The sequence below is a fragment of the Planococcus sp. ISL-109 genome, from assembly GCF_018613655.1.
Classification (GTDB): domain Bacteria; phylum Bacillota; class Bacilli; order Bacillales_A; family Planococcaceae; genus Planococcus.
The window spans coordinates 1-44938 of record NZ_JAGGPW010000034.1 but is presented as its reverse complement, the minus strand read 5'-3'; the positions used below and the strand labels follow the sequence as shown (position 1 = coordinate 44938).

The following is a 44938-nucleotide window of genomic DNA, read 5'->3' as shown; positions in this document are numbered from 1 at the left end:
TTAAATTTAAAAAACAGAAAAAATGGTCGGTAAAGTCGTCTACACTTTTTTAAAAGTGCGATTTATGAAATTGATTCACTTAGAAAGATTGACTGTCTACTGTTTCATCTTCTTCACTGGATTTAGGCGATGTGTATTTCGCCTCTACATCTGAAAAATTTTGTGTATTGTATTTCATACAGTATAAATTAAAGTAAAACGAAAATACTAATTCTCTTTAAATATTTTCAAAAAAGCGCTTCCGAGACTTATTCGGAAGCGTTTTGCCGTAATTTTTATATTAGGCCGGTACTGAATCATCTTCATCAACTTCAAATTCTCTTGTTTTGAAGAAGTCTTTCGCTTTCTTTCCTACATATAGAGTTAAGACCCTATTAGAACTAGTTCCTACCACTACACCTAAATCAAAGGGGATAGATTTTTCAAGCGATTTTCTAGTAAATGTTACCTCAACCTTTTTAAATGCTACCTTAACCGCTACTAATATCGGCCCTTTTAAATGGTACTGAACCATGCTTTTTCTTCGATTGTGTCGCCTTCAGTTAGGATTACAGCATTTGTTTTAGTTTTTCCATCCAAACGCTGAAGGGTGCGAGGGAGGTCAAGGATTTCTTTCTTGATTAGCTTTTCCATGGCCAAGTCTATTTCACGATTAATCCTTTCTGTATTCATACAAAAACAACTCCTTATAATACCAATTTAGTTGAAAGAGTTGCATTAAAGAAGAAAGAAAAGCGTCCAATATGATTATTGTCCGATACTGACGTCTTTTGATGGCTGCATTCACAACCTAGAGTTTACTTTCTATCTAAACTCTTTTTGTACTTTTCATACGCTGAATGTCGAATTTTATTGTGGATTGGAATTGTAATATTTAAAAATGTTATTAGTAGAGCTACTATCGCGATTGTATTTGCTAGAGTGAACCAGCCGTAGTCAATAGGAATAAAAAAATTATTTATTGCCAAATCGGGACGGTCTATAAAAGTAAAGAAAATACTAGGGCCAAAGATTGGAATTAACGCAATTATAGACGCACTACAGAAAACTGCTATTGCGAAAATAATTTGCTCATTAATCGTAGTATGCTTTGAAAACTCTTTGAGAGTTAAATACTCTTTTCGAACAGAGATAGCCTCTTGATAGTCTGTCTCTGAAGGAAAAAAAAGTTTAAGACTAACATAGAATAAAAGATTCAATGCAGCTAATATGAACAGTATGGCCAAAAAAAGATATAGAACGACTCCTATCGTAAGCAAAATACGAGTAACGATTAATTCATCGAAGCCTTCATTTGCATATAAGAACGACAAAAATTTAAGCAAAAACCCTATTAGTTGAACTATAACTGAGGTCAAAAGTAGTAGCTTAAAAGGAAAATAGTTGCTTTTTTTCTTTGTAGAGGCATCATTCCACGTCATTACTATAGAAAAAAGAATTGCGAAATTAGCGATATATAATAATTCCGAATCTATTATTAGTACAAAAACATGAAGTATTGAAGATGAAATTAAAAGTATTTCAAGAATACTTTTATCAGCTAAGATTGAAAGTTGATATGCCTTTTTGCAAACACCCATTGGTTTTTGATCGGAAATAGATATTTCAGTCATCTTATTTCACTCTTTTCTGAACAAGGATTTTACTTAAAAAAATGAAAGAGCTTAGAATTCAGGCTCCATTCACAAGGCTTATTGTACATTTTCAACCGGGGCAAATTTTTCATAACCAATGAACTTTTCGTACAGCATAAGCCAAATCGCTCCGTAGATTTCAATCGGCATCTCGTCCTTTAAATCCGCTGTCAGATTGATCATCACGATGGTAATGGCCACTTCTTAAGATATTACTTTAATACATCTAACATTGCTTTTCTAGCTAATTCTCTAGCTTCGATTCTTTCAAAAATTTTTTTTTTTACTATACTAGATATTTCTTTTACTTTTTCTGTATCTTTTTGGATTGGCAAAAGCAAATCTTTATATCGATCTCTAAGAGAATTAATTATATCTTACGTAAAGGTTTTGGCTTTTATTTGGTTTTTTACAAATTCACTGCTAAGTATAGCTAATATCCAATAAATCGATAAAAAATTAGCTGAAGAAATCTTTTTGTTAAGAAGAATTTTGCTAGATAGTACAATTAATGAAGAAAGCTTACTATTTTCTCAAGCACTTGATAAGATAAAGACAAAAACTTATCTTACTGATCGTTCCCTAAGTGGTTCCTACAAGACTAATCGGGAGAAACGTTGGGAATGTCATCCTCAGTCTGTTCAGTTCGCTTTAAGAAGTGAGTGTTGGAAGATTGAAAAAGCTTTGTTACTTCAAATCTGTCGTTTCAATAATGCCCCTAAAGCTCTAGTGGAAAAACTTATAGAAAACAAGCTTTTAAATATGGATTTCACAAAATTTACTTGTCCTATTCTTGGCGATACAATTGATTTTAACGATTTTAAAGATGCCATTATTAATCCAGATCATGGAAAATCTAGATATCAAGTTGGACATATGAATCCTTTAAAATCAGTTAGTGAAGGTACTTTTGGACATACAGCCGAAAATATTAGTTGGATTACGGAAGATGGTAATAGAATTCAGGGAAGCTTATCTTTGGCTGAAGTAGATGAGCTTCTTCAAAGAATTTTTCGGAACCGCCCTTACTCTTAATACAAATTTAAAAAACCTCATTTACTTATGGTACGGTTCATTCTTCATAATCCGGAAAGCCCGATACACCTGCTCCAGCAAGATCAACTTCATCAATTGATGCGGAAAAGTCATCTTGGAAAACGACAATTTCTCATCCGCACGCTTCATCACTTCGTCATGAAGGCCGAGTGAGCCGCCGATGACGAAGACGATTTTGCTGCGGCCATATGTCATGAGCGATTCGACGTCTTTTGCGAGCTGTTCAGACGTTTTCATCTTTCCGTCAATCGCGAGGGCGATGACATACGCATCCTGAGGGATTTTGGCGAGTATGCGCTCGCCTTCTTTCTTTTTGACGATCTCCATATCCGCTTCGCTCAATTGCTCAGGCGCTTTTTCGTCCGCGACTTCCACTTCGGTTATTTTTGCATAAGCCCCTAAGCGTTTTGCATATTCTGCGATGCCCGCTTTTAAGTATTTCTCTTTCAGTTTTCCGACGGTGACGATTGAAATGTTCACAGCTTATCCCCCTTTACATGAAATTTACAAACAAGTTGCCCACAGACTTTATGCACATATCCACAGGCATTTCTACATCTTGTAAAATTTTATTTGTCCGCCACAAGATACAATCCTGGTTCTTCGCAGTAATCACACTTTGTGGATAACTTTTCACTTTCTGATAATTCCGTCAGTATAGGATAACTTTCCGTTTTGGCAACAAACTCGTCAAGCCCTTGTCCCACATGATTTTGGCAGCAATAAATTCGCATTTTTCCGCCTCCTTCCAATTTCCGAATATTCAAGACAGTTATACACATTTCGTTCCCTTTATCCACAATTCATTTTAACAGATTCGAAACACTCCCGATAGCGAAGCTTTTAACACCTGTGGGTTGTGCACAATCGGTTTTTTACAAATAAGTTATCCACATGCCTTTTTTCCGAACATTAGCCTCTCTTTTGCCAAAATTTCGCTTTTCGAAGTGTATAATATTCATCCTTTTTCCACGTTCGTGCATATCGCTTTACCATCCAAAAAAGACAGGCCCAAACGGTGCATATTAAACCGTCTGGGCCTGTCTTTTTTTAAAGTGTGGAATTGTCGACAAGTTCGAGTTCAAATTCGAGCAATTCACCGTCTCGGTATGCTTTAACTTGCAGCATGTCGCCGATTTGTTTTTCATTGTACAGATGTTTACGCAAATCGATGATGTCACGGATTTCTTGGCCGTCCATCTCCACCACGACGTCGTACTGCCTCATTCCGGCTTCAGCCGCCGCAGAGCTCTCGACAACGGAACTCACAACGACGCCCCCTGTGACTTCTTCAGGCAAGTTCAGCGTCTCTTCACGATAGGTGCTCGGCACTTGTGCGAGGTCGATCAGCGTGATGCCCATCGCCGGGCGCACCATTTCACCGGTCGCCTCTAACTGGCGGATGACCGGCAGCGCCGAGTTGATCGGAATTGAGAAGCCGATGCCTTCGACTTGCGAGGTGGCGATTTTCATCGAGTTGATGCCGATTAATTGCCCCGCCAAATTGACGAGTGCCCCTCCGCTGTTTCCGGGGTTGATTGCCGCGTCGGTCTGCAGCACTTCCGCTTGCCAGTCTTCTGTGCCGTCACCATCGAGATCGATCGGAACGGCACGGTCAGTGCCTGATACGACACCGCTCGTGACCGAACCGGAAAACTCAAGTCCGAGCGGGTTGCCGATTGCGATGACGGCTTCCCCGCGCTTGAGTGCATCCGAATCGCCAAGTTCCACGACGCCCTGCACTTTTTCAGCACTCATTTCCAATACGGCAAGGTCAGTCCAGATGTCACTGCCGACGACTTCAGCTTCGACTTTGGCACCGTCCGCAAGCGTCACTTCAATGCCGCTTGCGCCGTCGATGACGTGATGGTTCGTCACCACATACGCACGTCCCTCTTCACTTTTATAGATGACGCCGGAGCCTGTGCCAACGGCCGTATCCTGGCTTTGGGAAAAGAAATCACTGCCCGCCTGCAAGTTCGATACGCCGACGACCGCGTCCGAGGCGGCTTCGACCGCTTTCGTCACATCGGTCGTAATGTCGAGCGAGACGCCTTGCTGCTCACGGTTTTGCTGCTGGATTTGCGTGCCAGACTGGTTGTCCGATCCCGGCATGATGCCCGGCGCTTGGGTGAACAGCAGCCAGACGATAAGTGCACCAGCCAACGCACCGAATAGCCCTGAGAAAAAACTGCCGGACCGGCTCGGCTTCTGTGGCCTGCCGTTCGGCGTTTGATTGTAATAACCCATAGCCTCCATCCTCTCTTATGTCTCTCTTTTTATCATAAATTCTCTCCCCAAAAATGCAAGCAATCATCCCTGCCACCACTTTACAGAAAAAACTGGAAACCTCTGAGGGCCTCTAGTTTTTTGCCTTCACCCACTAGCTGATGGAAATGGAAGCGGCGAATAAATAAGCGAGGGGAAGCTGAGCTCATTTATTTGCGACGCATCTGCATCGCAGATGTGGGAGCAACGGTTATAGTGAATACTTCAACAAAATGAAGTACATCCTATGCTTTCGGATGCGTCCGCTGGAATGGACATCAGCCCTCTCACTCTCAAAAAAAAAATAAACTGTCCCCAAAAGTCATCTCCATGACTTTCAGGAACAGCTTATTTAATCACTACACAACGACCAATGGCGTGGCTTCGGTCGGAGACGTATCAAACAAGTCGACGTATTCGCCGACGATGATGCCTTTTGTCTGCAATGTCTGCTCGACGCTCATGTGTGCGAGGTCTTTCATGTTATTGTCTTTGCTTAAATGCGACAAGTAGATGCTTGTCGGCTTTTCCGCCATCACTTCGGCCATGGCGACCGCCGCGTCTTCGTTCGAGACGTGCCCGACATCGCTCAGGATGCGCCGTTTGACCGACCACGGGTAACGTCCCATCTGCAGCATGCCGACGTCGTGGTTGCTTTCGAAGACGTACGCATCGGACGCGCCGATGATGCCTTTCATGCGGTCGCTAACGTATCCTGTATCGGTGATGAGCGCAAGCTTGCGGCCGTGTTCATGGAACACATAGAACATCGGCTCCGCCGCGTCATGCGACACGCCGAACGATTGGATGTCGAGTCCACCGAAAGATTTGGTCGTCTCCATATCGAAATGGAAGCGCTGCTCAGCAGGAATCGCTCCGACCAGCCCGTCCATCGCCGTCCACGTTTTAGCGTTGGCGTAGATCGGTACATTGTGTCTGCGCGCCACGATGCCGAGGCCTTTAATATGGTCGCTATGCTCATGGGTGACGAGAATGCCGTCGATTTTGCTGATGTCGCGGCCGATGGAGGCGAATAAGCCTTCCAACTTCTTGCCGCTCAGACCCGCGTCGACTAAAAACGCATGCTCGTCGTTTTCTACATAAATGGCATTCCCAGTCGAACCGCTGGCCAATACACTGAAGCGCATAGTCAAAATCCCCTTACTCTGCTGTTTCCTCGTTCTGTCTGTTCAGTTCAATGACCCCATCTTTGATGGCATTGACGTAATAATCTTCTTCCACACCGTCCGACTGCTTCACGCGGATGCGCCAAGTCGGGACGAACATTTGCCGGTTTTCCGAGACTTGCACGTGCATCGAATAGCCTAGCTGTGCTTCGGTGATGCGGCTATTAGTCTCCAGCAAATTCTTCTGATACAAAGTATGGATGGCCTGAAGCGGCTTGATCAGCACTTTTCCCTCTTCATTTTCAATAATATTATCGAACAGCGTCTGCTCAAAACCGATGACGTCCCCGTCTTCATTCCAGTAGATGGTCAATTGCCCGTCCCGGCTATGAAACAGCGGCTTTTCGGCAATTTGCTGGGAAAAAACAGCACGGTTCTGTTCTTCATCGATTTGCCGCAGCAAATACTCCGAGCCTGATGGAACTTCCTGTGCCGCGAAAGCTGCGAGCGCTTCGCCGCCTTCATCTTCCAATTCAATCGGCTCGTCATATGTCACTTGCAGTATCCGGTCTTCTGAGACATTGACCACACCGTCTATGTCCACTTCCGAACCGGTGAAGATTTTCGATTCGCCGCGGACGTACGGTTTTGCTTCTGTCGTATCGGGCAAAGCCGCATAGGTAATATTATCGCCGCGCAATTTCTCATCGATGGTTGATTCCGGAAGCAGCTCGATCCGTTCCGCTTCGGTATAGCGGTCGAGATAAAGCGAATACAAAAATACATTGAGAATCGAAAAGACGATGATGAAAATCGTTTTCGTTTTACTCCAGTCCAAGCTTCACGCCCCCCACTGATTCATCAGATAGCCGTGTCCATTTGCCATTTGCTTTATAATACCAGGCCGGTTGAAACGTGATCAACGGCTCGTCTTCGCTGCGGGTCAGCTCATAGCCGATGGTTACCGCTTCGACCGTCGCCAAGTCCAGATCGAGGCGTGTCAAAGCTTCCAACACAGCCGTTCCCGGCGCCATTTCCAGGGTACGGGTCTCTGCGACAGAATCGAGCAAATATGTCGGACGGCTGTAGCGGAATACTTGCTCGATGCCGTTGTCGATGCCCCATTCCACGTCCAGGCTGATGGCTGTTGTATTGCTAAAGACCGGTGCATCCTCAAAGAACAGCTGATAGCTGATTTGCTGATTGACCGATGTCATGCCGAAATACATATAGTGATCGGTCCAGCCGCCGTGTTCGTTAATGTAGCTGACGGAGTGGAAAATCAGGTCGGACGGAATCGCCGGATCGGATGTTTCGGCTTTCGGCTGCACATAATTGACGCTCTTCTGGCCGCTCAATTCGCGCATGATTGCGCCGGAATCATCTGTATATTCCTCACTCAAAAGATCTCCGGCAAACTCCGCTGACGGGCTGTCCATAATGGCATCCGCCAGCACAGAAGTCGGTGTCTCCTCGAGCAAATAATCATAGCTCATCTTCTCCACCGGGTTTTCCGGCACGTACACCGGCAAGGTGCCGATGCGTGGATCCGTGACATAACTGGCGTAGTTCATTGCCTGTTCGACAAAATCACCGCGGAACTGCTCTAGTGCCGTATCCGTTACTTGCGCTTCGTAAATCCGGCCGGAGCCGGTGTTGATAAAGTAAATGACGGGGTTTGTGTTGTCTTCTGTCCCCCACTCTATGATGACGCGGTTAAATGTCGATTCCGGCAAATTATTGTCGGTGATGTCCATAATGACATCGAATACTGGAAACGGAACCGCTGCCGGGTAGTAAAGCACCGCGCGCCCCGGTCCGTGTAAATACTGCTTCAGCAATTCTGGGCCCGCTTCTTCTTCAAACAGCAGGACATCGGAAATTTGCCATTGCTGGACCGTGTCGAGCATCGTTTCAATTTCCAGTTGGGAGAAGGTGCCGGTCACTTCGTCCTCGTGATGGTACAACACTTTGATCGGCCGTACCACTTCGTCGGCATTGCGCTTATCACCGATCGACACTTCCTCTTGCGTCGGCGTTTCGATCATTTCATAGGACGGGGTGAACGTCCAGATGGTGAATGTCAGCGCCAGGCTGAGAAAAATAAGAAGCAATAGCGCCACGGACTTTACATGCTCCAAATACTTCAATCCCACTCACCTCCATCATCGATTTCATATGGCAAGGTGAAGAAGATCGAAGTCCCTTTGCCGTACTTGCTCTCTGCCCAAATTTTGCCGCCGTGGGCATTGATCATTTCCTTGGAAATTGCCAGGCCAAGACCGGTGCCGCCCATGGCTCGCGAACGTGCACGGTCGACGCGATAGAAGCGGTCGAAAATACGCTCGACGTTTTCTTTCGGGATCCCCATGCCTTCATCGGTAACCTCTACTAGCAGCTCGTCCTCTTTCTCACGGACCGCAAAACGCACCTTGCCGCCTTCCGGAGAATATTTCAAAGCGTTTGAAATGATGTTGTCGATCACTTGCGTCAATTTATCGGTATCGATTTCCACAAAATACTGCAATTTCGGCAGTTTGCGCTCAAACGACACATTTTGCGATTTCGACATTTCGAAACGGTCAATGATGCGGTTGAAGAACACACCGAACTCAACCATTTCCTTGCTCAAATCCGCTTCGCTCGAATCCATCTTCGACAGCTTGAGCAAATCGTTGACGAGGCGGATCATCCGCTCCGTTTCGGTCTGCGTAACGTTGAGGAAGTTCGGAGCGAGATCCGGATCTTGCCAAGCACCGTCAGCGAGCGCCTCCAAATAACTACGCATCGTCGTGAGCGGCGTCCGCAACTCGTGCGATACGTTCGCCACGAATTCGCGACGCTCCATATCAATTTTCTCCTGTTCGGTATTGTCGTGCAATACGGCAATCAAGCCATTGACAAAGCCGGTCTCTTTTTGGATGACCGAGAATGTCGTCCGCAGAAGCGTCGCCTGATCTTGCGTGCTGATATCGAGCGTAATCGCTTCGCGCATATCAATCAAATCTTCGAATGTATAGGATTCATCGAGCCCGAGCACCGATGTCACGGGCCGGTTGATGACTGTTTCACGTGAAACATTGAGCAGCTGCAAAGCCGGCTCGTTGATCAGAATGATTCGGCCGCGACGGTCGGTCGACAAAACGCCGTCCGTCATATTGGCGAGTACCGAGGCGAGCTTACGCCGCTCACTTTCGGTCGACTGCTGGGATTCCTGCAGCCGATTCGTCAAATGGTTGAACGCGCGTGCGAGCTGGCCGATTTCATCTTCACTGTAGACGCGAACTTTGCGCGAGAAATTGCCTTTCGCCATCGCCTGCGCTTGCCTGCGCATGTCGGCGATCGGCCGTGAGATCGTCTGTGCGACGAGTACGCCGAGCACTGCCGTGATGAACAAAGCAATCGCCGTACCGCCTGCTAAAATCGAGTTGATGGCGTCCATTTGGTTATAGACGTTCTCCACTTCCGCTTTGACATACAGCGTACCGAGCACTTCCCCGCCGACCGCTTTGATCGGCTGCGTCCTTACCCACACCCGTTCTTCAAGTACGGGGTCGACATAGGTCTGATCCAGTTCCGTCTCCCCGATGATCGAACGGCGCACAAGATCGTCCGTCGAACGTTGGCCGACAAGCGACTGGTTCTCGCTCGCCGAAGTGGCTAAAATCCGGTAACGGTTGTCGACGACGCGGATTTCACTAATATCTTCCGACTGGAAATTATAAAGGACCGACCGGAGGCTCTGCTCGGTGGTCAGGTCCTCATCCGTCCGGTTGCGGATCATTTCTTCCCGCACACTGAATTCGATAATTTCCATGCGGTCTTCAATCGAATTCTCAAAGTTCCCGCGCAGCGTCTCTTCCAACTGTTGGGCGAAATACAAACCGATGATTTGCATCGCGAGAAGAATGAGCAAAATATAGATTAAGACAAATTTCACATGAATCGACTTAAAAAAACTCGTTTTCAGCATTCAGTCTACTCCTGTTCAGGGTTCCGCAGGTAATAGCCCACACCGCGGCGCGTTACGATCCACGCCGGATGACTCGGATTGTCCTCGATCTTTTCGCGCAAGCGGCGAATCGTCACGTCCACTGTCCGGACATCGCCGAAATAATCATAGCCCCATACCGTCTGCAATAAGTGCTCGCGGGTCATCACTTGGCCGATATGCTTCCCTAAATAATGCAAAAGCTCGAACTCGCGGTGTGTCAATTCAATTGTCTGATCACGCTTCAACACCAAATACGCATCTGGCTGAATCGTTAACGAGCCCACTTGGATATCGTTCGAGCCTATGCCGTCTTCTTCTGCCGGCACGATATTTTGGCGGCGCAAGTTCGCTTTGACACGCGCAATCAATTCACGCGTCGAAAACGGCTTTGTCACATAATCATCCGCCCCGAGCTCAAGGCCCAATACTTTATCAATCTCTGAGTCTTTCGCCGTCAGCATAATGATCGGAAAATCGAATTTCTTGCGCACTTCACGGCATACTTCCATGCCGTCGCGGTTCGGCAGCATGATGTCCAAAAGCATCAAGTCCGGCTGAATTTCTTCCGCCACCTTGATTGCCTCGTCGCCATCATAGGCCACCACTACATTAAATCCTTCTTTTTTTAAATTAAATTGCAGAATATCTGCAATTGGCTTCTCATCATCCACAACCAATATCGTTTTACTCATTTTTTTTCCCCCTCTGCATGCCATTTCTTCCATGTGTCAGTCGGTTTTAAAATCTATACTACCCTTTACTTTATCATTATTTCATGCATTTCGCACCTTTGGATGGTCACAGCGGGGGCTCCGGGGGCCAGCGGTGTCAGGGGTTAAAGCGAGCTGGATTTTATTTGAATAAAAGAGAATCCTTTGATTCTGTCGCCACTCGGGCATCCGCCTCCCCGCTTATGGATTCAGCATGAATGGAATAATTTAACTGACTCTAGTTTGAATGAAAGCAATCCACTGTTTCTGTCGTCACTTGATACCCGCCGCCTCGCTTTAGGAGGGCCTCTTGCAGTGAGCCCTTGGCGCTGGACAGCTATTCATTTTCACTGGTTCTGGTGAGTGAAATAGGTGTCTGCTTCTATAGCTTTCGTCCGCTGGAATCGTTTCCCTAGAAGAGTGATGGATGGGAATGAGCAGGCACTAGACAAGCTGCCAACTGGTTCAGTGAATTTAGAAACCCTGGCTTCCTATTTTTTGTTACGAAGAGAGACAATCCAAATTTCACTCGCAGGGAGTGACGCCTCTTCACATACTCACGAAAATGGACTGAAGAAACTATCTACCGCTTTAAAATTTGAGACTGCGCATCAAGCAATCTCCTTGGAATACTTAAAAAAAGCTGCCGGCTTGCCGGCAGCTTTTGCAATTTCTATTTTTTTACATAATCCAATGGATCGCGGTCTTGGCCGTCATAGGACAGCTCGAAATGCAAGTGAATGCCCGTAGAGCGTCCTGTCGTACCCATATCGCCGAGCTTCGTATGCGGAGACACTTTGTCCCCCACTTTTACATCGATCGACGACAGATGCGCATAGATCGTCTCGTAGCCATTGTTATGGTCGACGATGACACGGTTGCCGAATGTGCCCGCCGCACCGGCTGCTTTTACGGTTCCATGGTCTGCGGATACAATATCAAGCGTTTCCGGACGCGCAATGTCGATGCCTTTATGGGCACGTCCCCAGCGCGGGCCTTTCTTGCTCGACACATAGCCTCCATCTGCCGGCCACGTGAACTCACCTGTGCCGACGCCCGGCAATTCTTTTTGACCTTCAAGGACAATTTTCTCCACCTGTTCTGTCAGGACCTTCTCACGCGTCACCGAGCGGCCGATGCGTTCGCCGTTTTTCTCACGGACTGCATAACTGACCGCCTTTTCACCGCGTTTTCCTTTTTGGCTCACTTTCGTTTCACCGGCATAAACTTCTTTGCTGTCTTTTTCGATTGTCTCATACGGTACTTTCTTCAATGCTTTTTCGGCTTTGTGGACAAAAACGTCCACGCCAAGTTCCTCGGTCAAATGCTCCGCTGCCTGCTCCGGACCCATCACTTCTTGCGGGTCAGCCTGCTTCGACAAGCCGTTGACGGGCTCCGAGAAGGATACGTCGACGATGCGGGATTCGCCCGCTTTCAAAGTAGGCAGACTTTCTGCGGTTTGCTGTTGCTCAAATTCAGTCAGCTCTTCTCCAGAAAGGGCTGTTTCCTTGGCAAGCTTGATGGTTTCATCATATGCTTTTCGGTCTTTCACATAGACTGCCGGTTCGCCGTCCACTTGAAGCGCAAACGCCTCTGCCTTGATAGCCAGTTGGTCGCCCAATTGGCTGATGACCGCCTCATCATTCCGGACATTAGACGTGGTTGTCTGCTCGGTCACTATGGTCAATTTATCGCTTGCAGCCAGCCGCAGATGTTCATAGTCGCCGGCTGTTTCTGCTATTTTCCCTTGGATCAGCTCGTCGATTGGCACATCGTCCGAGACAGCTCCCAGATAACTAGTGTCGTGATATATGTGATAAGCGGGCTCCAAGTTTTGCGGCTCTTTCGGTTCGGCGAAGATTGTGTTGGCGCCGAACGCACTCGCAGCTAAAACTAAAATGGTCCCGATTTTCCATTTGCGCAGTTTCTTCGTTTCTTCGTTATAATGTTTCCTTGTCATGTTGCGGGTCCTGCTCCTTTCAATCCCTTGTTAGGGAGATATTGCGGTTTTTCAACTCTCCCACTTTATCACACCGGTTTTAATTAGCTCATGCGATAAACTCAATGTTACAGAAACGATAAATTGCAGGGATAATTATCCACTAAAATCCATATCCTTCTTTAATTCAACAAATGAAGGAAGAATAACTATTTTAAACTCCGTTTTTTTCCAATTCCACTCTTTTTTTGAGATGTCTTTGTCACAATCGTTACGCAAAGCGGAACTAACCGGAGACCGATTGTGTCGGATTTGTTAATTGATATAAAAAAGCCACTGTCCCCTGAAAAAAGAGGGCAGTGGCTTGAAGTTGATATTAGCGCCAAACGCTTTTGACGATATTTGTTTGGTTGCGGTCCGGGCCGACAGAGAAGATTGAGATTTGAACATCTGTCAACTGGGCGATGCGCTCCAAGTAATGGCGCGCGTTTTCCGGCAATTCATCCAATGATTTGCAAGACGTGACGTCTTCTGTCCAACCTGGCATTTCCTCATAGACCGGTTCGCAGTCTGCGAGCATGCGCAAGTTTGCCGGATACTCTGTAATCAGCTCGCCTTGGTAGCTATAAGCCGTACAGATTTTCACCGTATCCAGGCCAGTCAATACGTCGATCGAGTTGACCGTAAGATCCGTCAATCCGCTGACACGTCGTGCGTGACGCACGACGACGCTATCGAACCAGCCGATGCGGCGCGGACGCCCTGTCGTTGTGCCGTATTCTTTGCCGACTTTGCGGATCTGGTCGCCGATATCATCGAACAATTCGGTCGGGAACGGGCCGTCGCCGACGCGTGATGTATACGCTTTGCAGACGCCGATAACGTGTGAAATCATCGTCGGACCGACACCCGCACCGATTGTCACCCCGCCCGCTACCGGGTTTGATGACGTAACGAATGGATACGTACCTTGGTCGATATCGAGCATAACGCCTTGTGCGCCTTCGAATAATACACGAAGGCCTGAATCGAATGCATCGTTCAGCACTTTCGATGTATCCGTCACATATTTCGCGATTTCCTGGCCGTACTGGTAGTATTCTTCCATGATTTCCTCGACCGTGAAGCCGTCTGTTTCATAGAATTTCTCGAACATACGGTTTTTCTCTGTCAAGTTCTGGCGCAGTTTCTCCTCGAACACGACGTGGTCAAGAAGGTCCGCCATCCGGATGCCGACACGTGCCGCTTTGTCCATATACGCAGGCCCGATGCCTTTCCCGGTCGTTCCGATTTTGTTCGCGCCACGGCGCGCTTCTTCCACTTCGTCTTGCTTAATGTGATAAGGCAAAAGGACATGTGCGCGGTTTGAAATGCGCAAATTTTCCGTTGTAACGCCACGGTCGTGAAGACCTTTCAATTCCTCGACGAGCGCTTTCGGATCGACGACCATGCCGTTGCCGATGACCGATGTTTTATCTTTATAAAAAATCCCCGATGGAATCAAATGCAACTTATACGTTTCGCCGCCGAAAATGATCGTGTGGCCAGCGTTGTTCCCACCTTGGTAACGCGCAATCACTTCTGCGTGTTCTGATAGAAAATCCGTGATTTTCCCTTTTCCTTCGTCTCCCCATTGCGTTCCTACTACTACGACTGATGTCATCGTCCGCACCTCCGTTAGGCTTGTCGCCCTGTTTCAAACAGTGTTAATTGTATCAATGAAGTACCATATCGTCAACACGAAACTAAAGAAAACACGAACATCAAAACGCGAGTCCGCATTTAATGTTCGTGTTTATGGTCGTATTTAAAATTGGCCGCCGGATTCATGGTCCGCCCAGTCGATGGTGACGAATTTATTATATTCTTTCACAAACGCCAGTTTGACGGTGCCGGTCGGGCCGTTCCGCTGTTTGGCGATGATGATTTCAATCATGTTCTGGTCTTCAGTTTCTTTGTCATAATAATCTTCACGGTACAAAAACGAAACAATATCGGCATCCTGCTCGATCGATCCGGATTCACGTAAGTCGGACATCATCGGACGTTTGTCTTGCCGTTGTTCAACGCCACGGGACAGCTGGGACAGCGCGATGACCGGAACTTCGAGTTCACGGGCCAGACCTTTTAGGGAACGGGAAATATCGGATACTTCCTGCTGGCGGTTTTCGCCGGCCTTGCCGGTTCCGGCAATCAACTGCAAATAATCGATCATAATCATGCCGAGCCCGTATTCCTGCTTCAGGCGGCGGCATTTCGCACGGATATCGTTGACGCGGATACCCGGCGAGTCATCGATGAAAATGCCGGCATTCGACAAACTGCCCATCGCCATCGTCAACTTGCGCCAGTCTTCATTTTGCAGCGCACCGGTCCGCATGACCTGCGCGTCGATATTGCCTTCTGCGCAGAGCATCCGCATGACGAGCTGCTCTGCGCCCATCTCCAGGCTGAAGATCGCCACATTTTCATCAGTTTTCGTCGCGACATTTTGCGCGACGTTCAAGGCGAACGCCGTCTTACCGACGGACGGTCGGGCGGCCACGATGATCAAGTCGTTGCGCTGAAAGCCCGCCGTCACTTTGTCCAAGTCAGGGAAGCCGGTCGGAATCCCGGTAACGTCACCTTTGCGCGTATGCAATAATTCAATATTGTCGTAAGTTTTCACCAAAACGTCTTTGATGTGGACAAAGTCTCCAGCGTTCTTGCGGCTGGATACTTCCATCATTTTCTTTTCGGCTTCTGCGAGCAATGTTTCCACTTCGTCTTCACGCGTGAAACCGTCTTCGACAATCGATGTGGCGACGCGGATGAGGCGGCGGAGTAACCCTTTCTCTTCAACGATATGGGCGTAATGCCCGACGTTTGCGGCTGTCGGAACCGCATTGGCGATCTCGGTCAAATACGACAAGCCCCCGACATCTTCGAGCTCTTTTTTAACCGATAGCTCTTCTGTCACCGTGACCAAATCAATCGCTTTGCCGCGGTCCGCTAGATCGACCATCGTCTGGAAGATCTTCTGGTGGGCAATGCGGTAGAAATCCTCCGGCATGACGATTTCCGCAACAGAAACAAGTGCCTGTGGCTCCAGGAAAATGGCCCCGATAACGGATTGCTCAGCTTCCTGGTTATGCGGCGGGATGCGGTCTATCGATTCGTTCATATCTATTCCCCTTACGTTTCTTCAGTAACGTGCACGCGCAGTGTCGCTGTCACTTCATGATGCAATTTCACCGGCACGTTCGTATAGCCGAGCGCACGGATTGCATCGTCGAGCTCCATTTTGCGCTTGTCGATTTTATAGCCGTGTTTTTTCTCGAGTTCTTTCGCAACTTGTTTGGTCGTGATGGAGCCGAACAAGCGGCCGCCTTCACCCGATTTCGCCGTCAATTCGACGGTCAACGCCTCGAGTTTTTCTTTCAACTCTTTGGCTTCGATAAGTTCCTGCTCGACTTCTTGTTCTTGTTTTTTCTGCTGCCCGGCAAGTTTGCTCATCGCTGCCTGGTCGGCTTCTACAGCCAAGTTATTTTTCAGCAGGAAGTTGTTGGCATAGCCGTCCGCCACGTTTTTAATATCACCTTTTTTGCCTACATTTTTTACGTCTTTCATGAAAATCACTTTCATTCTTCAGATCCCCCTTTATGGTTTTCCTTCAATGCTAATTTTAATTGCATGACCGCTTCTTCAAGCGTAGCATTCGGCATTTGCGTGGCCGCATTCGTTAAATGGCCGCCGCCGCCGAGGTTTTCCATCACAACTTGGACATTGACTTCGCCGAGCGAGCGGGCACTGATGCCGACGCCGCCTTCTGTCCGTTCTGCGATGACGAAAGACGCGTTGACATCTTTCATCGTCAGTAAGATGTCGGCCGTCTGGGCAATCAGCACAGGGCTGTAGATGCGCCCCGGCTCGCCCTTCGCGATGGCGATGCCGTCGCCGACGAACTCGACGCTTTGGACGATTTTCGCCCGCTCGATATACGTCTCGAGGTCTTCTTTCAATAAGCGCTGCACGAGCACCGTATCTGCGCCGTTCGAGCGCAAATACGATGCCGCTTCGAATGTTCTCGCACCGGTGCGCAGCGTAAAGCTTTTCGTATCGACGATGATGCCGGCAAGCATTGCCGTCGATTCGAGCATCGTCAGCTTATCATGCTTCGGTTGGTATTCGATCAGTTCCGTCACCAGCTCCGCCGTAGAAGACGCATACGGCTCCATGTAGACGAGCATCGTATTGGTGATGAATTCCTCGCCTCTCCGGTGATGGTCGATCAAAACGACGCGTTCCATGCGCTGGAGCAATCGTGTATCGATGACCATCGACGGTTTGTGGGTATCGACCACGACCAGAAGCGAATGCTCGGTCATTTCCGCCAGCGCTTCTTCCGGCGTGATAAAGCGCTCGAACAGGTCCGGGTCGCTTTCGATTTCTTCCATAAGGCGCATGACGCTGCGGTCGTATTCGTCGAAATCGATGACGATGCGGCCCTTGACGCGGTTCATCTCCGCCATCTTGGCAACACCGACCGCTGCGCCTATCGAGTCCATATCGGGCATTTTATGGCCCATGACGAAGACTTGGTCGCTTTCTTGAATCAAATCACGCAACGCGTGGGAAATGACGCGTGCACGGACTCTTGTGCGTTTTTCCACCGGATTCGTCTTGCCTCCGTAGAACTTCACTTTGCCGCTCGGATGCTTGATCGCCACTTGGTCGCCTCCGCGCCCAAGAACGAGATCGAGTCCCGACTGCGCCATCGAGCCCAATTCGATGAGCGACGCAGATCCTGCGCCGACACCGATGCTCAGTGTCAGCGCCATATTGTCTTTCGCCGTCACTTCGCGGATATCGTCGAGCACCGTAAATTTGGTTTCTTCCAAGGTTTTTAAAATCGATTCGTTGAACACCGCCATAAAGCGGTCCGAAGAAATGCGTTTCACGAAAATGCCGTTGTCGGTCCCCCATTTATTGATGAGAGATGTCACCAGGCTATTTAAATTGCTGCGCACCTGATCGTCCATTCCTTGTGATAATTCATCGTAATTGTCGATGAACAGAATGCCGATGACGGTCCGGTCTGCATGATACAAAGTTTCGATCTCCAGTTGTTCGGTAATATCGAACAGATAAAACAGCCGATCATCGGCACGGTAATAGACGCGATATTTGCGTCCGCCCAGCGAAATGACCATTTCATTCGATTCGGAAGACTTGACCAATTGGTTAAAGTCTTCCGATAAGCCGTAAACCGACTCGCCGATCAACGTCTCATAATCGAGTGCTGCCGTCATATACGGATTGGCCCATTCAATTTGATGGTTTTCACTGGTCAGTAAAATCCCGATCGGCATCTCAAGCAGCGCTTCCTCTCCAACCTTCTTCATCCGGTAGGACAGCGTTTCGATATGTTTTTCCGTTTCTTCATAGTTCCGCTTTTCCAGTAGCCAGGCCGACGTGATCGCCGCCCCGTAGAGCACGGCAAAAATGCCTGCGCCCCATTCTGACCAAAGGGAGATGAGGATTACAGCGGCCATTCCAAGAGCCAGCAATGCCAGCAATGGATATCTTATATTACGTTTCCTGAAAAAAGCCGACATTTCTCTTCAGCTCCTTACTTTCCTTTAGACTCATGCGCCCGCTTGATCCAGCCTCGGATGTCGAAGCCGAGATCCAAAATCCCGATGATGCTCGTAAACGACTGCAAAGGAAATGCAAAAATCGTCACCAGCACCGTCACCCAGCGAGGCCAGCCCTCTTGGTGAACATAGAAATGATAGAATGATACCCCCTGCAAAAACAGCAAAAACTGCAGCAGCGTCGAGGCATTCGCAAAAATCAAATACGCCATCGTCCCCTGCTCAAAATCAGACAGCAAAGATACCAAGATGACGATCAAATAATACCACAACACGCTCTTTGGCAAGCGCATATCGCGGAACGGTGGAAACTTCGGTACAGTGGTTCCGAGCCGCTTCAAAATCGGCAACAGGATCACTAACAGTACCCATACCGTCGTAAACACCGCCAAAATCAATAGCGTCGGCATCAAGGTCTCAAACGTCAAGATAAACTCCTCGACCAGTTCCTGATAATCTTCCGTCGGCGTTTGCCCAAGACGTTCCATCCAGCCTTCTGTCTGTTCGACGGACAGCCGCATCGCTGCCGTAAATTCCTCAATGAAGTTAATGCCGAAGAACGCCATCGCCGCCAAATACTGAATCATCAGCGACAATAGGAGCGTAATGCTCGCGCCCATGAACATGAACAATTTACTTTTCTTATAATGGATCGACAAACCAATTACCAGACCGAGCGGGATATGGATCAGTGCCAGCGGAATCGCCAGCAGCCCGCCTATCATAAAACTCAACACAACTCCGACCACAGCTACAAGAGCCGAAGCCTTTGCTGGATACTTGGCACTATACCACGCAATCGGCAATGCCAAAAACAAGGTACTGATCAAACTCAACACCGGTACATATACAGAAATAGCCAACAAGACGGCAAACAGTGCCGTCATCATGGCTCCATTCGTCAACTGACGTGTCTTTTGATTAGGCATAGTTCTGTTTTTCATCTTCTTTCGAGTTTATTTCATCCTTGTAATTGTAACATGATTCAAGTTCTCGAACAAAAAAGGGGGACCATTGCGCTGGCCATCTGCTGCATCCTTGCCAGAAGAAAACTATTACCGTCACATATCCAGTCGTTGCCTATCGAAATCATCACGGACGATTTGATTTGCTGTGCGAAAATGCCAAACTGTTCGATGTCATTAATCGAGTGATTGGAATTTTTATGTTTTCTATAAAATTCATCCCCATTTTGAGGAATCGCTTCCTTAAGAGCGGTGGAATTAGAGTGCGGAAGTTTGCCTGTGCTTGTTTTAAGCGTCACGTCAGCATTCGCCAGTTCCGCTTTGGGTTAGCCTCTTGCAGTGAGCCAAGAAAACCGCTTGTCTCATTGCATCGGCTCACCCTTGGCGCGAAACGGCTGTTACATTTCTTTGATTCTAATGAGTGAAATAATATCTGCTTCCATGTTATTCGCCCGCTGTATAGGAAATCGCTTCCCTAGAGATGCTTCGCTTAAAATGAGCAGGAACTGGACAATCAGCTAGCTAGTCGGGTGACCAGACCAGAGAAACTATGCGTATTCAGATGCTGATTAGAATGGAGTGAAAAACTGCCTACCCGTCTAAACCTAGAGATGGAGCGGAAGCCGGCGACTCCGGGAGGAATAGCGAGACAATTGAGACCCTGCAGGAGCGTAGCGACGAAGCGGCTCAATGCGAGCCCTCCGGAAAGCGTCCGGCTAGAGCGCAATCTCCACCACTACACCCTTCCACTATTATTCCCACACAAATAAAAAAGGAGACCGGTTTCCCGGTCTCCTGAACAATCTTATTTCTCTTCCGCTACGAACGGTAGAAGTGCCATGATACGAGAGCGTTTTATTGCAACCGTCAAACGACGTTGCCATTTTGCGCTAGTGCCCGTAACACGACGTGGCAAAATTTTGCCTCGCTCAGAAATGAATTTCTTAAGCAAATCAGTGTCTTTGTAGTCGATGCGTGTAATGTTGTTTGAAGTGAAATAACAAACCTTTTTACGCTTCTTGCCTCCGCGACGTGGTGCCATATCGAATTACCTCCCTTACTTTTCAGATTTCTATTCGTCAGTTTCCATTCAAATTAGAATGGCAGATCGTCGTCTGAAACTTCGATCTTACCGCTTCCGCTTGAGAATGGATCGTCATCTACACGAGTATTTTTTTGCTGACTTGGACTAGTAGATGGTTGGTTCTGCTGATAAGACGGCTGCTGCTGCCCATAAGAACGATCACCTGAAGGGCGATCTCCAGAAGTTGCGCTTTTCGGTTCAAGGAATTGAACGCTGTCCGCCACCACTTCTGTCGTATAAACGCGCTTACCATCTTGACCCTCGTAGCTGCCAGTCTGAATGCGGCCTTCGACACCTGCGAGACTCCCTTTTTTCAGGAAATTCGCTGTGTTTTCAGCCTGCTTGCGCCAAACGGTACAATTGATAAAATCTGCTTCGCGTTCGCCTTGCGCATTGGAGAATGTCCGGTTTACAGCAAGTGTAAAACGAGCCACCGCCGCTCCGCTTGGCGTGTAGCGAAGATCAGGATCTTTTGTCAGTCTTCCGACCAATACAACCCGGTTGATCATCAGAATTCAACCCCCTTCTTCAAGTCATGTATTATCTGTATTCCGCGGATCGCTTACGCGTCGAGGCGTACAGCGATGTAGCGGATGATGTCTTCATTGATGTTCGCAAGACGTGTAAACTCGTTGATAGCTTCAGCTCCAGCGTTAGCTTTAACGATCTGGTAGAAACCTTCTTTGAAATCGTTGATTTCGTAAGCTAGACGGCGTTTACCCCACTCTTTCGACTCGATGATTTCAGCACCGTTTGAAGTTAGGATTTCGCTGAAACGCTCAACAAGAGCTTTCTTAGCATCCTCTTCAATGCTCGGGCGTACAATGTACATTAGTTCGTATTCTCTCATCGTATTGTCACCTCCTTATGGACTTGGGCCCTGCTGATTCCAGCGGGCAAGGAGCAAGCAATCATAAATATTACTCACATCAACATATTGTAGCATAACGCGATACTTCCGGCAAGCGCTATTTTCAGCTATACTGAAAGCATCAAGCGAAGGATGTGACGCACATGGACCCACGCAGGATCATCGATTTGAATATAGAAGAAATCGCGCCGAAAGCGCTTTGGTTCAACGTGCTGCTCGTCGTGGCCTTCGCGCTCGCCTATCAGTTTTTCCGTGAGCCGCTATCGTTCGCTTTCTCGCTCACAGGAATTGTCTATTTTATCGCCGGTTATGCGCTGTTGATCGTGCTCCACGAATTATTCCATCTGATCGGTTTTGTCGTCTTCGGCAAAGTGCCGATCTCCTCGCTGCAATACGGGCTTAACTTGAAAATGGGCATTGCCTATGCGACAAGCGACCAGCCGGTGAAAAACCGCGCCATGCGCACCGTATTGCTGTTGCCGTTTTGGATGACCGCCTTTGTGCCGACAATGCTCGGTTTCTGGATCGGCGACCAGGTGCTCGTGCTGCTCGGTGCGATGCTGACAGCCGGCGCGTTTGCCGACTTCCTCATGTACCGGGAACTTCGAAAAGAGCCGGACGATGCGTGGATTTTGGATGACCCGGAGCTTCCCCGCCTTCATGTCTATTCCGACTTTCCAGATTCCAGTACGCTATAAAGTCGAGGCCTATTATCTCATTAAAAAAGGGAATAATTACCATTTTACGATAATCAAAAGGACAGCACAGCAGACTTCCTGCTGTGCTGTCCTTTTTTTCTTTCAAACACAAACTCACTTCACAAATGACCGTTCCACGTCCCAGACGCCTTCCGGGATATATTCTTTCAATAAGCGTTGCACTTTCGCCGTGTAGATGATCGCTTGTTTTGTGCCGCGCGCCGTTTCGATTTCGATCGTCAGGCGGTCGTAAAGGTCCGTCTCTGAATCTCCCGAATAATCTTCCAGGTCGTTGATCGCCGGCCATAAGACGTCCGGAATGTCGTATAGCTCCCCGGAAATCACATCGTCCCCCGACAAGGCGAGCGCCGGATAGCCGAGACCCGTATCATACAAGCGGCCTGTCGTCGTTATGTGCTCTTCGACCAGCTCCGCTTCCTCTAGATAGAAATGGTATTTGCCGCCGCGCTTTAACGTTCCATATGCGAATAAATACATTTGTTTCCCTCCTCATAAAAAAACCGGATGCTGAAAAAGCACCCGGTTCCGGTATTCTTTTCCAGCCGCCAATCCATTCTTAACTTGTTTCCAATGACTGTGTGACTGAAAATAAACATTCGGCTTAAGCCTTACACGTTAAATCTAAAGAGCATGACATCGCCGTCTTTGACGATGTATTCTTTTCCTTCTTGACGCACTTTTCCAGCTTCTTTCGCCGCTGCCATCGAGCCTGCTTCGACCAAATCGTCGTAAGCGACCGTTTCGGCGCGGATAAAGCCGCGTTCAAAGTCCGAGTGGATGACGCCGGCACATTGCGGTGCTTTCATGCCTTTTTTAAATGTCCATGCACGCACTTCCTGGACGCCGGCAGTGAAATAAGTCGCCAGTCCAAGCAAACTGTAAGAAGCTTTGACCAATTGGTCCAATCCAGACTCCTGGATGCCCAACTCTTCAAGGAACATTTCCTTTTCCTCGTCATCCAGTTCAGCCATTTCTTCCTCAATTTTCGCACAAATGACGATAACATCGGCTTTGTCCTTGGCCGCGAACTCACGAACCTTTTGAACGTATTCGTTGTTATCGGCATCCGCGATTTCATCTTCGGAAACGTTTGCGACGTAGAGCATCGGTTTGAGCGTCAACAAGTTCAAGCCTTTTGCAATGCGCAGCTCGTCATCTGTGAAATCGATCGAACGCGCCAATTGGCCGTCTTCAAAAGCTTCACGCAGTTTCATCAAGACCGGCTCTTCTGCAACCGCATCCTTATCTTTTTGTTTCACTAATTTCGCCGCACGTGCAATGCGTTTCTCAATGCTTTCCATATCCGCCAGTACCAATTCAAGGTTAATGACTTCAATATCCGAAATCGGATCCACTTTCCCGGTTACATGCGTAATGTTATCGTCAGCGAAACAGCGGACCACTTGGCAAATCGCGTCAACTTCGCGGATATGGGACAGGAATTTATTCCCGAGCCCTTCGCCTTTGCTCGCGCCTTCAACAATCCCCGCAATATCGGTAAATTCAAAAGCCGTTGGCACGGTTTTTTTCGGATCCACCAATTCTGTCAATTTATCGAGGCGTTCATCCGGCACTTCAACGATTCCAACGTTCGGATCTATCGTACAGAACGGGTAGTTCGCTGCTTCAGCGCCCGCTTTTGTAATAGCGTTAAATAATGTGGACTTCCCCACGTTTGGTAATCCTACGATCCCTGCAGTTAATGCCAAAGGATTCACGACCTTTCTTCTCGTTCACAAATTTTGCAACCATTCTATTATAGGAAGAGGAGACGGAAATGTCCATTCCTCATTCCGTTTCCGCTTTGACCAATACTTTTTTCATTTTTTTATTGAACTCGACACGCGGCAACATAACGCTGTGCTGGCAACCTTCGCATTTGATGCGGATGTCGGCACCCATGCGGATGATCTTCCAAGCGTTTGCCCCGCACGGATGCCCTTTTTTCATTTCGACAATATCATTCAACCCGAATTCTTTCATCTCCATGGGTGCGTCCCTCCATCACTTTTTCACAACAGCTGAATCCGTTGCGTTTTCGCCGGGCTCGCGGTGCATGACCACCATGCGCGGATACGGCAGCTCCACGCCGTGCTCATCAAAGAACTCCTTCAAATCGCGCCGCATTCTGCGGGCTACGCCGAAATGCTGCATCGGCAAAGTTTCAGCCGTCAAGCGCATGACCACTTCTGTCGCCGTCATGTGTTGCACGCCGAGCAGCTCTGCTGGGCTGATGACTTCCTCATAATTGGGTTGCACCGTCTCCAAAAACTCCAAAATGAGCCGTTCCACTTTCACCAAGTCGGAATCGTGGGAAATGCTCAGATCCACGACTGCAATTGAATTATGTAGCGAATAGTTAACGACGTCGGTGACATTGCCGTTCGGGAAGATGAAAACCTCCCCTGTCCAAGCCTGCACTTTCGTCGTCCGCAATCCAATTTCCTGCACGGTCCCTTCCGCTTGGTTGATGCGCACATAGTCGCCGACCGAAAACTGGTCTTCAAAAATAATGAAAAATCCGGTAATGACGTCGCGCACTAAGTTCTGTGCGCCGAAACCGACAGCTAAGCCCACGACTCCGGCACCGGCAATGATTCCGCTAATGTTAATGGCAAATAAAGATAAGATCGTCACCATCGCCATAAATGAAATAACATACGTGACGACGTTTTCCAGCAGCTTCGATAACGTCTGGTGGCGACGCCCGGTTACTTTAATAGGTCCTTTAAAGCGGACCGAAAATGACTTGCGAATGACCATGCGCAATACGCGGATCAAAATATATGCACCGACTGCGACCAAGACGACTTTCAACGCTGTTCCGGAAATCGCTAACCACATTTCCTCATCCAGCAGTTTCGCTGTCACGCCATTGATAAATCTTTCGACTACACTTCTTTCAAAAAACACACTTACACCTTCTTTTCGCACTTACATCAGATTGAATTTAAACATGGCCGTGACAAGAAACGCAACTACAATGATCCCCGGCAACAAATTCGCCACACGGATTTTCACGATCCCCATCAAATTCAAGCCGATCGCTGCAATCATCACCCCGCCGGTAGCGGTCATTTCGGTAATAAACAAATCAAGTGCCGCTTCCGGAATGATCAAGCTGATTTGCGTTGCAAAGAGCGCAATCAGGCCCTGATAGACAAATACCGGAATCGCCGCCAGCATCACGCCGATGCCGAGCGTAGAAGCGAGGATAATCGATGTAAAACCATCAATGATGCCTTTTGAGATAAGAACGCCGTGTTCATTGCTAAGTCCGCTCTCCAAGGCGCCAATAATGCCCATCGCGCCGATGACGAAAATAAGCGTCGCTGTGACAAAGCCTTGCGCCAGGCTGCCTTGGCTTTCTTTCGTCCCAAGCATCCGTTCGATCCAGTGGCCGAATGCGTTCAGTTTGTCTTCAAGCTTCGCCCATTCCCCAATAACAGCACCAAGCACGAGGCTGATGATGACGATGACGAAATTCTGGCTCTCAAAGCCCATCTGCAAGCCCAATACGACAACTACCAGCCCGATGACATACATGACCGTCTCTTTCATCTTTTCGGGAATATTGCGCAATGCCCGCCCAATGAGTGTTCCTATGACAATTAAAACTGCGTTGACCAATGTTCCCCACAGAACCATATTCGCGCTCCTTCCTCCGTGCTTTGGAATTCGTAAAACGCTGCGCTCTTCTCCCTCTTTTTCGGCTCCAATGCCTCTACTATTAAGCGGGGAATTTCTGCCGCGCCATACAACAGGCCGCTCCGGCTATATCACCCACCAGAACGGCCCTATTCCATTTGCCTGCTTAAAGAAACGCCTATTTCCCATCCTGAAAAATAGGCAGTACTCATCCCGCTTTAACGGTCTATAAGACTCCCACTTGTACAAGTGGGAGATCAACGGGCCGTAAAAGTCCAATTGGATCAATTAACAATCAGTGGGGATGAAGAACCCCCCACTGGTTGAAGTTTCTCTTTATTTAAGCAAATCCAAAATCCGTTCCAGGTCATCTTCTGAGAAAAACTCGATTTCAATCTTGCCTTTGTTCTTTTGTTTTTTGATCTGGACGTTTGTACCGAAACGGTCACGCAGCTCAGATTGTTTTTCTTCTATAAAGATATCCTTTTTCTTTTCTAATGTTTCACGTGGAACATTGTCGTTCAGGCGCTGTACAAGATTCTCCAGCTGACGGACATTCAATCCTTCTTTGACAGCTTTTTCTGCCGTTTCGGAAATGGTTTTTTTACTGCGTAACCCGAGTAGCGTACGTCCGTGGCCCATCGATAGCTTCTTGTCCGAAATGAGTTCACGCACCTCTGTTGGCAAAGTCAACAAGCGGATGTGGTTGGTGATGTGCGGGCGGCTTTTACCGAGGCGGAATGCCAACTGCTCCTGAGTCAACTCGAGTGTATCCATCAGTTTCTGGTACGCTTCTGCTTCTTCGATCGGCGTCAAATCTTCGCGTTGCAAGTTTTCGAGAATGGCGAGTTCCATCATCTGCTGTTCGTTAAAATCTTTGATGATGGCCGGAACTTCCTTCATTTTGCACAACTTTGCCGCACGGAAACGGCGTTCTCCAACGACCAATTCAAATTTCACGCCTTTTTTCCGCACAACGACTGGTTGCAGGATGCCATGTTCACGGATCGACTCGGCAAGTTCCTCGAGCGCCTGTTGGTCGAACACTTTCCGTGGCTGATGAGGGTTTTCTTTAATGTCTGTCAGCTTGATCTGTGTCACTTTTTCCGTCTCGTTTACTGTTTCTCCGGGAAACAATGCGTTGATGCCTTTTCCTAATCCCTTAGCCATTACGAATCACTTCCTTCGCCAATTCTAGGTAAACTTCTGCGCCTCTAGACTTCGGATCATAGATGATAATTGGCTCTCCGTGGCTCGGGGCCTCACTTAAGCGAACGTTTCGTGGAACGACCGAGTCATACACTTTGTCCTGGAAGTATTTCTTCACTTCTTCGATAACTTGCATGCCGAGATTGGTACGTGCGTCGTACATCGTCAAAAGCACGCCATCGATCATAAGATCATGGTTCAAGTGTTTTTGGACAAGCCGGACGGTGCTCAGCAATTGACTTAAACCTTCTAGAGCATAATATTCACATTGTACTGGAATAATAATTCCGTCTGAAGCCGTCAAGGAATTCAAGGTCAAAAGACCGAGCGACGGCGGACAATCGATGATGATGTAATCATATGAATCTTTCACTTCGGCCAAGGCATTTTTCAAGCGCGCTTCACGGGAAATGGTCGAAACCAATTCAATTTCTGCACCTGCAAGTGAAATTGTTGCCGGGACGACGTGAAGGTTTTCGACTTTCGTCTCCATGATCGTGTCTTTGACGTCCACGTCATCAATCAGAATTTCATAAATGCATTTGTCGACGTCGCCTTTATTGATGCCGACGCCACTCGTTGCATTGCCTTGGGGATCGATATCTATCAACAGCACTTTCTTGCCTAAATAAGCAAGACAGGCGCTTAAGTTCACTGATGAAGTTGTTTTTCCTACACCGCCCTTTTGATTGGCGATGGCAATCGTTCTACCCACACGTGCACCAACTTTCTTCGATACTTCCTTTATCTTACTGCGGAAATGACAATATGGCTATCCACGACAGCTTTCATTTCTTTATTGTATCAAAATTCCTGTTTGATAGAGATAAATCTGCCAAAAAAAAGCCCTTTCCCAAAAGGAAAGAGCTTATGTCCGGTTTTTTGGGATTTTTACGGTGATTTGGTAATAATCCTCGTGTTCTTCTTCCACTGTATCCAGCTCGATGCCGCTTTTTTTGACCATCGACAACGACTCTTTGATCGTGTTCATTGCGATGCGCATATCCCGGCTGACTGCTTTTCTGCGTGGCTTCTGCTTTTGCGGCTGTTCCACAGACAAGCTTTTAATACGTTGTTCGAGTTCTTTGACGTTGAGCCCTTCTCGGATCAGCTCATCCAATAGCTGCTGCTGTACGGTGGGCTCTTTCACCGGCAATAATGCACGGGCATGGCGTTCTGTGATGGTCCGATTGAGCAGCGCCTGCTGAACCGGCTCCGGTAATTTCAATAAGCGCAATTTATTGGCCACGGTCGACTGGCTTTTGCCAAGGCGCTGCGCGAGCGCTTCCTGTGTGATTTCTTGGATTTCCAGCAAGTTCTCGTAGGCATGCGCTTCTTCGATCGCAGTCAACTCTTCGCGTTGCAGGTTTTCAATTAAAGCGATTGAGGCGGTTTCTTTATCGCTCAACTGCCGGACAATTGCTGGAACCTCTTCCCAGCCGAGCGAAGTCATCGCCCGGTAGCGCCGCTCTCCTGCGATGATTTCGTAAAAGCCTTCTTGCTTCGAGTCTCTGACCACAATCGGCTGGATGACACCATGGACATGTATCGTCCGGGCCAATTCTTCGATTTTCTCGGCATCAAAAACGGTCCGCGGCTGGAATTGATTGGCATGAATTTTATCCAGTGGTATTTTCACCACTTCTTCAGAAGCTTTGCTCGGCACTTCTGTTACTGCATCATTTGCTTTGTCTCCGCCTCCGAAGAGACGTGAAAAAGGACTTTTCATCCTTAGGCACCACCTTTTAAAAACTTGCTTTTGTTGTCAAACTGCAAAAGCGCAGTCTTTTCCCCCGTATGTTCCACGTGAAACATTAACTGATCGGTGATTTATTCGGTACGCCCGCTTTTCTCGGGTATTTATTCGGTGTCCCTTTGAATTTCCGGAACACTTGTATATAGCGTTCGCTTTCTTCGACCGGCAACTGGAACGCATGTACCGCTTCTTGCTTCACGCCGAGGATCTGCAGCGCTTTTTCCGCATCTTTTAACTCGTCAGGCGCAGATGCTGCTTTCATCGCGGCAAATACACCGCCTTGTTTGACAAGCGGCACACACAGTTCAGCCAGCACCGACAATCTTGCCACAGCGCGTGCTGTGACAATGTCGTAGCTTTCCCGGTGCTCGGATTTCCCGAAATCTTCTGCTCGTGAATGGACGAAAGAAACTTGGTCGAGCCCGAGCGCTTCGCTCAAATGATTCAAAAACTGGATGCGTTTGTTCAAGGAGTCAACGATAGTCACCTTTATATGTGGGAAGCAGATTTTGAGTGGAATGCTCGGAAAGCCCGCTCCCGCTCCAACATCACAAAGTGCCAGCGGTTTTGTGAAATCCAAATAGAATGCGGCAGTGATCGAGTCGTAGAAATGCTTCAAATAAACATCTTTCTGGCCGGTGATCGCCGTCAAGTTCATCTTTTCGTTCCATTCCACGAGTTCCTTGTAATAGCTTCGGAACTGTTCGAGTTGGCGCTCTGTCAGTTCGATGCCTTTTTCTTTCAGCGCTTGTTTGAATTGTTGTTCGTTCAATGCATTTCCTCCTCTCGCCCCTCTTTTTTATACAACAGCAAATGGGCTGGCGGATACCAGCCCATTTCGCGTTCTGTTTATGTGCTGGCGGCCGTGCCGCCCTGTAACACGCACGCTGTTTCGTACGCGTGAAATTTCAGTTAGACTTTGGCAATTCTTCCTTGTTCAATATACACCAATAAAATTGAAATGTCAGCAGGGTTGACACCGGAAATACGCGAAGCTTGGGCGATCGACAGCGGCAAAACTTCTTTCAGTTTGCTGCGCGCTTCCGTCGCGACACCTGAAATAGCATCGTAATCGATGTTTTCGGGGATCTTTTTGTTTTCCATTTTCTTCAGCTTATCGACTTGCTGAAGCGATTTTTCGATATAGCCTTCGTATTTTACATGAATCTCGACTTGTTCTTTTACTTCCTCGTCGAGCACCCCTACGGATTCGGTTAAGCTTGCAACCATCTCATAGTTCATTTCCGGGCGTTTCAGCAAATCTGCGGCGCGGATGCCGTCTTTCAGCTCACTGCCGCCCGCGTTTCGTATCGCTTGCTGCGTGTTTTCATTTGGCTTGATGATGATGCCGCGCAGTCGCTTGATTTCTTCTTCGATATTGTCTTTTTTGTCGAGGAAACGCGCATAGCGGTCTTGTGTAATCATGCCGAGTTTATAGCCCAGTTCCGTCAAGCGCAAGTCTGCGTTGTCGTGGCGCAGCAATAAACGGTATTCTGCACGCGAAGTCAATAAACGGTATGGCTCGCTCGTCCCTTTTGTCACCAAATCGTCGATCAAAACGCCGATATACGCGTCGGAACGGCTCAAGATCACTTCTTCTTTGCCGAGCACTTTTGCGGCGGCGTTGATGCCTGCCATAATCCCTTGTCCCGCAGCTTCTTCGTAGCCGGACGTGCCGTTGATTTGTCCTGCTGTATATAAATTGGTAATTTGTTTGGATTCGAGTGTTGGCCATAATTGCGTCGGCACGATGGCATCGTATTCGATGGCATAGCCTGAACGCATCATATCGGCCTTCTCAAGCCCCGGAATCGATTCCAGCAACTTGCGCTGTACATGTTCCGGCAAACTCGTTGACAGGCCTTGTACGTATACTTCACGCGTCGAGCGCCCTTCCGGCTCCAGGAAAATCTGGTGGCGCGGTTTGTCGCTGAAACGGACGATTTTGTCTTCGATTGACGGGCAATAGCGCGGCCCTGTGCCTTTTGCCATGCCGGAATACATTGGCGACAAATGCAAGTTCTCATCGATGATTTTGTGCGTTTCGCTCGTCGTATAGGTCAGCCAACACGGCATCTGGTCCATGATATATTCCGTCGTTTCAAAGCTGAACGCTCGCGGCACATCATCTCCCGGCTGGATTTCCGTTTTCGAGTAATCAATGCTGTTGCTGTTGATACGCGGCGGTGTGCCGGTTTTGAAACGGACTGTCTCAAAGCCCAGTTGTTCCAGGTTTTCCGCCAATTTAATGGAAGGCTGTTGGTGGTTCGGCCCGCTTGAGTAGCGCAGATCGCCGATGATGATTTCTCCGCGCAGGAATGTACCGGTCGTGATGACAACCGTTTTCGCACGGTAAATGCCGCCGACTTGCGTAATAAGGCCGGACACTTGGCCCTCCTCGACGATCAACTCTTCTGCGATGCCTTGGTGCAAGGTCAAGTTTTCCTGTTCTTCCATCAAGCGCTTCATTTCCTGCTGGTACAGCACTTTATCGGCTTGTGCGCGCAATGCGCGGACAGCCGGCCCTTTCGCTGTGTTGAGCATTCTCATTTGAATATGTGTTTTGTCGATGACGCGGCCCATTGCCCCGCCCAGTGCATCAATTTCACGTACAACGATGCCTTTAGCCGGTCCGCCGATGGACGGATTGCACGGCATAAACGCGATCATATCTAGATTCATCGTCAACACAAGTGTTTTGGCGCCCATGCGCGCAGAAGCAAGTGCTGCTTCCGCTCCGGCATGGCCTGCGCCAACGACGATGACATCGAACGTGCCTGCTTCGTATTGTGGCATGTTCGTTCAGTCCCTTCAAAAATTTATTTTCCTAGGCAAAACTGCGAGAATAATTGGTTCAATAAGCCGTCATCCGCTGTATCTCCGATGATTTCACCGAGGATTTCCCATGTGCGGGTCACGTCGATCTGGACCATATCGACCGGCACGTCCATTTCAGCGGCTGAAATCGCATCTGAAATGGTATCGTGCGCTTGGTGCAAGAGCGAGATATGCCGTGCGTTGGATACATAAGTCATATCCCCCGCCTCAATTTCCCCTTCAAAGAACAATTCAGAAATCGCTTCCTCGAGCTGATCAATTCCTTCTTCTTCAATTAAAGAGGTCGTCACAAGGTGTGTACCGCCGGTCAGTTCATTAACTTGAGCCAAATCGATTTTCTGCGGCAGATCGGTTTTATTGATGACGACGATATAATTCATGTCCCGAACCGCTTCAAACAACAGCAGATCTTCTTCTGTCAGCGCCTCCGCGTAATTCAGTACGTAGAGGATCAAATCGGCTTCTTTCAACACTTTGCGCGAGCGCTCGACGCCGATCCGCTCGACGATGTCCTCTGTTTCCCGGATTCCTGCCGTATCGACCAATCGCAGCGGCACACCGCGGACATTGACGTATTCTTCGATAATATCGCGTGTCGTGCCAGCGATTTCGGTGACGATTGCTTTATTTTCCTGGACTAAGCTGTTTAATAGCGAGGATTTCCCGACGTTCGGACGTCCGATGATGACAGTCGACAAGCCTTCCCGCAAAATTTTGCCTTGCTGGGACGTCTGGAGCAATTTGGCGATTTCCGCTTGCACCCACCCGGCGTTTTCGAGCATCATCGGGCGCGTCATTTCTTCCACGTCGTCATACTCCGGATAATCGATGTTCACTTCCATTTGCGCAATCGATTCCAATAGCGCTTGGCGCAACGAGCTGATGAGGCGGGATAAGCGGCCTTCCATCTGCGTCAATGCTACGTCCATCGCACGGTCCGTTTTCGCACGGATCAAATCCATGACGGCTTCTGCTTGGGACAAGTCGATTCGCCCGTTAAGGAAGGCGCGTTTCGTGAATTCTCCAGGCTCCGCCAGCCGTGCGCCGGCCCGTAAGGCGAGTGTGAGCACACGATTGACCGATACGATACCCCCGTGACAATTGATTTCCACGACATCTTCGCGGGTGAACGTCTTCGGTGCTCTCATCAGCGCAACCATTACTTCCTCCGCCATTTCTTGTGTTGCCGGATCTTCTATATGGCCGTAATGAATGGTATGGCTCTTTTGTTCAGCGAGCGCTTTTTTAGTGGGCGCACGGAACAAACGGTCAGCAATCGTTACCGCTTCAGGTCCGCTCAACCGGACAATGGCGATTGCCCCTTCACCGCTCGGTGTGGAAATTGCGGCAATCGTATCAAATTCCATCATGATGCTTCCTCCTCTTGCAACAAAACGCTGAAGGTTTCCGAAATGCAGTTACCCCCAACCTGATTTATGAGATAAAAAAGTTGTCCACATGTGGACAACAGTCAAAATGCGCGTGACTTTACAACATACTACAATACCACAAAGCGCTTGAAACCGAAAGACACACCGCTCTTATTTGGTAATTTTTTCGGTTGGGGGTGCAATTTTGATCTGCATAAATATACATCAGGGATTAACGTCGCCCACTCCTCCCAAACTTCTGGTTTTTTCCATAAAAAAAGCCGCTCGACAAGCTCATGAAAATGGCTTGCCGGCGGCTTTTTGTTATTTATGCGGTTCAATAACCAAATAGCGGTTCGGATCTTTTCCTTCCGAATGCGTATCGATATCAAGGCGCCTTGACAGCGCTTGGTGGATCACTTTTCGTTCGTAGGAGGGCATCGGTTCGAACTGGACACGGTTGCCGGTGCGAATAGCTTTATCCGCCATCCGATCCGCCAATTGTTCCAATGTTTCCTGGCGGCGTTCCCGGTAATTCTCGGCATCGAGCTCGACGGTCATAAATTGTTCAGCATGGCGGTTAGCGACCAATTGCGCCAACTGCTGAAGCGCGTTTAAGGTTTGCCCTCTTTTGCCGATCAGTACCGCCACTTTTTCGCTTTCCAACGTAAAGCGCACCGTTTTGCCTTGTTTTTCATGCGTTACGGTCAAGTCTTCAATTTTCATGCCTTTTGCGACATCCTGCAAATAGTTTTTCGTTTCTGCAATGGCTATGTCGTTTGAGGGTTTGGTGGCGGATTCAGACTCCTGCTGTTCGAAATCCGGCTCTTCGCCGTCTTCTTCCAGCGGTGCAGCTGGCATTTCCGCAGCGATTTCTTCATCAGAAGGCTTCGCGTCCGATGTTTCTGTTTTCTGCACCGTTTCCGGAGCATCCGATGGTTCCTTAACGGTTACTTCGACTTCCGCGTTTTTTGCACCAAAGCCGAAAAACCCCTTTTTTCCTTCTTCGATGACGCGAACCGTCACTTGTTCTTGTGATTTCTTCAATTTCTCCAAGGCTGCTGCAATCGCATCATCAACCGTTTTCCCCGTTTGTGTAAGCTGCTTCACTTTTTAGCCCCTCCTGTTTTCGTTTTAACAGGCTGTTGCACTTCTTTCTTTTCCCATGGACGGTAAATGAACATGTTTTGGATGAATGAGATGATATTTCCGATTACCCAGTACAAAGTCAATGCGGACGGCAAGATAATCCCGAATCCGACAATCATGACCGGCATGAAATACATCATCGCCTTCATTTGCGGATTGTCCATTGCAGGACCGGTGCGCAAGACGACCAATTGCATCAAACCAGCTGTAATCGCCAAGATGATACTCGGTTCTGCGAGCGGAAAGATCAAAAACGTGCCAAGATCGATTTCCGGGGTCGCGTTCATGCGGCTGATCGCATGGTAGAAACCGATTAGAATCGGCATCTGGATTACGATTGGCAGACAGCCCGCCATCGGATTGACGCCTTTCTCCTGGAACATCGCCATCATTTCCTGCTGATATTTCTGCTGGGAGACGGCGTCTTTTGATTTGTATTTCTCTTTTAACTTAGCAAGCTCCGGCTGGATTTCCTGCATGCGTTTCGAACTTCTCGTCTGTTTGATCATCAAAGGCAATAGTGCGAGGCGGATGAGGATCGTTACTGCGATAATCCCGAATCCGTATGTACCTAAGAAATCCTTAAAGAACGTAATGATAGATACTAACGGCCAGACAATGAATCCATTCCAAAACCCTTCGCTTTGGTCGCTGATCGGCTGATCAAACTCCATACAACCCGACAATAAGAGGGCAACAGCCACCAAGGCGAAGAGCAATCCTGTTCTCTTCTTCACTTTGCTTCCTCCAAACTCTATTCAATTACTTTCTATAGTAACATCCGGATATATCCGGCATCTAGCATCTACTTCTTCGGCAAAGCGCGTGCAATTTTCAGCACATGCTCCAAATTTTTCTTACTTTCATGAAAATCCAACTTGGCCGCCTGTGGTCGGGCGATGATAATGTAATCGGCGGTCGGCAGGAGATCATCCTTCAGTTCCAAGAAGGCCTGGCGGATATAGCGCTTAACGCGATTGCGGGTGACCGCATTGCCTACTTTTTTGCTGACGGATAGACCAAAACGGAATTCCTCCTGGTCGCCCTTCAGTAAATAGACGATAAATTGCCGATTCGCAAATGATTTTCCTTTTTTAAAGACGCGCTGAAACTCCTTATTCTTCTTGATCCGCTGATACTTATTCATTCTTTCACCTGCTACTTGCTTATTTTGATGCATTTCCGCTCAATTTCGGCAAAAAAGAAAAAAAAGACCACTGATGCGGTCAGTGGACTTTAAGCTGATAGTACTTTTCTTCCTTTACGACGACGTGCAGCGAGAACTCGACGTCCGTTCTTCGTGCTCATGCGTGCTCTGAAGCCGTGCACTTTGCTGTGTTTGCGATTATTTGGTTGGTATGTGCGCAATGTCATGATCTTACACCTCCTATATAAAAGTTAACTATTTTCTAAAGACAGTCTCGACAATTATAAAGGCGCCATGGTGTCTCTGTCAATGATTTCTTTTGAATGCGGCTTATCAGCCAGCCACAAACTATAGGGAAGTTATACACAATCCAAAAACACTTTCGGTGCACTGCCTGTGGCCAGTTTTTTCCGAAAAAAAATTATCCACAAGCCTTATCGACAGGTTTTTAACATACAAACTGCCTGTGGATATCACAAATGTGAACAAAAACCGCTATGTGGATAAGTGAAAGAAAGGCTTGTAATGTCTATCGATTTTTGATAACATTGTTTTGTTTTCACTTGTTAACAACTTTTGCTCTAAATAGTTACCCACACATTGTGGGTAAGGTGTGGATAACTTTTCCCGAGCCTGTTTGCAAATGTTATCCACAGGCTGTGGCTTTGTGTATGGTATACTGTAAAAATCTTTTCATATAAAGGAGATACGCTATTGAAACACTTAGACGAAATTTGGTCGAGTGTCTTAGCCCAAGTCGAGAAAAGGATCTCCAAACCCAGTTTTGAAACTTGGCTCAAATCAACGAAGCTCTTATCTTACAAAGAAGATACTGTAACCATTTCAGCTCCGAATTCTTTTGCGCGCGACTGGCTTGAAAACCATTACGTGCACTTGATTACGGGCATTTTGACAGATCTGACAGGAGACGAAGCGCTCATTAAATTTGTTGTGCCAAAAGATCAGGATATGGATGATTTCCAGCTTCCCGCTCCCCGCATCAAAGCGGGGCAGGCGGAGCAGCAAGAGTTTTTGCCGGGTATGCTGAACCCGAAGTATACCTTTGACACATTCGTCATCGGTTCCGGCAACCGCTTTGCGCACGCCGCTTCATTAGCAGTGGCCGAAGCGCCGGCAAAAGCTTATAATCCGCTTTTCATTTATGGAGGCGTAGGACTTGGCAAGACCCACCTTATGCACGCAATCGGACATTATGTCATCGAACACAACCCGAACGCTAAAGTTGTTTATTTGTCGTCTGAAAAATTCACGAACGAGTTCATCAACTCGATCCGTGACAACCAGACCGTCGATTTTCGCAACAAATACCGCAATGTCGACATTCTGCTCATTGACGATATTCAATTTCTGGCCGGAAAAGAACAAACCCAGGAAGAATTCTTCCATACATTCAATACGCTGCATGAAGAATCCAAACAGATCATCATCTCGAGCGACCGGCCGCCGAAAGAAATTCCAACGCTTGAAGATCGCTTGAGATCCCGCTTTGAATGGGGTTTAATCACGGATATCACACCGCCGGACTTGGAAACGCGCATAGCTATTTTGCGCAAAAAAGCGAAAGCGGATGGCCTGGACATCCCGAATGACGTCATGACGTATATCGCCAACTCGATTGATTCCAACATCCGTGAACTAGAAGGCGCGCTGATCCGAGTCGTCGCTTATTCCTCTTTGATCAACCGGGACATGAGCGCGGAACTTGCAGCGGAAGCATTAAAAGACATCATGCCGAACTCGAAACCGAAAGTGATCACCATTTTGGACATCCAAAATGCGGTCGGCGAGCAGTTTAACGTTAAGCTTGATGATTTTAAAACCAAGCGGCGCACAAAAGATATTGCGTATCCGCGGCAGATCGCGATGTACTTATCACGCGAAATGACGGATTTTTCCTTGCCGAAAATCGGCGAAGAATTCGGCGGGCGCGACCATACGACGGTCATCCATGCGCACGAAAAAATCAACAAGCTGCTGAAAGAGAATCAACAGCTTCAGCATGACGTTAAGGAAATCCGCAGCGCACTCGGTAAATAAAGCTGTGGATAACCACCGTTTTTGCTAAGCAGCTTATGCACAGGTTGTCTACATGTGGATAAGCTGCTTTTGTTACTCATTTTGTACTTATCCACATATTCACAGCCCCTACTACTATTACTGTCTTTAAGTACTACTAACTAAAATATATATATAAGCGAGGTTCGAGAATGAGATTCGAAATAAAACGTGAGCGATTAGTTGATGGTTTAAACGATGTAATGAAAGCAGTCAGTTCAAAAACAACAATTCCAATTTTGACAGGAATCAAAATGGATGTATCTACAGAAGGAATGCGTTTAACAGGAAGTGATTCCGATATTACAATCCAGACTTTCATCCCAGCAGAAGAAGATGGCGAGCAGCTGATCGATGTCACAGAAGGCGGAAGCATAGTATTACAAGCAAAAGTGTTCGGGGAAATCGTCCGCAAATTGCCGACCAATGAAGTCGAAATTGAAATTACTGGAAATTTCCAGACGCATATCCGTTCAGGGAAATCCGAATTCCATCTTATTGGACTCGATGCAATGGATTATCCACAATTGCCTGATATCCAAGACGACCGCATTTTCACGATTCCAGCGGATCTGTTGAAAACAATCAATAGAGAAACTGTATTTGCTGTGTCCAGTTCTGAAACCCGCCCGGTACTTACCGGCGTTCACTGGGAAGTGAAAGAAGGCGAGCTCGTTTGCGTTGCAACCGACAGTCACCGCTTAGCACGCCGCAAAACGAAACTCGAAACTTTGCCGGAAGGCGAGTACAGCGTTGTCATTCCAGGCAAAAGCTTGAACGAATTGAACAAAATACTCGATGACACGTCGGATCCGGTCGAAATCGTTATGACCAACCAACAAGTGTTGTTCAAATCCAAACACATTTTGTTCTTCTCGCGTTTATTGGAAGGAAACTATCCGGATACATCGCGCCTCATCCCGTCTGAATACAAAACGACGGTCACCGTAAACGGCCGTTCTTTGCTTCAGGCGATCGACCGGGCTTCTTTATTGGCGCGTGAAGAACGCAATAATGTCGTGCGCTTGTCAACAAATGAAGGCAACGAAGTCGAAGTATCTTCGAATTCCCCGGAAGTCGGGAAAGTCGAAGAGCAATTGCAGGCACAAAGCGTGGACGGCGAAGAACTAAAGATTTCCTTCAGTGCGAAGTTTATGATGGATGCCTTGAAAGCGATCGACGGCCAAGATGTCGTCATCCAGTTCACTGGAGCAATGCGCCCGTTCATTTTGAAATCGGCTTTGGATGACTCGATTCTTCAGCTGATTCTTCCTGTCCGGACATATTAATTAGAACCAAAACCCTCAGGATAGCCCATAAAGGCTATCCTTTTTACTTATAGGGGCAAATAGGGTAAAATAAAGGGTAAGACTACGAATCGAAGGATGAGTGTATTTTGAAGGAAATTGGGATTGAGACGGAATTTATCACATTGGGACAACTACTGAAAATGACAAATACGATTAGTTCAGGCGGCATGGCAAAATGGTTTTTGAGTGAACATGAAGTGTTGGTGAACGGGGAAACGGAAGACCGCAGAGGACGCAAATTGCGCCCTGAAGATACCGTGAACATACCAGGGACGGGGGAGTTCCGCATCGTTGTCGCCGAAGGCATGAGCTTCAATGCGCATTGACAACCTCGAGTTAGTCAATTACCGCAACTATGAATCGCTCAAGCTCGACTTCTCGCCGGGAATCAATGTGTTCATCGGTGAGAACGCACAAGGCAAAACAAACATTATGGAATCGCTGTACGTATTATCGATGGCGAAATCCCACCGCACGAGCAATGACAAAGAATTGATACGCTGGGATGCGGAATATGGTAAAATTAAAGCTGATGTGCTCCGGAAATATGGCAAACTGCCGCTTGAAATAAGCTTTTCCAAAAAAGGCAAAAAAGCGAAAGTTAACCATCTGGAGCAAAAGCGGCTGAGTGATTATGTTGGCCAATTGAATGTCGTCATGTTCGCTCCTGAGGACCTGAACTTAGTGAAAGGCAGTCCGCAAATCAGGCGCCGCTTTATCGATATGGAAATCGGCCAGATTTCACCGGTCTATCTCCATGATCTTGTCAATTACCAGAAGCTGTTGAAACAGCGCAATCATATATTGAAGCAACATTACGGCAAGCAAAAGATCAATGATGTCATGTTCGAGGTCTACACAGAGCAATTTATCGAAGCGGCTGTAAAAATTATACAAAAAAGATTCCGATTTATGGAATTGCTGCAAAAATGGGCTGAACCTATCCATCACGGCATCTCCCGGGGGCTTGAACAATTGGAAATCCGCTATCAGCCGATAAGCGGCTTGAAGCCCGAATGGACGCCTGCTGAAATGGCGTCTTTTTTAGGGCAAAAGCTGCAGGAAGTGAAAAAGCGCGAACTCGAGCGTGGCGTGACACTGGTCGGGCCGCACCGGGACGACTTGCAGTTTTTCGTCAACGGTTACGACGTCCAAACGTACGGCTCACAAGGGCAGCAGCGGACGACCGCTTTGTCTTTGAAGCTCGCCGAAATCGAACTGATCAAGCAGGAAGTGGGCGAAGCACCTGTACTGCTGCTTGATGACGTCTTGTCTGAACTCGACGATTTCCGCCAATCGCACCTATTGAACACGATCCGCGATTCTGTACAGACTTTTGTCACGACGACCAGCGTAGATGGCATCCAGCATGACACCATCCAGAGCGCCCGTCTGTTCGAAGTAACGAACGGAACGGTCAAGGAGTGAATCGGCATGTATGTCCAAATCGGGACCGCCCAATTGATCGCCACGTCGGAAATCATCGCGGTGGTCCATCATGAACAATACGTGCCGTCAGCTTTTGTGCGGCTTTTGGTGTCGCCAGATGCAGTGAAATCCTATGTCGTCACCGATGATTTCGTCTACGGTTCGCCTTATCGAACCCAGGCATTATTAAAGAAAATTCAACAAAACAGATTATAAAGGATCAATGGAAATAACGAGTTGCGAAGAAAGAGCAGGTGAACGGAATGGCTATGGAAGATACGAATCTCCAGCAATCATATGGCGCCGACCAGATTCAAGTATTGGAAGGCTTAGAAGCGGTCCGGAAACGGCCAGGCATGTATATCGGGTCTACGGGATCGAGAGGACTACATCATTTAGTGTGGGAAATTGTGGATAATAGCATCGATGAAGCCCTCGCCGGCCATTGCGATGAAATCCGTGTCACGATCGAAAAAGACAACTGGATCCGCGTGGAAGATAACGGCCGTGGCATTCCAGTCGATATGCAGGAAAAAATGGGCCGTCCGGCAGTAGAAGTCATCATGACGGTTCTTCACGCCGGAGGGAAATTCGGCGGCGGTGGCTATAAAGTGTCCGGCGGCCTTCACGGTGTCGGCGCGTCCGTCGTCAACGCCTTGTCCGAAACGACGGAAGTATACGTCCACCGAGACGGCAAGCGCCACTTTATCGAATTTGAGCGCGGCGCAGTCAAAAAAGAACTGAGTGTGATCGGTGAAGCCGAAAAGACCGGCACGACAATCCGCTTTAAAGCGGACAGTGAAATCTTTGAAGAAACGACGGAATATGAATTCGATATTCTTGACCATCGCCTGCGCGAGCTCGCTTATTTGAACCGCGGCTTGAAGATCATCGTCAGCGATGAGCGGGAAGGGCAAGAGCAGGAAAAGGATTACCATTACGAAGGCGGAATCAAATCCTACGTTGAGCATTTGAACAAATCGAAAGATCCGCTTCATGAAGAAGCGATTTTTGTTGAAGCCGAGCGGGACGGCATCACTGTCGAAGTTGCCATGCAATACAACGGCGGATTTGCTGCCAATATTTTCTCTTTTGCCAATAACATCAGCACGCATGAAGGCGGAACGCACGAATCCGGCTTTAAAACAGCTTTAACACGTGTTATCAACGATTACGGTCGCAAAAAAGGCGTTTTGAAAGATGCCGAAGCAAACTTGACCGGTGAAGACGCCCGGGAAGGGTTGACGGCGATCATTTCCATTAAGCACCCAGATCCTCAATTCGAAGGTCAGACGAAGACGAAACTTGGCAATACGGAAGTTTCGACCATCGTCAATAATCTGTTCTCAGGCGGATTTGAACGCTTTTTGCTGGAAAATCCATCAATAGCTAAAAAAATTATAGATAAAGGTATTATGGCTTCCCATGCCCGAATGGCTGCGAAAAAAGCTCGTGAGTTTACGCGCCGCAAATCCGTGCTCGAAGTATCAAGCTTGCCGGGGAAACTCGCAGATTGCTCTTCACGCGATCCGAAAATCAGTGAAATTTATATCGTAGAGGGAGATTCGGCGGGCGGATCCGCTAAATCCGGACGCGACCGTCATTTCCAGGCGATCTTGCCACTGCGCGGGAAAATCCTCAATGTGGAAAAAGCGCGGCTCGATAAAATTCTGGTCAATGCGGAAATCCGCAATATCATCACAGCGCTTGGTACAGGAATCGGTGAAGAGTTTAATTTGGACAAAGCCCGTTACCATAAAATCGTCATCATGACCGATGCCGACGTCGACGGCGCCCATATCCGCACTTTGCTGTTGACGTTCCTGTTCCGCTATATGCGGCCATTGATTGAAGCCGGCTATATTTACATCGCACAGCCGCCATTGTTCCAGATCAAGCAAGGCAAACATGTCGATTATGTTTATTCGGATGCTCAGCTGAAAAAAGCGCTCGCCGAACTTCCGGCGTCGCCAAAGCCGCATGTCCAGCGTTATAAAGGGCTCGGCGAGATGAATGCTACGCAATTATGGGATACAACAATGGATCCGGATTTCCGGACATTGCTGCAAGTAACGCTTGAAGATGCGATGACGGCGGATGAAACCTTCCATATGTTAATGGGAGACGACGTTGAACCGCGCCGCAACTTTATCGAAGAAAATGCCAGTTATGTTAAGAATTTGGATGTTTAACGCACCAAGAGTTGAGAGGGGGCTGCAGATATGGCGGAACGATCAGGCAGCGGAATAGAAGAAATCAATATCAGCACGGAGATGCGCACATCATTTCTCGATTATGCAATGAGTGTTATCGTCTCGCGTGCGCTACCGGATGTCCGGGACGGCCTGAAGCCGGTGCATCGGCGTATTTTGTACGCGATGCACGACCTCGGGATCACAGCAGACAAAGGCTATAAAAAATCAGCGCGTATCGTCGGCGATGTAATCGGTAAATATCATCCGCACGGCGACAGCGCGGTTTACGAAACAATGGTGCGCATGGCGCAAGATTTCAGCTACCGTTATATGCTCGTGGATGGACACGGAAACTTCGGTTCTGTCGACGGGGATGCAGCGGCGGCCATGCGTTATACAGAATCCAAGATGTCAAAAATTTCCATGGAAATTTTGCGTGATTTGAATAAGAACACGGTTGATTACCAGGAAAACTACGACGGCCAGGAAAAAGAACCGAAGGTATTGCCAAGCAGATTCCCGAATTTGCTCGTCAACGGGACTTCCGGAATTGCGGTCGGAATGGCCACGAATATTCCGCCCCATAACCTCGGAGAAACGATCGATGCGGTTCTCGCTTTAGCAGATAACCCGGCCATCACAACAGAAGAATTGCTTGAATACATTCCAGGCCCTGATTTCCCGACCGGAGGCATCATCCTCGGAAGGAGCGGCATCCGCCGCGCCTACGAAACCGGCAAAGGTTCGGTGTTGATCCGTGCGGTCGTTGAAATCGAAACGAAGCCAAACGGCAAGGAAGTAATCCTCATCCATGAACTTCCTTATCAAGTCAACAAAGCACGAATGATTGAAAAAATCGCAGAACTCGTGCGCGACAAGAAAATCGACGGCATCACCGATTTGCGCGATGAATCCGACCGCAACGGCATGCGTGTCGTCATCGAAGTGCGCAGAGATGCGAGTGCCAATGTTCTATTGAATAACCTCTATAAACAGACGGCCATGCAAACAAGCTTCGGAATCAATATGCTAGCACTCGTTGATGGGCAGCCGAAAGTATTGGGCTTGAAAGATGTTCTCTACCATTATCTCGAGCATCAGAAAGTTGTCATTCGCCGCCGTACGGAATTCGATCTGCAAAAAGCAGAAGACCGTGCGCATATCCTGGAAGGGTTGCGCATCGCACTGGACCATATCGATGCCATCATCGCATTGATCCGCGGTTCTCAAACGGCAGAAGAAGCCCGCAACGGTTTGATAAATGATTTCAACTTATCTGAGCGGCAGTCTCAAGCGATCTTGGACATGCGTCTCCAGCGTTTGACTGGCCTTGAGCGGGATAAGATCGAAGAAGAATACTTAGGTCTTGTCGCTCTTATCAATGAATTGCGGGAAATTCTTGCAGATGGATCGAAAATCCTCGAGATCATCCGTGAAGAGATGCTTGAAATTAAAGATCGCTTCAATGATGCACGCAGAACAGAAATTACCGTCGGCGGTTCGGAAATGATCGAAGATGAAGATCTGATTCCGCGGGAAGCTTCCGTATTGACCTTAACGCATAACGGATACATTAAACGTTTGCCGGCCAATACGTATCGCAGCCAGAAGCGCGGCGGCCGAGGAGTTCAAGGGATGGGCACGAACGACGATGATTTCGTCGAGCATCTCTTGTACACCTCGACGCATGACACGATTCTGTTCTTTACAAGCGAAGGGAAAGTCTATCGCAAAAAAGGCTATCAAGTTCCTGAGTACGGCCGGACGGCAAAAGGCTTGCCATTGGTTAACCTTTTGGAAATCGGCAAGAACGAAAAAGTTACTGCAGTAATCCGTGTTGAAGAGTTTAAAGAAGATGATTTCTTCTTCTTCACAACTCGCGGAGGCCTCAGCAAACGGACGCCGGTGATCAGCTACGCCAATATCCGCCAAAACGGATTAATCGCCATTAACTTGCGGGAAGATGACGAATTGATTTCGGTCAAGATGACTGATGGCAAACAAGAGATAGTCATCGGAACGCGGGACGGCGCATTGATCCGCTTTCCAGAAACTGATATCCGCAGCATGGGGCGTGCAGCAAGTGGCGTCCGCGGTATTCGTCTGCGTGAAGGCGACCAAGTCGTCGGCATGGAAACATTGGAGACGGATGATAAAATCTTGGTCATCACGGAAAACGGATACGGAAAACGGACGAAAGAAGCCGAGTACCGCGTCCAGTCAAGAGGTGGTATGGGAATCAAGACGTGCCATATCACAGAGAAGAACGGACCGCTCGTAGCTGTCCGTGCTGTGAACGGAACAGAAGATATCATGCTGATCACACAGCACGGCGTGTTGATTCGTATGGACGTTGAAGATATTTCGACGACTGGCAGAAATACGCAAGGCGTGCGGCTAATCCGCCTCGGCGATGAAGAAGTCGTCGCTACCGTCACCAAAGTGAAAAAAGACTTGGATGATGAAGAGGTATCTGAAGTAGCCGAGCTAGCTGAAGGAGAAAATGTGGAAGCACTCATCGAAGAAAGTGCAGAAGCGGATGTCTACACAGAAGATGAAATCGTTTCAGACGAAACGGATGAAAGTGTAGAGGAAGACACAGAAGAATAATGAGCATTAAAAGAGCTTGCCGATTCGTCGGCAAGCTCTTTTGTTTCTTATATAGAAAGAGATTTGGCGAAAGGAAAAGTTTTTCTATAAAACTGTTGACGTACGTTGCGGTGCGTGATATATTTATCAAGTCGCCAAAACAAGGCGCACAACATGAACCTTGAAAACTGAACAGCAAAACGTCAACGAAAGACGTCAC

General features: G+C 48.0%; 45 protein-coding genes. 9 read left to right on the top strand and 36 right to left on the bottom strand.

From position 1 onward, the window contains the following. Positions 1 to 280: 280 nt before the first annotated feature. The 4 genes from J7E21_RS15875 to J7E21_RS16480 form a co-directional block, all read right to left on the bottom strand. Entirely contained in the window at positions 281 to 514 is a 234-nt protein-coding gene (locus tag J7E21_RS15875) for a hypothetical protein (protein ID WP_215109550.1), read from the bottom strand. Next, positions 496 to 672 (bottom strand): hypothetical protein, encoded by a 177-nt coding sequence (locus J7E21_RS15870; RefSeq protein ID WP_215109548.1) that lies wholly within the window; start codon positions 670 to 672, stop codon positions 496 to 498. Before J7E21_RS15870 ends, J7E21_RS15875 begins: the two co-directional genes overlap by 19 nt. 125 nt (positions 673 to 797) lie before the next feature. Continuing rightward, complete coding sequence (locus J7E21_RS15865) at positions 798 to 1613, bottom strand: hypothetical protein (protein ID WP_215109546.1); 816 nt, start codon at positions 1611 to 1613, stop codon at positions 798 to 800. Positions 1614 to 1691: 78 nt separating this feature from the next. Further along, entirely contained in the window at positions 1692 to 1820 is a 129-nt protein-coding gene (locus J7E21_RS16480) for a hypothetical protein (RefSeq protein WP_285228761.1), read from the bottom strand. A 291-nt stretch (positions 1821 to 2111) separates the two neighbouring features. Between J7E21_RS16480 and J7E21_RS15860 the strand changes: the two genes are divergently transcribed. Further along, positions 2112 to 2669 carry a hypothetical protein gene (locus J7E21_RS15860; RefSeq protein ID WP_215109544.1) on the top strand — a complete coding sequence of 186 codons (558 nt, stop codon included), beginning with the start codon at positions 2112 to 2114 and terminating at the stop codon, positions 2667 to 2669. Positions 2670 to 2690: 21 nt separating this feature from the next. Here the strand turns inward: J7E21_RS15860 and rlmH are convergent, their stop codons facing one another. From rlmH to rpsF, 17 genes are all read right to left on the bottom strand, one after another. After that, entirely contained in the window at positions 2691 to 3170 is a 480-nt protein-coding gene (gene rlmH / locus J7E21_RS15855; protein WP_215109542.1) for a 23S rRNA (pseudouridine(1915)-N(3))-methyltransferase RlmH, read from the bottom strand. Between the two features lie 89 nt (positions 3171 to 3259). After that, positions 3260 to 3424, bottom strand: a complete 165-nt coding sequence (locus J7E21_RS15850; protein ID WP_215109540.1) for a CxxH/CxxC protein — start codon at positions 3422 to 3424, stop codon at positions 3260 to 3262. Between the two features lie 316 nt (positions 3425 to 3740). Then, a complete protein-coding gene (locus tag J7E21_RS15845; protein WP_215109538.1) occupies positions 3741 to 4940 on the bottom strand; it encodes a S1C family serine protease in 1200 nt (399 codons plus the stop codon). A gap of 377 nt (positions 4941 to 5317) precedes the next feature. Then, positions 5318 to 6106, bottom strand: a complete 789-nt coding sequence (locus J7E21_RS15840) for an MBL fold metallo-hydrolase (protein WP_215109536.1) — start codon at positions 6104 to 6106, stop codon at positions 5318 to 5320. Between the two features lie 13 nt (positions 6107 to 6119). Beyond that, on the bottom strand, positions 6120 to 6923 hold the full coding sequence (locus J7E21_RS15835; protein ID WP_215109534.1) for a two-component system regulatory protein YycI: 804 nt from the start codon (positions 6921 to 6923) through the stop codon (positions 6120 to 6122). Continuing rightward, the gene (locus J7E21_RS15830; protein WP_353047800.1) at positions 6910 to 8241 is read right to left on the bottom strand and encodes a YycH family regulatory protein; all 1332 of its coding nucleotides are present in this window, start codon (positions 8239 to 8241) and stop codon (positions 6910 to 6912) included. Before J7E21_RS15830 ends, J7E21_RS15835 begins: the two co-directional genes overlap by 14 nt. Next, positions 8232 to 10058 carry a cell wall metabolism sensor histidine kinase WalK gene (walK, locus tag J7E21_RS15825; RefSeq protein ID WP_215109530.1) on the bottom strand — a complete coding sequence of 609 codons (1827 nt, stop codon included), beginning with the start codon at positions 10056 to 10058 and terminating at the stop codon, positions 8232 to 8234. The genes J7E21_RS15830 and walK overlap by 10 nt, the downstream gene beginning before the upstream one ends. A 5-nt stretch (positions 10059 to 10063) precedes the next feature. Beyond that, positions 10064 to 10771 (bottom strand): response regulator YycF, encoded by a 708-nt coding sequence (gene yycF, locus J7E21_RS15820; RefSeq protein ID WP_215109528.1) that lies wholly within the window; start codon positions 10769 to 10771, stop codon positions 10064 to 10066. 691 nt (positions 10772 to 11462) lie between these two features. Then, positions 11463 to 12749 (bottom strand): M23 family metallopeptidase, encoded by a 1287-nt coding sequence (locus J7E21_RS15815; protein ID WP_215109526.1) that lies wholly within the window; start codon positions 12747 to 12749, stop codon positions 11463 to 11465. A gap of 355 nt (positions 12750 to 13104) precedes the next feature. After that, complete coding sequence (locus J7E21_RS15810; RefSeq protein WP_215109524.1) at positions 13105 to 14391, bottom strand: adenylosuccinate synthase; 1287 nt, start codon at positions 14389 to 14391, stop codon at positions 13105 to 13107. Between the two features lie 144 nt (positions 14392 to 14535). Then, positions 14536 to 15891, bottom strand: a complete 1356-nt coding sequence (dnaB, locus tag J7E21_RS15805; RefSeq protein WP_215109522.1) for a replicative DNA helicase — start codon at positions 15889 to 15891, stop codon at positions 14536 to 14538. Between the two features lie 11 nt (positions 15892 to 15902). Then, complete coding sequence (rplI, locus tag J7E21_RS15800; RefSeq protein ID WP_215109520.1) at positions 15903 to 16352, bottom strand: 50S ribosomal protein L9; 450 nt, start codon at positions 16350 to 16352, stop codon at positions 15903 to 15905. Continuing rightward, positions 16349 to 18325 (bottom strand): DHH family phosphoesterase, encoded by a 1977-nt coding sequence (locus tag J7E21_RS15795; protein ID WP_215109518.1) that lies wholly within the window; start codon positions 18323 to 18325, stop codon positions 16349 to 16351. Before J7E21_RS15795 ends, rplI begins: the two co-directional genes overlap by 4 nt. A gap of 14 nt (positions 18326 to 18339) precedes the next feature. Continuing rightward, entirely contained in the window at positions 18340 to 19293 is a 954-nt protein-coding gene (locus J7E21_RS15790) for a YybS family protein (RefSeq protein WP_215109516.1), read from the bottom strand. An 841-nt stretch (positions 19294 to 20134) separates the two neighbouring features. Further along, positions 20135 to 20371, bottom strand: coding sequence for a 30S ribosomal protein S18 (gene rpsR, locus J7E21_RS15785; protein ID WP_215109514.1), 237 nt, complete (start codon positions 20369 to 20371; stop codon positions 20135 to 20137). A gap of 53 nt (positions 20372 to 20424) precedes the next feature. Then, positions 20425 to 20922, bottom strand: coding sequence for a single-stranded DNA-binding protein (gene ssb, locus J7E21_RS15780; protein WP_215109512.1), 498 nt, complete (start codon positions 20920 to 20922; stop codon positions 20425 to 20427). Positions 20923 to 20975: 53 nt separating this feature from the next. Continuing rightward, positions 20976 to 21263, bottom strand: coding sequence for a 30S ribosomal protein S6 (gene rpsF, locus J7E21_RS15775; protein WP_215109510.1), 288 nt, complete (start codon positions 21261 to 21263; stop codon positions 20976 to 20978). Positions 21264 to 21427: 164 nt separating this feature from the next. Between rpsF and J7E21_RS15770 the strand changes: the two genes are divergently transcribed. Further along, the gene (locus tag J7E21_RS15770) at positions 21428 to 21982 is read left to right on the top strand and encodes a DUF3267 domain-containing protein (protein ID WP_215109508.1); all 555 of its coding nucleotides are present in this window, start codon (positions 21428 to 21430) and stop codon (positions 21980 to 21982) included. 114 nt (positions 21983 to 22096) lie between these two features. Here J7E21_RS15770 and J7E21_RS15765 read toward each other — a convergent pair whose 3' ends face one another. The 15 genes from J7E21_RS15765 to rpmH all read right to left on the bottom strand — a co-directional run bounded on the left by J7E21_RS15765 (position 22097) and on the right by rpmH (position 35347). After that, the gene (locus tag J7E21_RS15765; RefSeq protein ID WP_215109506.1) at positions 22097 to 22480 is read right to left on the bottom strand and encodes a gamma-glutamylcyclotransferase family protein; all 384 of its coding nucleotides are present in this window, start codon (positions 22478 to 22480) and stop codon (positions 22097 to 22099) included. Positions 22481 to 22611: 131 nt separating this feature from the next. Continuing rightward, on the bottom strand, positions 22612 to 23712 hold the full coding sequence (ychF, locus tag J7E21_RS15760; protein ID WP_215109564.1) for a redox-regulated ATPase YchF: 1101 nt from the start codon (positions 23710 to 23712) through the stop codon (positions 22612 to 22614). Positions 23713 to 23791: 79 nt separating this feature from the next. Continuing rightward, on the bottom strand, positions 23792 to 23992 hold the full coding sequence (locus J7E21_RS15755) for a DUF951 domain-containing protein (protein WP_215109497.1): 201 nt from the start codon (positions 23990 to 23992) through the stop codon (positions 23792 to 23794). A 15-nt stretch (positions 23993 to 24007) separates the two neighbouring features. Beyond that, complete coding sequence (locus tag J7E21_RS15750) at positions 24008 to 24916, bottom strand: mechanosensitive ion channel family protein (RefSeq protein ID WP_353047799.1); 909 nt, start codon at positions 24914 to 24916, stop codon at positions 24008 to 24010. 21 nt (positions 24917 to 24937) lie between these two features. Then, positions 24938 to 25651: a DUF554 domain-containing protein gene (locus J7E21_RS15745; protein ID WP_215109495.1), complete on the bottom strand. Its 714-nt coding sequence runs from the start codon at positions 25649 to 25651 to the stop codon at positions 24938 to 24940. A gap of 336 nt (positions 25652 to 25987) precedes the next feature. Further along, complete coding sequence (locus J7E21_RS15740) at positions 25988 to 26821, bottom strand: ParB/RepB/Spo0J family partition protein (RefSeq protein WP_215109493.1); 834 nt, start codon at positions 26819 to 26821, stop codon at positions 25988 to 25990. Next, the gene (locus J7E21_RS15735; RefSeq protein WP_215109491.1) at positions 26814 to 27575 is read right to left on the bottom strand and encodes a ParA family protein; all 762 of its coding nucleotides are present in this window, start codon (positions 27573 to 27575) and stop codon (positions 26814 to 26816) included. Before J7E21_RS15735 ends, J7E21_RS15740 begins: the two co-directional genes overlap by 8 nt. 153 nt (positions 27576 to 27728) lie before the next feature. Further along, positions 27729 to 28589, bottom strand: a complete 861-nt coding sequence (gene noc, locus J7E21_RS15730; protein ID WP_215109489.1) for a nucleoid occlusion protein — start codon at positions 28587 to 28589, stop codon at positions 27729 to 27731. A gap of 85 nt (positions 28590 to 28674) precedes the next feature. Then, positions 28675 to 29388, bottom strand: a complete 714-nt coding sequence (gene rsmG / locus J7E21_RS15725; protein WP_215109487.1) for a 16S rRNA (guanine(527)-N(7))-methyltransferase RsmG — start codon at positions 29386 to 29388, stop codon at positions 28675 to 28677. Between the two features lie 140 nt (positions 29389 to 29528). Then, positions 29529 to 31412, bottom strand: coding sequence for a tRNA uridine-5-carboxymethylaminomethyl(34) synthesis enzyme MnmG (gene mnmG / locus J7E21_RS15720; protein ID WP_215109485.1), 1884 nt, complete (start codon positions 31410 to 31412; stop codon positions 29529 to 29531). Between the two features lie 23 nt (positions 31413 to 31435). Continuing rightward, positions 31436 to 32821, bottom strand: coding sequence for a tRNA uridine-5-carboxymethylaminomethyl(34) synthesis GTPase MnmE (gene mnmE / locus J7E21_RS15715; protein ID WP_215109554.1), 1386 nt, complete (start codon positions 32819 to 32821; stop codon positions 31436 to 31438). A 327-nt stretch (positions 32822 to 33148) separates the two neighbouring features. Further along, on the bottom strand, positions 33149 to 33934 hold the full coding sequence (jag, locus tag J7E21_RS15710; protein WP_215109483.1) for an RNA-binding cell elongation regulator Jag/EloR: 786 nt from the start codon (positions 33932 to 33934) through the stop codon (positions 33149 to 33151). After that, positions 33931 to 34710: a membrane protein insertase YidC gene (gene yidC / locus J7E21_RS15705; protein WP_215109481.1), complete on the bottom strand. Its 780-nt coding sequence runs from the start codon at positions 34708 to 34710 to the stop codon at positions 33931 to 33933. Before yidC ends, jag begins: the two co-directional genes overlap by 4 nt. 68 nt (positions 34711 to 34778) lie before the next feature. Then, on the bottom strand, positions 34779 to 35120 hold the full coding sequence (rnpA, locus tag J7E21_RS15700) for a ribonuclease P protein component (RefSeq protein ID WP_215109479.1): 342 nt from the start codon (positions 35118 to 35120) through the stop codon (positions 34779 to 34781). A gap of 89 nt (positions 35121 to 35209) precedes the next feature. Next, complete coding sequence (rpmH, locus tag J7E21_RS15695) at positions 35210 to 35347, bottom strand: 50S ribosomal protein L34 (protein WP_215109476.1); 138 nt, start codon at positions 35345 to 35347, stop codon at positions 35210 to 35212. Positions 35348 to 35834: 487 nt separating this feature from the next. On the opposite strand from rpmH, the gene dnaA reads away from it, so the two are divergent. The 7 genes from dnaA (at position 35835) to gyrA (ending at position 44739) form a co-directional block, all read left to right on the top strand. Then, positions 35835 to 37178 (top strand): chromosomal replication initiator protein DnaA, encoded by a 1344-nt coding sequence (dnaA, locus tag J7E21_RS15690; protein WP_215109474.1) that lies wholly within the window; start codon positions 35835 to 35837, stop codon positions 37176 to 37178. A gap of 170 nt (positions 37179 to 37348) precedes the next feature. After that, complete coding sequence (gene dnaN / locus J7E21_RS15685) at positions 37349 to 38485, top strand: DNA polymerase III subunit beta (RefSeq protein WP_215109472.1); 1137 nt, start codon at positions 37349 to 37351, stop codon at positions 38483 to 38485. A gap of 107 nt (positions 38486 to 38592) precedes the next feature. After that, on the top strand, positions 38593 to 38832 hold the full coding sequence (yaaA, locus tag J7E21_RS15680) for a S4 domain-containing protein YaaA (protein ID WP_285228760.1): 240 nt from the start codon (positions 38593 to 38595) through the stop codon (positions 38830 to 38832). After that, positions 38822 to 39934 (top strand): DNA replication/repair protein RecF, encoded by a 1113-nt coding sequence (gene recF, locus J7E21_RS15675; RefSeq protein WP_215109471.1) that lies wholly within the window; start codon positions 38822 to 38824, stop codon positions 39932 to 39934. The genes yaaA and recF overlap by 11 nt, the downstream gene beginning before the upstream one ends. A 6-nt stretch (positions 39935 to 39940) precedes the next feature. Further along, positions 39941 to 40150 carry a hypothetical protein gene (locus J7E21_RS15670; protein WP_215109469.1) on the top strand — a complete coding sequence of 70 codons (210 nt, stop codon included), beginning with the start codon at positions 39941 to 39943 and terminating at the stop codon, positions 40148 to 40150. A 47-nt stretch (positions 40151 to 40197) separates the two neighbouring features. Then, on the top strand, positions 40198 to 42126 hold the full coding sequence (gyrB, locus tag J7E21_RS15665) for a DNA topoisomerase (ATP-hydrolyzing) subunit B (RefSeq protein ID WP_215109467.1): 1929 nt from the start codon (positions 40198 to 40200) through the stop codon (positions 42124 to 42126). A gap of 30 nt (positions 42127 to 42156) precedes the next feature. Beyond that, complete coding sequence (gyrA, locus tag J7E21_RS15660; RefSeq protein WP_215109466.1) at positions 42157 to 44739, top strand: DNA gyrase subunit A; 2583 nt, start codon at positions 42157 to 42159, stop codon at positions 44737 to 44739. The last annotated feature ends 199 nt before the right edge of the window (positions 44740 to 44938 follow it).

Coding starts and splice junctions, on each gene's coding strand:
- J7E21_RS15875 (WP_215109550.1), bottom strand. CDS start 514: ATGGTTCAGTACCATTTAAAAGGGCCGATATTAGTAGCGGTTAAGGTA.
- J7E21_RS15870 (WP_215109548.1), bottom strand. CDS start 672: ATGAATACAGAAAGGATTAATCGTGAAATAGACTTGGCCATGGAAAAG.
- J7E21_RS15865 (WP_215109546.1), bottom strand. CDS start 1,613: ATGACTGAAATATCTATTTCCGATCAAAAACCAATGGGTGTTTGCAAA.
- J7E21_RS15850 (WP_215109540.1), bottom strand. CDS start 3,424: ATGCGAATTTATTGCTGCCAAAATCATGTGGGACAAGGGCTTGACGAG.
- J7E21_RS15845 (WP_215109538.1), bottom strand. CDS start 4,940: ATGGGTTATTACAATCAAACGCCGAACGGCAGGCCACAGAAGCCGAGC.
- J7E21_RS15840 (WP_215109536.1), bottom strand. CDS start 6,106: ATGCGCTTCAGTGTATTGGCCAGCGGTTCGACTGGGAATGCCATTTAT.
- walK (WP_215109530.1), bottom strand. CDS start 10,058: ATGCTGAAAACGAGTTTTTTTAAGTCGATTCATGTGAAATTTGTCTTA.
- yycF (WP_215109528.1), bottom strand. CDS start 10,771: ATGAGTAAAACGATATTGGTTGTGGATGATGAGAAGCCAATTGCAGAT.
- J7E21_RS15815 (WP_215109526.1), bottom strand. CDS start 12,749: ATGACAAGGAAACATTATAACGAAGAAACGAAGAAACTGCGCAAATGG.
- J7E21_RS15810 (WP_215109524.1), bottom strand. CDS start 14,391: ATGACATCAGTCGTAGTAGTAGGAACGCAATGGGGAGACGAAGGAAAA.
- dnaB (WP_215109522.1), bottom strand. CDS start 15,891: ATGAACGAATCGATAGACCGCATCCCGCCGCATAACCAGGAAGCTGAG.
- rplI (WP_215109520.1), bottom strand. CDS start 16,352: ATGAAAGTGATTTTCATGAAAGACGTAAAAAATGTAGGCAAAAAAGGT.
- J7E21_RS15795 (WP_215109518.1), bottom strand. CDS start 18,325: ATGTCGGCTTTTTTCAGGAAACGTAATATAAGATATCCATTGCTGGCA.
- J7E21_RS15790 (WP_215109516.1), bottom strand. CDS start 19,293: ATGCCTAATCAAAAGACACGTCAGTTGACGAATGGAGCCATGATGACG.
- rpsR (WP_215109514.1), bottom strand. CDS start 20,371: ATGGCACCACGTCGCGGAGGCAAGAAGCGTAAAAAGGTTTGTTATTTC.
- ssb (WP_215109512.1), bottom strand. CDS start 20,922: ATGATCAACCGGGTTGTATTGGTCGGAAGACTGACAAAAGATCCTGAT.
- rpsF (WP_215109510.1), bottom strand. CDS start 21,263: ATGAGAGAATACGAACTAATGTACATTGTACGCCCGAGCATTGAAGAG.
- J7E21_RS15770 (WP_215109508.1), top strand. CDS start 21,428: ATGGACCCACGCAGGATCATCGATTTGAATATAGAAGAAATCGCGCCG.
- J7E21_RS15765 (WP_215109506.1), bottom strand. CDS start 22,480: ATGTATTTATTCGCATATGGAACGTTAAAGCGCGGCGGCAAATACCAT.
- J7E21_RS15755 (WP_215109497.1), bottom strand. CDS start 23,992: ATGGAGATGAAAGAATTCGGGTTGAATGATATTGTCGAAATGAAAAAA.
- J7E21_RS15745 (WP_215109495.1), bottom strand. CDS start 25,651: ATGGTTCTGTGGGGAACATTGGTCAACGCAGTTTTAATTGTCATAGGA.
- J7E21_RS15740 (WP_215109493.1), bottom strand. CDS start 26,821: ATGGCTAAGGGATTAGGAAAAGGCATCAACGCATTGTTTCCCGGAGAA.
- noc (WP_215109489.1), bottom strand. CDS start 28,589: ATGAAAAGTCCTTTTTCACGTCTCTTCGGAGGCGGAGACAAAGCAAAT.
- mnmG (WP_215109485.1), bottom strand. CDS start 31,412: ATGCCACAATACGAAGCAGGCACGTTCGATGTCATCGTCGTTGGCGCA.
- mnmE (WP_215109554.1), bottom strand. CDS start 32,821: ATGGAATTTGATACGATTGCCGCAATTTCCACACCGAGCGGTGAAGGG.
- rnpA (WP_215109479.1), bottom strand. CDS start 35,120: ATGAATAAGTATCAGCGGATCAAGAAGAATAAGGAGTTTCAGCGCGTC.
- rpmH (WP_215109476.1), bottom strand. CDS start 35,347: ATGACATTGCGCACATACCAACCAAATAATCGCAAACACAGCAAAGTG.
- dnaN (WP_215109472.1), top strand. CDS start 37,349: ATGAGATTCGAAATAAAACGTGAGCGATTAGTTGATGGTTTAAACGAT.
- recF (WP_215109471.1), top strand. CDS start 38,822: ATGCGCATTGACAACCTCGAGTTAGTCAATTACCGCAACTATGAATCG.
- J7E21_RS15670 (WP_215109469.1), top strand. CDS start 39,941: ATGTATGTCCAAATCGGGACCGCCCAATTGATCGCCACGTCGGAAATC.
- gyrB (WP_215109467.1), top strand. CDS start 40,198: ATGGCTATGGAAGATACGAATCTCCAGCAATCATATGGCGCCGACCAG.
- gyrA (WP_215109466.1), top strand. CDS start 42,157: ATGGCGGAACGATCAGGCAGCGGAATAGAAGAAATCAATATCAGCACG.